At 42.1% G+C, this 57,671-nt stretch carries 48 protein-coding genes (1 of these 48 cut by a window edge); 32 read left to right on the forward strand and 16 right to left on the reverse strand.

The window, feature by feature from the left end; translation table 11 throughout:
- Together HMPREF2904_RS11765 and gorA are read right to left on the reverse strand one after the other, a co-directional pair.
- Positions 1–1,157 (reverse strand): collagen binding domain-containing protein (locus HMPREF2904_RS11765; protein ID WP_256263267.1); only part of this gene is annotated, 1,157 nt, incomplete at its 3' end.
- Positions 1,158–1,472: 315 nt separating this feature from the next.
- Positions 1,473–2,822: a glutathione-disulfide reductase gene (gene gorA / locus HMPREF2904_RS08385; protein WP_070661855.1), complete on the reverse strand. Its 1,350-nt coding sequence runs from the start codon at positions 2,820–2,822 to the stop codon at positions 1,473–1,475.
- 179 nt (positions 2,823–3,001) lie between these two features.
- Here gorA and HMPREF2904_RS08390 point away from each other — a divergent pair, with 179 nt between their 5' ends.
- The 4 genes from HMPREF2904_RS08390 to lysS all read left to right on the forward strand — a co-directional run bounded on the left by HMPREF2904_RS08390 (position 3,002) and on the right by lysS (position 7,937).
- Positions 3,002–4,159 carry an efflux RND transporter periplasmic adaptor subunit gene (locus HMPREF2904_RS08390; protein WP_070506635.1) on the forward strand — a complete coding sequence of 386 codons (1,158 nt, stop codon included), beginning with the start codon at positions 3,002–3,004 and terminating at the stop codon, positions 4,157–4,159.
- Positions 4,143–4,838 (forward strand): ABC transporter ATP-binding protein, encoded by a 696-nt coding sequence (locus HMPREF2904_RS08395; RefSeq protein WP_003002759.1) that lies wholly within the window; start codon positions 4,143–4,145, stop codon positions 4,836–4,838. Before HMPREF2904_RS08390 ends, HMPREF2904_RS08395 begins: the two co-directional genes overlap by 17 nt.
- The gene (locus HMPREF2904_RS08400; protein ID WP_070661857.1) at positions 4,838–6,175 is read left to right on the forward strand and encodes an ABC transporter permease; all 1,338 of its coding nucleotides are present in this window, start codon (positions 4,838–4,840) and stop codon (positions 6,173–6,175) included. Before HMPREF2904_RS08395 ends, HMPREF2904_RS08400 begins: the two co-directional genes overlap by 1 nt.
- A 271-nt stretch (positions 6,176–6,446) precedes the next feature.
- Positions 6,447–7,937, forward strand: a complete 1,491-nt coding sequence (gene lysS / locus HMPREF2904_RS08405; protein ID WP_070661860.1) for a lysine--tRNA ligase — start codon at positions 6,447–6,449, stop codon at positions 7,935–7,937.
- Between the two features lie 36 nt (positions 7,938–7,973).
- On the opposite strand, the gene HMPREF2904_RS08410 is transcribed toward lysS, so the two are convergent.
- The 3 genes from HMPREF2904_RS08410 to HMPREF2904_RS08420 all read right to left on the reverse strand — a co-directional run bounded on the left by HMPREF2904_RS08410 (position 7,974) and on the right by HMPREF2904_RS08420 (position 10,110).
- On the reverse strand, positions 7,974–8,597 hold the full coding sequence (locus HMPREF2904_RS08410; protein WP_070661863.1) for a histidine phosphatase family protein: 624 nt from the start codon (positions 8,595–8,597) through the stop codon (positions 7,974–7,976).
- A gap of 22 nt (positions 8,598–8,619) precedes the next feature.
- Positions 8,620–9,093: an aminoacyl-tRNA deacylase gene (locus HMPREF2904_RS08415; RefSeq protein WP_049488869.1), complete on the reverse strand. Its 474-nt coding sequence runs from the start codon at positions 9,091–9,093 to the stop codon at positions 8,620–8,622.
- 141 nt (positions 9,094–9,234) lie between these two features.
- Positions 9,235–10,110 (reverse strand): GH25 family lysozyme, encoded by an 876-nt coding sequence (locus HMPREF2904_RS08420; RefSeq protein WP_070661866.1) that lies wholly within the window; start codon positions 10,108–10,110, stop codon positions 9,235–9,237.
- 248 nt (positions 10,111–10,358) lie between these two features.
- On the opposite strand from HMPREF2904_RS08420, the gene ftsW reads away from it, so the two are divergent.
- The 4 genes from ftsW to tpiA all read left to right on the forward strand — a co-directional run bounded on the left by ftsW (position 10,359) and on the right by tpiA (position 16,863).
- Entirely contained in the window at positions 10,359–11,600 is a 1,242-nt protein-coding gene (gene ftsW / locus HMPREF2904_RS08425; protein WP_070661869.1) for a cell division peptidoglycan polymerase FtsW, read from the forward strand.
- A gap of 38 nt (positions 11,601–11,638) precedes the next feature.
- Positions 11,639–14,464 carry a phosphoenolpyruvate carboxylase gene (ppc, locus tag HMPREF2904_RS08430; RefSeq protein ID WP_070662191.1) on the forward strand — a complete coding sequence of 942 codons (2,826 nt, stop codon included), beginning with the start codon at positions 11,639–11,641 and terminating at the stop codon, positions 14,462–14,464.
- Between the two features lie 279 nt (positions 14,465–14,743).
- Positions 14,744–15,940 carry an elongation factor Tu gene (gene tuf / locus HMPREF2904_RS08435; protein ID WP_003008055.1) on the forward strand — a complete coding sequence of 399 codons (1,197 nt, stop codon included), beginning with the start codon at positions 14,744–14,746 and terminating at the stop codon, positions 15,938–15,940.
- A 164-nt stretch (positions 15,941–16,104) separates the two neighbouring features.
- A complete protein-coding gene (tpiA, locus tag HMPREF2904_RS08440; protein ID WP_070661871.1) occupies positions 16,105–16,863 on the forward strand; it encodes a triose-phosphate isomerase in 759 nt (252 codons plus the stop codon).
- Between the two features lie 75 nt (positions 16,864–16,938).
- Here the strand turns inward: tpiA and HMPREF2904_RS08445 are convergent, their stop codons facing one another.
- The 4 genes from HMPREF2904_RS08445 to HMPREF2904_RS08460 are packed head-to-tail and all read right to left on the reverse strand — an operon-like array spanning position 16,939 to position 21,501.
- Positions 16,939–18,174 carry an aminoacyltransferase gene (locus HMPREF2904_RS08445; RefSeq protein ID WP_070661874.1) on the reverse strand — a complete coding sequence of 412 codons (1,236 nt, stop codon included), beginning with the start codon at positions 18,172–18,174 and terminating at the stop codon, positions 16,939–16,941.
- A gap of 5 nt (positions 18,175–18,179) precedes the next feature.
- Entirely contained in the window at positions 18,180–19,391 is a 1,212-nt protein-coding gene (locus tag HMPREF2904_RS08450) for an aminoacyltransferase (protein ID WP_070661876.1), read from the reverse strand.
- A 3-nt stretch (positions 19,392–19,394) separates the two neighbouring features.
- Positions 19,395–20,201, reverse strand: coding sequence for a sugar-phosphatase (gene yidA / locus HMPREF2904_RS08455; RefSeq protein ID WP_070661879.1), 807 nt, complete (start codon positions 20,199–20,201; stop codon positions 19,395–19,397).
- Complete coding sequence (locus HMPREF2904_RS08460) at positions 20,191–21,501, reverse strand: HD domain-containing protein (protein ID WP_070661890.1); 1,311 nt, start codon at positions 21,499–21,501, stop codon at positions 20,191–20,193. Before HMPREF2904_RS08460 ends, yidA begins: the two co-directional genes overlap by 11 nt.
- A 115-nt stretch (positions 21,502–21,616) precedes the next feature.
- On the opposite strand from HMPREF2904_RS08460, the gene HMPREF2904_RS08465 reads away from it, so the two are divergent.
- The 3 genes from HMPREF2904_RS08465 to HMPREF2904_RS08475 all read left to right on the forward strand — a co-directional run bounded on the left by HMPREF2904_RS08465 (position 21,617) and on the right by HMPREF2904_RS08475 (position 25,687).
- Complete coding sequence (locus tag HMPREF2904_RS08465; RefSeq protein WP_070661894.1) at positions 21,617–22,000, forward strand: YwiB family protein; 384 nt, start codon at positions 21,617–21,619, stop codon at positions 21,998–22,000.
- A gap of 212 nt (positions 22,001–22,212) precedes the next feature.
- Positions 22,213–24,897, forward strand: a complete 2,685-nt coding sequence (locus HMPREF2904_RS08470; protein WP_070661897.1) for a calcium-translocating P-type ATPase, PMCA-type — start codon at positions 22,213–22,215, stop codon at positions 24,895–24,897.
- A 121-nt stretch (positions 24,898–25,018) separates the two neighbouring features.
- A complete protein-coding gene (locus HMPREF2904_RS08475; protein WP_070661901.1) occupies positions 25,019–25,687 on the forward strand; it encodes an MIP/aquaporin family protein in 669 nt (222 codons plus the stop codon).
- A gap of 28 nt (positions 25,688–25,715) precedes the next feature.
- Here the strand turns inward: HMPREF2904_RS08475 and HMPREF2904_RS08480 are convergent, their stop codons facing one another.
- A complete protein-coding gene (locus HMPREF2904_RS08480; protein ID WP_070661903.1) occupies positions 25,716–26,573 on the reverse strand; it encodes a metallophosphoesterase in 858 nt (285 codons plus the stop codon).
- A 175-nt stretch (positions 26,574–26,748) separates the two neighbouring features.
- On the opposite strand from HMPREF2904_RS08480, the gene prfB reads away from it, so the two are divergent.
- The 3 genes from prfB (at position 26,749) to ftsX (ending at position 29,500) form a co-directional block, all read left to right on the forward strand.
- Positions 26,749–27,844, forward strand: a protein-coding gene (prfB, locus tag HMPREF2904_RS08485; RefSeq protein ID WP_100209015.1) for a peptide chain release factor 2 whose coding sequence is annotated in 2 segments (ribosomal slippage) — positions 26,749–26,820 and positions 26,822–27,844 — 1,095 coding nt in all. Because the reading frame shifts where the segments join, the coding sequence is not laid out codon by codon here.
- Between the two features lie 44 nt (positions 27,845–27,888).
- A complete protein-coding gene (gene ftsE / locus HMPREF2904_RS08490; protein ID WP_003008021.1) occupies positions 27,889–28,581 on the forward strand; it encodes a cell division ATP-binding protein FtsE in 693 nt (230 codons plus the stop codon).
- Complete coding sequence (ftsX, locus tag HMPREF2904_RS08495; RefSeq protein WP_042759907.1) at positions 28,574–29,500, forward strand: permease-like cell division protein FtsX; 927 nt, start codon at positions 28,574–28,576, stop codon at positions 29,498–29,500. Before ftsE ends, ftsX begins: the two co-directional genes overlap by 8 nt.
- Before the next feature lie 69 nt (positions 29,501–29,569).
- Here ftsX and HMPREF2904_RS08500 read toward each other — a convergent pair whose 3' ends face one another.
- Complete coding sequence (locus tag HMPREF2904_RS08500; protein WP_070661906.1) at positions 29,570–30,211, reverse strand: MBL fold metallo-hydrolase; 642 nt, start codon at positions 30,209–30,211, stop codon at positions 29,570–29,572.
- 118 nt (positions 30,212–30,329) lie between these two features.
- On the opposite strand from HMPREF2904_RS08500, the gene HMPREF2904_RS08505 reads away from it, so the two are divergent.
- The 9 genes from HMPREF2904_RS08505 to HMPREF2904_RS08545 all read left to right on the forward strand — a co-directional run bounded on the left by HMPREF2904_RS08505 (position 30,330) and on the right by HMPREF2904_RS08545 (position 41,985).
- Entirely contained in the window at positions 30,330–32,783 is a 2,454-nt protein-coding gene (locus HMPREF2904_RS08505) for a bifunctional DnaQ family exonuclease/ATP-dependent helicase (protein WP_070662194.1), read from the forward strand.
- A 4-nt stretch (positions 32,784–32,787) separates the two neighbouring features.
- Entirely contained in the window at positions 32,788–33,768 is a 981-nt protein-coding gene (locus tag HMPREF2904_RS08510) for a YeiH family protein (protein WP_061590999.1), read from the forward strand.
- A gap of 33 nt (positions 33,769–33,801) precedes the next feature.
- Positions 33,802–35,031, forward strand: a complete 1,230-nt coding sequence (locus HMPREF2904_RS08515; RefSeq protein WP_070661909.1) for an FtsW/RodA/SpoVE family cell cycle protein — start codon at positions 33,802–33,804, stop codon at positions 35,029–35,031.
- A 19-nt stretch (positions 35,032–35,050) separates the two neighbouring features.
- Complete coding sequence (locus HMPREF2904_RS08520) at positions 35,051–35,602, forward strand: DJ-1 family glyoxalase III (protein WP_049486074.1); 552 nt, start codon at positions 35,051–35,053, stop codon at positions 35,600–35,602.
- Between the two features lie 165 nt (positions 35,603–35,767).
- Positions 35,768–36,331 carry an HAD-IA family hydrolase gene (locus HMPREF2904_RS08525; protein WP_070661912.1) on the forward strand — a complete coding sequence of 188 codons (564 nt, stop codon included), beginning with the start codon at positions 35,768–35,770 and terminating at the stop codon, positions 36,329–36,331.
- A 12-nt stretch (positions 36,332–36,343) separates the two neighbouring features.
- Positions 36,344–38,293: a DNA topoisomerase (ATP-hydrolyzing) subunit B gene (gyrB, locus tag HMPREF2904_RS08530; protein ID WP_023918630.1), complete on the forward strand. Its 1,950-nt coding sequence runs from the start codon at positions 36,344–36,346 to the stop codon at positions 38,291–38,293.
- A gap of 86 nt (positions 38,294–38,379) precedes the next feature.
- A complete protein-coding gene (gene ezrA, locus HMPREF2904_RS08535; protein ID WP_070661915.1) occupies positions 38,380–40,104 on the forward strand; it encodes a septation ring formation regulator EzrA in 1,725 nt (574 codons plus the stop codon).
- Between the two features lie 112 nt (positions 40,105–40,216).
- Positions 40,217–40,885 (forward strand): phosphoserine phosphatase SerB, encoded by a 669-nt coding sequence (gene serB, locus HMPREF2904_RS08540; protein WP_070661917.1) that lies wholly within the window; start codon positions 40,217–40,219, stop codon positions 40,883–40,885.
- The gene (locus HMPREF2904_RS08545; protein WP_070661922.1) at positions 40,870–41,985 is read left to right on the forward strand and encodes a glycerate kinase; all 1,116 of its coding nucleotides are present in this window, start codon (positions 40,870–40,872) and stop codon (positions 41,983–41,985) included. The genes serB and HMPREF2904_RS08545 overlap by 16 nt, the downstream gene beginning before the upstream one ends.
- Before the next feature lie 42 nt (positions 41,986–42,027).
- Here the strand turns inward: HMPREF2904_RS08545 and HMPREF2904_RS08550 are convergent, their stop codons facing one another.
- The gene (locus tag HMPREF2904_RS08550) at positions 42,028–42,480 is read right to left on the reverse strand and encodes a DUF1694 domain-containing protein (protein ID WP_070661925.1); all 453 of its coding nucleotides are present in this window, start codon (positions 42,478–42,480) and stop codon (positions 42,028–42,030) included.
- Positions 42,481–42,690: 210 nt separating this feature from the next.
- On the opposite strand from HMPREF2904_RS08550, the gene eno reads away from it, so the two are divergent.
- The gene (eno, locus tag HMPREF2904_RS08555; RefSeq protein WP_070661928.1) at positions 42,691–43,995 is read left to right on the forward strand and encodes a surface-displayed alpha-enolase; all 1,305 of its coding nucleotides are present in this window, start codon (positions 42,691–42,693) and stop codon (positions 43,993–43,995) included.
- A 257-nt stretch (positions 43,996–44,252) separates the two neighbouring features.
- On the opposite strand, the gene HMPREF2904_RS08560 is transcribed toward eno, so the two are convergent.
- Positions 44,253–44,438 (reverse strand): hypothetical protein, encoded by a 186-nt coding sequence (locus HMPREF2904_RS08560; RefSeq protein ID WP_003002861.1) that lies wholly within the window; start codon positions 44,436–44,438, stop codon positions 44,253–44,255.
- Between the two features lie 95 nt (positions 44,439–44,533).
- The gene (locus HMPREF2904_RS08565; protein WP_070661933.1) at positions 44,534–45,544 is read right to left on the reverse strand and encodes a lactonase family protein; all 1,011 of its coding nucleotides are present in this window, start codon (positions 45,542–45,544) and stop codon (positions 44,534–44,536) included.
- A gap of 168 nt (positions 45,545–45,712) precedes the next feature.
- On the opposite strand from HMPREF2904_RS08565, the gene HMPREF2904_RS08570 reads away from it, so the two are divergent.
- The 3 genes from HMPREF2904_RS08570 to budA all read left to right on the forward strand — a co-directional run bounded on the left by HMPREF2904_RS08570 (position 45,713) and on the right by budA (position 48,895).
- Positions 45,713–46,888, forward strand: a complete 1,176-nt coding sequence (locus HMPREF2904_RS08570; protein ID WP_021153552.1) for an AI-2E family transporter — start codon at positions 45,713–45,715, stop codon at positions 46,886–46,888.
- Positions 46,878–48,107, forward strand: coding sequence for a tetratricopeptide repeat protein (locus tag HMPREF2904_RS08575; RefSeq protein ID WP_070661936.1), 1,230 nt, complete (start codon positions 46,878–46,880; stop codon positions 48,105–48,107). The genes HMPREF2904_RS08570 and HMPREF2904_RS08575 overlap by 11 nt, the downstream gene beginning before the upstream one ends.
- Positions 48,108–48,178: 71 nt before the next feature.
- A complete protein-coding gene (gene budA, locus HMPREF2904_RS08580; RefSeq protein ID WP_070661938.1) occupies positions 48,179–48,895 on the forward strand; it encodes an acetolactate decarboxylase in 717 nt (238 codons plus the stop codon).
- 192 nt (positions 48,896–49,087) lie between these two features.
- On the opposite strand, the gene HMPREF2904_RS08585 is transcribed toward budA, so the two are convergent.
- Positions 49,088–50,749: an Rqc2 family fibronectin-binding protein gene (locus HMPREF2904_RS08585; RefSeq protein WP_070661940.1), complete on the reverse strand. Its 1,662-nt coding sequence runs from the start codon at positions 50,747–50,749 to the stop codon at positions 49,088–49,090.
- A 515-nt stretch (positions 50,750–51,264) separates the two neighbouring features.
- Here HMPREF2904_RS08585 and trpX point away from each other — a divergent pair.
- From trpX to pheT, 5 genes are all read left to right on the forward strand, one after another.
- Complete coding sequence (gene trpX, locus HMPREF2904_RS08590; protein ID WP_037615563.1) at positions 51,265–52,266, forward strand: tryptophan ABC transporter substrate-binding protein; 1,002 nt, start codon at positions 51,265–51,267, stop codon at positions 52,264–52,266.
- A 123-nt stretch (positions 52,267–52,389) separates the two neighbouring features.
- Entirely contained in the window at positions 52,390–52,809 is a 420-nt protein-coding gene (locus HMPREF2904_RS08595) for a chromosome partitioning protein ParB (RefSeq protein WP_070661943.1), read from the forward strand.
- A gap of 314 nt (positions 52,810–53,123) precedes the next feature.
- Positions 53,124–54,179, forward strand: coding sequence for a phenylalanine--tRNA ligase subunit alpha (gene pheS / locus HMPREF2904_RS08600; protein WP_003018892.1), 1,056 nt, complete (start codon positions 53,124–53,126; stop codon positions 54,177–54,179).
- Complete coding sequence (locus tag HMPREF2904_RS08605) at positions 54,173–54,703, forward strand: GNAT family N-acetyltransferase (RefSeq protein ID WP_070661946.1); 531 nt, start codon at positions 54,173–54,175, stop codon at positions 54,701–54,703. The genes pheS and HMPREF2904_RS08605 overlap by 7 nt, the downstream gene beginning before the upstream one ends.
- A gap of 67 nt (positions 54,704–54,770) precedes the next feature.
- Positions 54,771–57,176: a phenylalanine--tRNA ligase subunit beta gene (gene pheT, locus HMPREF2904_RS08610; RefSeq protein WP_070661949.1), complete on the forward strand. Its 2,406-nt coding sequence runs from the start codon at positions 54,771–54,773 to the stop codon at positions 57,174–57,176.
- A 491-nt stretch (positions 57,177–57,667) separates the two neighbouring features.
- On the opposite strand, the gene HMPREF2904_RS08615 is transcribed toward pheT, so the two are convergent.
- A protein-coding gene (locus HMPREF2904_RS08615; RefSeq protein WP_070661952.1) for a GNAT family N-acetyltransferase crosses the window boundary here: on the reverse strand, positions 57,668–57,671 show its end. Its footprint extends 470 nt past the window's final position; only the last 4 of its 474 coding nucleotides appear in the window; the start codon falls outside the window, past its right edge — the gene reads right to left on this strand; the stop codon is at positions 57,668–57,670.

The raw sequence follows: 57,671 nt of genomic DNA on the forward strand, positions 1-57,671 counted from the left end.
GTTGTAGGCTCTTGAGTCGTAGTGGTTGTAGTTGTAGGCTCTTGAGTCGTAGTAGTTGTAGTAGTCGGCTCTTGAGTCGTAGTGGTTGTAGTAGTCGGCTCTTGAGTCGTAGTAGTTGTGGTAGTCGGCTCTTGAGTAGTAGTTGTAGTAGTGGTTGTAGTAGTGGTTGATGTCATATCGCCATCCACTCCACCGTTTGCATTAATATTTGCAACAGATGCATTTACTTCCTTGGAAACAACGGCTTGCTCCCCTTTAACGTGATACCATACCTTAGTATTGTTTAAGAAATTCTTTTGATTTTCATTCTCTACTTTAGTCTGGTAAAAGATCAGGACACCAGTCTTATTAATTTCACTTTGAGGAATAGTAACCGTAATTTTTCCTGCTGCATCAATTGTGAAAGTTGCTCCAGGAAAGTCTGCTAAGAAATCATCGATAGCAGTTGAGCCACCGTAATATCCTGGTTTGTTACCTGTAGTAGTAATACTAAAACTATCTTTTACAAGTGAATGACCACCTTGGATGTCATCTTCAACACGAACATCACCATCTACATCTAAGTTCATTGCATTAATGGTTAGTGTCCAAAGAATATGTTCAGGATCATTCGCGTGCATATCACCCGCTTTGAGATAGAATGGAGCGCTGTTAACACCAGTAGCCATTTTCTTAACGTTTAATTCTACTTTTCTAGCTCCACTAATAATAGTGAATTTTCCAACATGCTCCTTATCGGTTGCTGTATCGTTATGACCCTCAATCTCAAACTCACCCCAACCGCGAATGTTTTGAAGGTTTTTGATAGCTTCATTGAAAGTAACTGTCGCAGATCCATCTGTAATGACCATGTCTCCAACGTAAGTTCCGTCAATACTTAATGGAATAGTCTTTTTAAATCCTATCCCAAAGACTGTTCCAGAACTAGTCCAATTAACTTTTAATGTATCCCCCGGTTGAATCTTTTGTGCATGCTCATCAAATGTAAACTTAACAGTTGTTTGTCCACCATCTGTGATTTCTTCTGATGAAACAGTAAGTGAGCTAATATTGTTGCTGACATCGCCAGCTTTTACCATATCAGATTGCGATAATACGATGAATAATAATGGTAAAAATACAATAAAGAAGACTTTGACAAGTCTACTTAGATTCATTTTTTTCATTTTCTTCTCCCATTTTTCTCCAATATTTACATCAATTTGTATGTTGTTGCCAAAAACTTACAAAATTGAGAAATTTTTATAGGTGTCTTTTAAGATGACATTAATAAAAGTGCACCCCCCACTAGTCTATTTTCAAAAAAGACATCTACAAAGTGGATTATATCACAAATTAGTAAAATTTTAACAATAAAAATATTTTATCTATGAAATTTTAAGGATTTTATAAAAATCAGATAAATGAAAAAGGACTATTGTTTGTTAAAATAGTCCTTTTAGCTTAAAGTGGAACAACTTCAAGCTTATGTTTTATCTCATTGTCACAAATTCTTCGGATCCGGTTGGGTGAATGGCGACGGTTGCGTCGAAATCGGCTTTTGTCGCTCCCATCTTGATAGCAACTGCAAATCCTTGGATCATTTCATCGACTCCGTAGCCAAGACCATGAAGGCCAACAACCCTTTCTTCGGGACCAGAAGTGATGAGTTTGAATTTTGCTTGCTGGCGGTGTTGGGTAACAGCAGTGTACATGGAAGCAAATTGAGAAGTATAGACTTTGATATTCTCTTTACCATAAGTTTGCTGGGCTTCTTCCTCCGTTAGGCCAACGGTTCCAATAGCAGGGTGAGAAAAGACAACGGTTGGGATGTTTGTATAATCCATTTTGGCATTGACTTTTCCATTGAATAGTCGTTCAGAAAGAGTGCGTCCAGCTTTAATAGCGACAGGAGTTAATTCTTTTTCTCCTGTAACATCCCCAAGAGCATAGATTCCTGGAATAACTGTATTCTGGTATTCATCCACTGCAATGAATCCTTTTTCATTTAAGGTGACGCCTGCAGCTTCTAGATTGAGATCCTGGACGTTTGGTTTTCGTCCTGTTGCCCAGATAACATGATCTGCCACGTGGCTGGTCATATCCTCAAAATAAATCTTCACACGACCGTCTTCTAATTTTTCAAGCTTCATGGGAACCTTATGTTTGTGAAGCGGAAGGTTTTGTTTTTCCATTTCTTCCATTAAGCCATCGACAATGTAGGAATCAAACTTTCTTAATGGACGATCACCGCGAACGAAGAGATCGGTCTGAACACCAAGGGCATGGAGCACACCGGCTAGTTCCACTGCGATGTAGCCAGCTCCAATAATGGCAACAGATGTAGGAAGTTCTTGCCAAGCAAAGACATCATCAGAAGTTTCGCCAAATTCAGCTCCAGGAACAGAAGGAATAAAGGGATGGGCACCGGTCGCAATTACGATATGCTTGGCCTTAATGGTTTCTCCATTTACCTCAACCGTATGAGCATCCACAAAACGGGCACGTCCTTCAATTCGTTCAACCCCATTGCGTTTGAAACTGCCATCATAGGAATTACGGGAACGGTCAATATAGGCTTCGCGATTTTTTCTTAAGGTTGCAAAATCAAATTTTGTCTGTTCAGAAGTAAATCCATAGTCTGGTCCATAATCGCGAATAGCTTCTGCAATTTGTGCACCATACCACATAATTTTTTTAGGCACACATCCTCTGTTGACACAGGTGCCACCCAGTTGTTTTTCTTCAATGACGGCAGCCCGAGCTCCGTGCTCCCCAGCCCGGTTCATGGTAGCGATTCCTCCACTACCTCCACCAATTGAAATAATATCAAATTCTTTCATATTTTCCTCCTAAATGGGATTTCAGTTTGATTGTAATATCAACTGTTACAAAAGTCAAGGGTTTAGCATGTTACCAAGCATTTTAATTTCATTTTGCCGTGTCAGTTTTAGATAGAAAAGTAAGGAAATATGGTATACTATGGTATAGAATAAAACGCTTTCTTTGATGGAGAAAAACGATGAAGAAATTGAAAAAATGGCAACTATTTACAGCTGCAGGTGCAGCAATTGTGGTGATTGGAACAGGAAGTGTGATGATGTTTTCGCACCCAAGTACTCCTGATCAAGCAATCACGAAAGAAACTCCAATGGTGCAAACGGTCAAGGATGGCTCGATCGCTTCTTCGGTCTTGTTAACTGGGAAGGTCACTGCCAACCAGGAGCAGTATGTCTATTTTGATGGAACCAAAGGGGATTTGCAGTCGATTTTGGTCAATGTAGGAGATCAAGTAACGGCCGGTCAGCCAATTGTTCAGTATAGCAGTACAGAGGCCCAAACCGCTTATGATGCAGCCGTTCGTGCTGTCAATAAGGCAGATCGTCAGTTAAATGACTTACTGACAAATGGTGTGACCATTGATACGACAGGAGATGAAGAAGCAGATGCCAAATCGGCTTCGCAGACCCAACGAACAGTTGATTCTCAAGCTAGCGATTTACGAGATGCCAAGTCGGATGCGGTCGATAATATGAACAAGGCTAAGGCACTTCTGGATGCGACGACGGTCAAGAGTAACACAGATGGCACTGTGGTTGAAGTTAACAAAGATGTTTCAAAATCGACTACGGGGACCAACCAAACTCTGGTTCACATTGTGAGCAACGGAAATTTACAAGTCAAAGGGGAATTATCTGAATACAATTTGGCCAATATCTCTGAAGGTCAGGAAGTGGTCCTCACTTCCAAGGTTTATCCGGATAAAACCTGGACAGGAAAGATTTCTTATGTAGCGAACTATCCGACCGACGCGGGTCAAGCAGGTGCCAATGCAGCAGGTGGAACACAAGGAAGCGGTGGAGCCAAGTACCCATTCACAGTGGATATTACCAGTGAGATTGGGGAACTCAAACAAGGCTTTTCTGTCAATATTGAAGTCAAAAGTTCTACTCAACATCCCCTTGTTCCCGTGACAAGTGTCATGGCTGATGGGGATACGAGCTATGTATGGACGGTCGAAAATGGCAAGGCTAAGAAAGTAAAAGTGACGCTTGGTAACGCCGATGCTGAAAACCAGGAAATCTTGTCAGGCTTGAAGAAAGATGCTCAAGTTATTGTGAATCCTAATGAGAAACTGGAAGATGGAAAAGAGATCGGAAAATATGACAAAATTGATTGAACTAAAAGGAATCAATAAAACCTATAAAAATGGGGATCAGGAACTTCGTGTCTTAAAAGACATCGATTTAGAAGTCGAAGAGGGAGAATTTGTGGCCATTATGGGTCCATCTGGCTCAGGAAAATCGACCTTGATGAACGTCATTGGCTTGTTGGATCGCCCGACCAGTGGAGAGTATTTTCTAGAAGGTCAGGAGGTTGGAAATCTCAGTGAGAAAAAATTAGCACGTGTTCGTAATGAACAGATCGGTTTTGTCTTTCAACAATTCTTTCTTCTCTCCAAGCTCAATGCCTTTCAAAATGTAGAACTGCCTCTCATTTATGCGGGGGTTCATCCTGCTAAACGGAAGGAATTAGCTGAGCAGTACCTTGAAAAGGTGGAGCTCCATTCTCGCATGCACCATTTGCCTTCTGAGCTCTCAGGGGGTCAAAAACAGCGGGTTGCGATTGCTCGAGCCCTTGTCAATCAGCCAGCCATCGTCTTAGCAGATGAGCCGACTGGAGCCCTAGATACTAAGACGGGGGAGCAAATAATGGACTTGTTAACCAAGCTAAACCAAGAAGGAAAAACCATTATCATGGTTACACACGAACCAGAAATTGCTGCCTTTGCGCATCGTCGCATTGTCATTCGTGATGGAGTGATCTCCTCAGATAGCAAGCTGGAAAGGGGGACTTAATGCAAAATTGGAAATTTGCGATCAGCTCGATTATGAGCCATAAATTACGGTCTTTCTTGACCATGGTAGGGATCATTATTGGGGTCGCTTCTGTGGTTGTCATCATGGCTCTGGGAGATGGTATGAAAGCTGGTGTCACCAAGACCTTCACCAAGGACCAAGAGTATGTACAAATCTCCTATTCTCCCAACAAGAGTGGCTATGTAACAGGAATCAATATTGGCCCTTCTGAAGATACAGGAGAAGGCGGAGGTGAAAGTGGCCCTGCAGCTGAAGACCGAGGGATGGCTGCTCCATCGGATATTGATGGGGAAAATGCTGAAGATGTTGATGGTCAAGTCCAAGAAGCACCACCAGTTGTGCAAGAATCTTGGGTTAAGGAATTAACCAAGATTCAAGGCATCGATGGTTACTATGTTAGCAATACCTCCAATGCAACCATTGCTTTTCAAAAGAAAAAAGCAGACGGTGTGAACATCCAAGGGGTAAATGAAACCTATTTTTCTGTCAAAAAGGTTGAGCTCTTATCTGGGCGAAAATTAACCCCTTCAGACTATAGTAATTTTTCACGTGTGGTGCTCCTTGATGAAGGATTAGCCCAACAATTATTTGGAACGGAGAATCCACTGAATCAGGTGGTCTCTGTTGGGGATAACAATTATCGCGTCGTTGGTATTTTCAAGGATCCAAATGCAGGAACAGCTCTTTACGGAGCTTCCTCAGGTGGAAGTGCCTTGATGGCCAATACCCAGCTGGCATCTGAATTCGGAACCGATGAAATTCAAAATATTGTCGTCCATGTACCGGATGTGAAACAGATCAAAACCGTTGGGATCGAAGCTGCTCAAAAGTTAACAGAACTTTCAGGTGTTCGCCAGGGAGAATTTCAAATCTTTAATTTGGATAGCATCCTAGAGGAAACCAATAAAGTAGTAGGAATTATGACGTCAGTGATCGGTGCCATTGCAGGGATTTCCCTTTTGGTTGGCGGGATTGGAGTCATGAATATCATGTTGGTTTCTGTGACAGAGCGGACGAGAGAGATCGGTCTTCGCAAAGCATTGGGAGCAACCCGAGGTAAGATTTTGGTTCAATTTTTGATTGAGTCGATGGTCTTGACCATCATTGGTGGGCTGATTGGACTTGGCCTTGCTTATGGTGTGAATAGCTTGATTACTACACTCGCAGCATCCTCCCTAGAAGGACCGCCGATTATTTCCTTAAATGTCGCTATCGGCAGTATTATTTTCTCTGCTTTTGTAGGCATCATCTTTGGAATTTTACCAGCGAATAAGGCTTCTAAGTTAAATCCGATCGAAGCACTGCGTTATGAATAAAAAAATAGGAGCGGGTCAGGATGAATGGATCAAGATTCTCCACGCTCCTTTTTGATGCTGTTGTGGAATAGCTTGTCGAAATCTTTTCAATCATCTTATCTTATACAGGTCAAACTATTTGGACAGTCATCGACGGTCTTCCGATGTTTTTGAGTATTCATTCAAGAAGCTGTATTTTTTCTTCCATCTTATTTTTGTTTAATTGGTAAATATTAGTGAATTTCTGGTCTAAATATGATAGAATAGGGGAGAATAACTTAGGAGGTTCCAAATGACTACTGAACATATGGAAGAATTGAATGACCAGCAGATTGTCCGTCGTGAGAAAATGGCAGCCCTTCGTGAACAAGGAATCGATCCATTTGGGAAGCGATTCGAACGCACTGCAAATTCAGGTCAATTAAAAGAAAAATATTCAGAATTAGATAAAGAACAACTCCACGAATTGAACGAAACAGCAATTATTGCCGGTCGTCTCGTAACCAAACGTGGAAAAGGAAAGGTTGGCTTTGCCCATCTTCAAGACCGTGAAGGTCAAATTCAGATCTACGTTCGTAAGGACGCTGTTGGAGAAGAAAACTACGAAATCTTCAAAAAAGCAGACCTTGGTGATTTCCTTGGTGTTGAAGGGGAAATCATGCGCACAGACATGGGTGAACTTTCGATTAAAGCAACTCATATCACTCACTTGTCAAAAGCCCTTCGTCCTTTGCCTGAAAAATTCCACGGACTTTCAGACGTTGAAACCATCTATCGCAAACGTTATTTGGATTTGATTTCAAACCGTGAAAGCTTCGAACGCTTTGTAACCCGTTCAAAAATCATCTCTGAAATCCGTCGTTATTTAGATGATCAAGGATTCCTTGAAGTGGAAACACCAGTGCTTCACAATGAAGCTGGTGGTGCGGCTGCCAAACCATTTATCACTCACCACAATGCACAAAACATTGACATGGTGCTTCGTATCGCGACGGAGCTTCACTTGAAACGTTTGATTGTTGGTGGGATGGAACGCGTTTACGAAATCGGACGGATCTTCCGTAACGAAGGAATGGATGCCACTCACAACCCTGAATTCACTTCGATCGAAGTCTATCAATCTTACGCTGACTTCCACGATATCATGGACTTAACAGAAGGCATTATCCAACATGCTGCGAAAGCAGTCCATGGTGATGGTCCAATTGACTATCAAGGAACAGAAATCAAAATCAATGAACCATTCAAACGGGTTCACATGGTGGATGCGATCAAAGAAATCACAGGTGTTGACTTCTGGCAAGACATGACCTTTGAAGAAGCTGTAGCACTGGCAAACGAAAAACATGTACCGGTTGAAAAACACTACACAGAAGTGGGACAAATTATCAATGCCTTCTTCGAAGAATTCGTTGAAGAAACTTTGACACAACCAACTTTTGTTTATGGTCACCCAGTAGCAGTATCTCCATTGGCTAAGAAAAATCCAGAAGATCCACGCTTCACTGACCGTTTCGAACTCTTCATCATGACCAAAGAGTATGCCAATGCTTTCACGGAATTGAATGATCCGATCGATCAATTGCAACGGTTTGAAGCGCAAGCGCGTGCCAAAGAATTGGGAGATGACGAAGCTACAGGCATCGACTATGACTACGTTGAAGCTCTCGAATATGGTATGCCACCAACAGGTGGACTTGGAATTGGTATTGACCGTCTCGTTATGTTGTTGACCAATGTAACAACGATTCGCGACGTCCTTCTCTTCCCAACTATGAAATAAGCTAAAAGAAAACACTGATCGCAAGATCAGTGTTTTTTAGTCTTCCATATAAGAGGTGTCGTTCCAAGTATCTAAGTGATAGTGCTCAAAATCATCTGTTGTCAGAATTGTCACGCTGGCATTGTCTAGTCCGCCATTTTTGCGGAGTTCTCCTGTTTCATAACCAAGCAAGGTTCGAATAGAAGCTGTCAAATTAGCTCCATGTCCAACAATGAGAACAGTATCGAGCTCTTTTCCTTTCAGGCTTTTTACAAAATCACAGGTACGTTTGGTCGTTTCATAGACAGATTCTGCATCAAAGATTTCATTTTGAAAGTGGGCGAGGTTATGGCGAAAGGCATCCATTTGTTGGGGATAGATAGCTGAAATAGTAGAAATTTTAGCTCCTTCCAATTTTCCCAAATTCCATTCACGAAGAGCAGGCGTTGCTTGCAATTCTAGAGGTGTCTCCAATTGATCGAGAATGATCTTTGCGGTATGGACTGTTCGTGGCAGATCACTTGCAAAGGCTGCATCAAAAGGAACAGTAGCTAGGTGCTTTCCTAATTTTTCAAGCTGATGAATAGAGGCTGGTAACAGCGGAGAATCGCCATTTGATCCCTGAAAACGTCCTTCTTCATTCCATTCTGTCCGTCCGTGTCGTATAAAATATAGTTTCACAATCTTGTCTCCTTCTTTGTCATTATTCTAAAATATCTGCAAAAGTCGCCTTAACGAAGTCTGCTAGAAGTTGTGGTTTGATTTGAATACTATGGCCGATTTCCCCGGCAGATACGATCATGGTCTCTAACTGAAGGGCTGATTCATCGATAAAGATTGGGAAAGGATGCTTTTGACGAATGCCCACTGGATTATTGGCCCCATGAATATAACCTGTTGTTTTTTCGAGATCCTTTTGAGGAATCATTGCCACTTTCTTATTGCCCGATAATTTTGCCAATTTTTTCTCTGAAAGATGCTCCGTGATAGGAATGATCCCAATTACAGGACCTGTTTTATCTCCTTTGAGAGCTAGGGTTTTGAAAATAGTAGAGCGATCAATTCCTTCTGGTAAGATCCCTTCTAAAGCGTTGATTTGTAAGCCTATGTGCTCAATTTTTGCTTTTGTCAAGATCTGTTCGACCAAGGTTTTTTTTACTTTATTTTTTTTTGCCATGGCTTTCTCCTTTTTTCATTTTCTCTACAAAATCAGATTTCATTAGACCATTATAACATATAATAGTGGCGATATTACCTTCCCCTTTGAAAATAGAAAACAGCAGAAAAAGTGAAGATCACTTGATCTGCTGTTTTAAGGCTATGAGGAAGAGTTATCTTTTTGTACCTTGAAAAGTTTCCGATAAATCGCTTCTTGGTCTTGCGTCGGAGCAATTTGGTTGAGATCCAAGTAGTGTGAGAATCCATTTAATTGCCCTTGAGAGGTATATTGATGCAAGTCGTATTCCGTATTGGTATCTGGCGCGGCATTGTAGTAGCCATCATCAAATCCATAAGTAGGAATCCAAAGAGCCGTAAATTTATCAGTGGAGATACTATGTTCTTCCATGAAGTAGGTTCCGATATAGAGTCCAATATTTTTTGCACCCAAAGCTTGTAGTTTTGCTCGGAAAGCTTCAACACCTGCGTTCATATCCTTCATGGTTTTTTCCTCAACGTCTAACCAATAGTAGGTCGGTTTGTAAGGAGAAGCAGCCTTGTAAAATTCTTCTGCTTCTTTTTCCATTTCTTTTTTATCCTTAGCCGCGACATAAGCATAGACTGCGACTGGGATATTTCGTTTTTGGAATTCTTGGATATGGGTTTTAAAAGATTTATCCAGACCATTTAAGTAGGTTGCTGCATTTTCCTTTTTAGCTTGAGCCCCACTATGGACACGAACGATCACACCTCCCACATTTTGGGAGAGGACATCGTAATCAATTTCACTAGGCAATTGCCAGCCTGAGATATCAATGATCGGGCGGCCAACCAGTTCTGGATTGATGTCTTCCTCTTTTTTAGAAGAAGAGCTTGCAGTAGTTGTTTTTCGAGGTGTATTGGAGTTCGGAATGGTTTTGGTTGTTTCTTGTCGCTCTCTGGCTTGTAGATCAGCAATTGTTCGTGAAAGAACGAGAAAAGAAATGAAACTGATAAAAAAGACCAAGAGAACAACGGGTTTTATCCTTTTTCTCATACAGAATCATTTTACCGTAAAAAAAACGAAAAGGCAAAACTTAATGCTTAAAAGATCCCAATTTCAGCCATTATTTTCAAAAAAAAGGAATCTTTTCATCGAAAAAGGATAAAAATATATGAAAATAAGAAGAATGATTAGAATATTTCTTGAAAATAGGGAAGAAGCCGAATCTTTTCTGGCCTTTCCTTGGTTTTGCTTCTTAAAAATGATATAATGAAGGTTGAACATTAGGAATATGGTGAATTATGAAAATTGAAAAAAGACATCTTTTAAATTATTCCATCCTCATTCCCTATTTGATTTTATCCATCATTGGCTTGATTGTTGTCTATTCGACAACAAGTGCCTTGGCAATTCAAAGTGGAGTGAGTTCGATTCGGATGGTACGGACACAGGGGCTCTTTTTTATCCTTAGTCTCCTAACCATCGCCCTGATTTATAAATTTAGCTTAGATTTCCTTCGAAATAAAAAAGTACTGGCTTTTGTCATTTTTGCTGAAGTGATTTTGTTGATTCTGTCTAGGTTTATTACAGATACGGTCAATGGAGCTCATGGTTGGTTGACAATTCCTGGAGGATTCAGTATCCAGCCAGCGGAGTACCTTAAGGTGATCTTAGTCTGGTATCTAGCCTTGATCTTTTCTAAACGACAAGACGAGATACGCGATTATGATTATCAAGCCTTGACCCATAATGAATGGATTCCAAGGAATTTAAACGATTGGCGTTGGCTGACCTTGATTTTGATTGGAATCGTTGTGATTATGCCGGACTTGGGAAATGCGACGATCTTGGCCTTAACGGTCTTGATCATGATTACGGCTAGTGGAGTGGGCTACCGTTGGTTTACCTCTTTACTTGGTCTAGTTGTTGGAGCATCTACCATTGTCCTTGGTTCAATATGGATCATCGGTGTGGACCGTGTCGCTAAAATTCCTGTCTTTGGTTATGTGGCCAAACGTTTTAGTGCCTTCTTTAACCCCTTTAATGACTTGTCTGGCGCAGGTCACCAATTAGCTAATTCTTACTATGCCATGAGTAACGGTGGTTGGTTTGGCTTGGGGCTAGGAAATTCCATTGAAAAACAAGGTTACTTACCAGAAGCGCACACAGACTTTGTGTTTGCAATTGTGATTGAAGAATTAGGTTTTGTTGGAGCTAGCTTGATCCTTGCTCTCTTATTCTTCTTAATTCTTCGGATCATTTTAGTCGGTATTCGAGCAAAGAATCCTTTTAATTCGATGATGGCCATTGGGATCGGTGGGATGATCTTAGTGCAAACCTTCATTAACATCGGAGGAATTTCTGGTTTGATTCCGTCTACAGGAGTGACTTTCCCCTTCTTATCCCAAGGGGGAAATAGCTTATGGGTCTTATCCGTAGCGATTGCTTTCGTTTTGAATATCGACGCTAGTGAAAAACGGGCTAAGATGGAACAAGAAGGCATGGTTTTTGAAGAAAAAGGTAAAATCAAACCTTATTATTAAAAGGGAATTGTTGAATGGCTATTCAAAAAGGAGAAAAAATGGTCTTACAAAAATTAGAGAACTTCACAAATAAAGATATTATCAAAGAAGAAGCCGAAATCTTAACCAATTTATTAGATGATATTACGAAAAATTTGGTTCGTCCGGAAACCTTTGATAAAATTACGCAGTTGAAGGATCTATCAAAAACACAGAACTATCGTGAGTTAAATCAAATAGTGGAACAATTGACAAATGAAGAAATGACAGTGATTTCACGTTATTTTGCCATTTTACCACTCTTGATTAACATTTCAGAAGATGTTGATTTGGCCTATGAAATCAATCATTTGAATAACGTAGATGGTGAATACCTCGGAAAACTTTCTTCAACCATTAAAGAAGTTGCGAAAAATGAAGATGCACAAGAAATTCTTGAAAATCTCAACATTGTACCTGTTTTAACAGCCCATCCAACTCAAGTGCAACGAAAAACCATGCTGGATCTAACCAATCATATTCATGCTCTTCTTCGTCAGCATCGGGATGTTAAAGCTGGTTTAATGAATGAGAATAAGTGGTATAACAACCTTCGTTGTAATATCGAAATCATGATGCAAACGGATATGATTCGTGACAAAAAATTGAAGGTTACTAATGAAATCACCAATGTTATGGAATATTACAATAGCTCTTTCTTGCAAGCTGTTCCAAACCTGATGTTGGAATACAAACGCTTGGCAAAAGAGCATGGATTAGAGCTTGAACAACCACGTCCGATCACAATGGGCATGTGGATTGGGGGAGACCGGGACGGGAATCCATTTGTAACAGCTGAGACCTTGAAGCGTTCAGCAACTATTCAAAGTGAAGTCATTTTGAACTATTACATCGAAAAGATTTCTAAATTATACCGTCATTTCTCCCTTTCAACGAGTCTTTCTAAAACAAGTGAAGCAGTAGCTGAAATGGCAGCCCTATCCAGTGATACATCCGTCTTTCGTGAAAAAGAACCATACCGTCGTGCTTTCCACTATATCCAGTCAAAATTGATCCAGACTTTGGTCAATTTAAAAGAATGGACGATGGTGGGAGAAACCAGAGAAGATCGTTATGCTGTTGAGAGATTATTAGGGGCAAATGCTCATCAACAAGGGCCAGTTTCTGATTATATCGGCAATCGTATTTCTGGGGCTCTAAAGAAAATTTCTGAGAAAGAGTCTCCAGCTTATACATCAGCTCAAGAATTTAAAGAAGACCTTGAAAAGATTAAAGATTCCTTGTTGGAAAACAAATCAGAGTATTTAATTTCTGGTGAGTTTGCAGAACTTCTAGAAGCCATCGATGTTTTTGGTTTCTATCTCGCCTCTATTGATATGCGTCAGGATTCGAGTGTACATGAAGCCTGTGTGGCAGAATTGCTGAAATCAGCAGGGATTAATGACCACTATTCTGATTTATCAGAGGATGAAAAGTGTCAAGTTCTCTTGAAAGAACTTTTAGAAGACCCACGTATTTTATCAGCAACTCATGCTGAAAAATCTGAACAGCTTGAAAAAGAATTAGCGATTTTCCAAACGGCCCGTGAATTGAAGGATCGTTTAGGAGAAGAAGTCATTCGTCAAAACATCATTTCTCATGCAACCAGTGTGTCAGATATGTTGGAATTGGCTGTGATGTTGAAAGAAGTGGGCTTAGTCGATACAGAAAAAGCTCGCGTTCAAATCGTACCGTTGTTTGAAACGATCGAAGATTTGGATCATTCAGAAGAAACCATGAGAAGTTACTTGTCTCTTCCGATTGCCAAACGTTGGATTGCTTCTAAGAACAACTACCAAGAGATTATGTTAGGTTACTCTGATTCCAACAAAGATGGTGGATACTTGTCTTCTTGTTGGACCCTCTTTAAAGCCCAACAACAATTGACCGCTATCGGAGATGAGTTTGGAGTGAAGATTACCTTCTTCCATGGTCGTGGTGGTACGGTTGGTCGTGGTGGAGGTCCTACTTATGAAGCCATCACTTCTCAACCGTTGAAATCCATTAATGATCGTATTCGCTTAACCGAGCAAGGGGAAGTGATCGGCAATAAATATGGAAATAAAGATGCTGCCTACTACAACCTTGAGATGCTCGTCTCTGCAACCATTAACCGAATGATTGCCGAACAAAAGAGTCCATTCTCTATGTTTGATCGTTTCGGGGAAGTCATGGATAAAGTCGTGAATCGCAGTTACGATATCTATCGTGATTTGGTCTTTGGAAATGAGCACTTCTATGATTACTTCTTTGAATCAAGTCCAATTAAAGCAATTTCAAGCTTTAATATTGGTTCACGTCCAGCTGCTCGTAAGACCATTACAGAAATCGGTGGTTTGCGTGCTATCCCATGGGTCTTCTCTTGGTCACAAAGTCGGGTGATGTTCCCTGGTTGGTATGGAGTAGGTTCTAGCTTTAAGGAATTTATCGACGAGGATCCTGAGAATATTGAAACCCTTCGATACATGTATAAAAACTGGCCTTTCTTCCAATCTCTCTTGTCAAATGTGGACATGGTCTTATCCAAAGCCAACATGGATATTGCCTTTGAGTACGCGCAATTGTGTGAAGAAGAAGAAGTGCGCAATATCTATCAGATTATCTTACATGAATGGCAATTGACCAAGGACATCATCTTGATGATTGAGGAACAAGACGAGTTGCTCGCTGAAAACCCTTATCTGAAAGAAAGTTTGGATTATCGGATGCCGTACTTTAACGTCTTGAACTATATTCAGTTAGAATTGATTCGACGTCAACGGACCGGCCAATTACCAGCCGATCAAGACAAGCTGATCCATATTACGATCAATGGAGTGGCTACAGGATTACGAAATTCAGGTTAAAAAAATCGGAACGACTGTTCCGATTTTTTTATTCCCTGATATTAAAGGAGCAAAAGGTATGTAATGGCTTGAATAGAAGATTTTAAATGAGAATTTTCAAAGCTAGATCAGGATCTTTCAGCAAGATGATAAAATAAAAGAAAAGAAGAGGAATAATTAAGAAAATATAGGTAAAAGGCTTGCAATTTTATCTAAAATTCGATAGAATAGTAAGGAAAGTTAGACTGTATTGCCTACTGTCTATCTATAAAATATATTTTATTGGAGGCTTTTACTCAAATGGCAAAAGAAAAATACGATCGTAGTAAACCGCACGTTAACATCGGTACAATCGGACACGTTGACCACGGTAAAACTACCCTAACTGCAGCAATCACAACTGTTTTGGCACGTCGCTTGCCTTCATCAGTTAACCAACCTAAAGACTATGCGTCTATCGATGCTGCTCCAGAAGAACGCGAACGCGGTATCACCATCAACACTGCACACGTTGAGTACGAAACTGCTAAACGTCACTACGCTCACATCGACGCTCCAGGACACGCGGACTACGTTAAAAACATGATCACTGGTGCCGCTCAAATGGACGGAGCTATCCTTGTAGTAGCTTCAACTGACGGACCAATGCCACAAACACGTGAACACATCCTTCTTTCACGTCAGGTTGGTGTTAAACACTTGATCGTCTTCATGAACAAAGTTGACTTGGTTGACGATGAAGAATTGCTTGAATTGGTTGAAATGGAAATCCGTGACCTTCTTTCAGAATACGATTTCCCAGGTGATGACCTTCCAGTTATCCAAGGTTCAGCTCTTAAAGCTCTTGAAGGTGACTCTAAATATGAAGACATCATCATGGAATTGATGGATACTGTTGATGAGTACATCCCAGAACCAGAACGCGATACTGACAAACCATTGCTTCTTCCAGTCGAAGACGTATTCTCAATCACTGGACGTGGTACAGTTGCTTCAGGACGTATCGACCGTGGTGTTGTTCGTGTCAACGACGAAATCGAAATCGTTGGTATCAAAGACGAAATCCAAAAAGCAGTTGTTACTGGTGTTGAAATGTTCCGTAAACAACTTGATGAAGGTCTTGCAGGGGATAACGTTGGTGTGCTTCTTCGTGGTATCCAACGTGATGAAATCGAACGTGGACAAGTTATCGCTAAACCAGGTTCAATCAACCCACACACTAAATTCAAAGGTGAAGTTTACATCCTTACTAAAGAAGAAGGTGGACGTCATACTCCATTCTTCAACAACTACCGTCCACAGTTCTACTTCCGTACAACTGACGTAACTGGATCTATCGAACTTCCAGCTGGAACTGAAATGGTAATGCCTGGTGATAACGTGACTATCGACGTTGAGTTGATCCACCCAATCGCCGTTGAACAAGGTACTACATTCTCAATCCGTGAAGGTGGACGTACTGTTGGTTCAGGTATGGTTACTGAAATCGAAGCTTAATTCGATCTAGTTCCCAGATTAACAATTATATAGACAGACAGAAAACCCCGTGAAGACGGGGTTTTTATTTTGGTAAAAAGTAAAATGAGCTTGTGCAACCTTTCATTATGACGAAAATTATGGTAAAATAGATAGTATAAAATTAGAAAAAAGAGGTATGTGAAATGTCACGTAAACCATTTATCGCTGGTAACTGGAAAATGAACAAAAATCCAGAAGAAGCAAAAGCATTCGTTGAAGCTGTAGCATCAAAACTTCCTTCAGCTGACCTTGTTGAAGCTGGTATCGCAGTTCCTGCAGTTGACTTGACAACTGTTCTTGCTGCTGCTAAAGGTTCAAACCTTAAAGTTGCTGCCCAAAACACTTACTTTGAAAATGCCGGTGCCTTCACTGGTGAAACTAGCCCACAAGTTTTGAAAGAAATCGGTACTGACTACGTTGTTATCGGTCACTCAGAACGTCGTGACTACTTCCATGAAACTGATGAAGATATCAACAAAAAAGCAAAAGCAATCTTTGCGAACGGTATGCTTCCAATCATCTGTTGTGGTGAAAGCCTTGAAACTTACGAAGCTGGTAAAGCAGCAGAATTCGTAGGAGCTCAAGTTTCAGCTGCTCTTGCTGGATTGACTGCAGAACAAGTCGCTTCAACAGTTATCGCATACGAACCAATCTGGGCGATCGGTACTGGTAAATCAGCTTCACAAGACGACGCACAAAAAATGTGTAAAGTTGTTCGTGACGTTGTAGCTGCTGACTTTGGTCAAGAAGTGGCTGACAAAGTACGTGTTCAATACGGTGGTTCAGTGAAACCTGAAAACGTTGCTGAATACATGGCTTGTCCAGACGTTGACGGAGCTCTTGTTGGTGGTGCATCACTTGATCCAGAAAGCTTCTTGGCATTGCTTGACTTCGTTAAATAATGACATCTAAAAGGCGAGAGGGTTCTCGTCTTTTTTTATACTAGAAAAGACCAGCTTCAGAGCTGGTCTTTTGAGTTAGGAACGTCCTAATAGTTTCTTAATGAGAGAAATCAGTTTGTATTTCAGAGGACTTGGGTAATAACGGAAGGTCCCCATCTTACGGACGATGTAGCCATTGAAATTCTGTTTGAAACGAAGCACACCATCTGACCCGTCAAAGATTCCTTGAATACCAAGGAAGTTATATCTTGGGATACCACGTTTGATGGTTTCAAGCATCATATATTCTTGGAGAACAGCAGGAGCATAGAACTTATTAAATTCTGTATAAGAGCCACTGAATAAATAGGTGGATTCTTGTGGCATATAGACGAAGAGACTACCTGCAAGAATGACGTCTTGATCTCCATATTTTTCAATATATTCTTTTGCGTCCTTCTTTCTCACCTCAAAGGTATCAAACTGGCTAGAGAATTCACGAAGTTGATTTTGTTTTTTCTCTGAATTGGGGTTGACTTCAAGATCCTTCTGTAATTTCTCAATCTTCTGTGCTAGTTTTCCTTGGTCTTTTTCAAGATTCGTGTAGTATTGGTGGAAGTTCAGCGTTGCGATCATGAAATCTGCTTTGTCGCCAAAACTGTCATAGAAAGTTTGGTAATAATCCAAGGTCTTATCCTGATAGTCGCGACGGTCACTGGTAGAAGAAGTAATATCCTTAAAGAGTTGCAGTTCATCTCGGTTTAATCGTTTCAGTTCAATACCGAAAGATTTGGCTTTTTTGACTAGTGGCTTTCCTTTTTTACTGAAGCTCTTGAGAAGATTTTTTTCGGTGATGCCCTCCATATCTTTCACATAATGCCAATCACCTTCTCCACCTGGATAACCTGTTGTTAAACCATCATGCTGATAGCCCAAGTTTTTAAGGGTATCCATAAAATGAGTTTGCTCTTCACTGGTTGGATTGCCGTCACTGTCAAAGGTTTGATAGGTATCATAGGGCTTGATAACGAGTTCAATAGCCCCATTTTCTTTCGCATAGTCTTTTAAAGCTGCATAGAAGGGTTCTAGCATAGCCTTCTCTTGGTAAAGGGGGCCAGAATTGATTTCCATATGGAGACCACCTGTCATAGGAAGACTGTACAAGATTGCTGCCACTTGGACTTGATTTTCTTGTTTCCAAGTGATAAATTGGACCGTGTTTCCTCGCTTTTCAAGCAGATCTGCCATTTCAGCAGACTGGATAAAAGAGCGATGGGAGACAGTATTTGCAAATGAGGTAAATTCTTCTTTTGAAATTGTCGTAAGAGTCATGTAACTTATTTACTCCTTAATTTTTTCCGGATCTTGTAGACTTTGTTTACAAGTGGATAAAGTGGACTGGTTGGGAGGTTGAATTCCCCAACAAATTCTTCAATGACAGGATTAAATTTAGATTTGAAATGATAGAGACCACCATCAAGTGAATTTTCAATGCCCCCCATATTCTGCCAAGAAGCACCACGGTCGAAAGCGTGTTGGGCAGTTTCATACCAAGTGAGGATAGCAGGTTGGTAACGGCGGAATTCTTCATCCATCCCTGCATAAACATTTTCAGACGTCCCACCGAATTCAAGGGTTAAGGTCCCAGATAAAGGAACGACTTGTCTACCTGCTTGGAGATGCTGCTCAAGAAATTGCAGTTCTTCCTCTATCCGCTCTTTTTCTTTTTGGTTATTCTCAACCTTGCCAGGCTTTGTTTTTTCTGTGAATTTTTCAGCCTCTGCCTTGTTTTTTTCAAGATCTTTTGTAAGGGAGGTTTTCCGTTTCTCGAGATCTAGCGTAGACAAAGTAATGTAGGCTTGTCCTTGGTAGGTTGTGAGTAGTTTTTCGTAGTAGTCTTTTCCACGTAAATGAATGCTTTTACGAGCTTCAGTCTTTTTCATGAGAGAAGCAAAGTCCCCTAGCATTTCAGTCCCACCAAATTGGACTTGGATCCCTTTGTTTCGAGCAGTTCGGATGGCTTGTCGAGTAGATTTTGAAAGATCTTGCTCGGTGAAAAACTCTTTGTGGATATTCGCTTGAAAGCGTGGTTGGATATTTTCTGTCATATCACTGGTTCGGCCAGTCCATTCAACCCCTTCTTTAGTTAAGGTGTCGATCACCGATTGCACAGCAGGAGCTTCCGTCTGTTCTTGTCCAATCAAGTGTTTACTCAAGAAAAGACTTGGATCAAATTTCACAAACAAAGCCTTGTATTGTTTGGCAATTTTTTTAAGGGACTGGATCACAAATGAAACCAGCTCTTTGTTTTGGTAATCCATGATCGGGCCTCGAGGAATGTAGAGCATGGAAAAGCCAAGTGGTAGGGGTTGAATCAAGATGCTTGCAACAGCGACTAATTGGTCTTCTTGATAAAAACCAACCCGTTCATTTCCCCAATTATCTTTGATTTTTGCCCATGAGCTGCTTTGTAAGAGATTGGTTTGATCACTCTGAATAACAAAGTCATCATGCTCACTAGCAGAAATTCCTAGCTGGTAATGGTACATTTCTTATAATACCCACTTTCTAATGGCGTATGCAACGCCAGATTCATCATTTGATTTGGTAATAGTTGTAGCAATTTTTTTAAGAGCTGGATTGCCATTCTCCATAACGACAGCATGTCCCACGACTTCTAGCATGGAACGGTCATTTTCCTCATCTCCGATGGCCATGGTTTCTTCTTGCTGGATTCCAAGTCGTTCAGCTAGATGAAGAACAGCTGCTCCCTTATTGGTTGTTTTCCCTAGAATTTCTAAATAAAAAGGAGCTGATTTGACCATAGTGAAGCGGTCCGTGAATTCTTTAGGGATTTTTGCAATCGCAGCATCTAGAATGTCTGGTTCATCGATATACATGGCCTTGACAAATTCTTTCTCACGAAGTTCTTCAGGCGTCCGGTAATAAAGGGGCATATTGACCAGTTGAGATTCATGAATGGTGTAGCGTCCAATATCTCGATTGCTGGTATAGATGCCATCTTTTGTAATGGCATGAGAGTGGATTTGGAGTTTGTTAGCAAGAGACTCGATATCGAGATAGTCCTCATAATGTAAAAGGTCTTTGATGAGTTCTTTTCCGGTAGCGGTTTCTTGCACCAGACCGCCATTAAAGGTAATGACATAGTCTCCAGGATCCATCAAATGGAGTTCTTTTAAAAGTTTTGAGACCCCTGCGATAGGACGACCGGTTGTGATAACGATTTTAACGCCTGCGGTTTTAGCGTCTTGAATGGCTTCAAATACGGAAGGTGTGATCTCTTTTTTTGAATTGAGAAGTGTACCGTCGATATCGATCGCCACTAATTTAATGGACATCCGTCTCTCCTGTAAAATAATCATTGGTGATATAGGAAGTGAATTCCTCTACCTGCTTACTGAAAAGTCCATTAACCTCCAGCATTTCTTTGGGGAAATAGAAGCGGTTGTCCCCATAGCGAGTTCCTGCTAAAGCAGCGACGAGTGGAGACAACTGAGACAATTCAGCGAGACTCCCATCTTTTCGGATCATCTCGATCTGGGTCCGCGGTTTTTCAAGCTCTGGTCGATAAATATCGTAGGGCAGGTCAAAATTTTGATGAATAGCTGTGTAGTAGGTTGGATTAAACCCAACCTCTTTAATCAGTTTTTCAAGGATTGCTAAGTCTTTTCGCTTATCTTCTGTAAATAGAATCGATTTAAAGACTTTCCGATTAATATAGCGCTGAGCAAGATCGGACAAGATGGTATCCGGACTATCCATCCAGACTTGGAAATAGGTATTCATCACACCGTCATCTAGATTTAAGTAGTCTTGGATAGTGACTTCTTCTTCAAAAAATGGAATCAAGCGAGGTGAAGTCAGTTGAAAATACTCTTTCTGATCTGGATAAATGGTTCTAGCGCGCTTGAGTAGATTTTGAAGGAGGACTTCCATGGCACGAGTAGCCGGGTGGAAGTAGACCTGCATATACATTTGGTAACGGCTGACCACGTAATCCTCGACAGCATGCATGCCATTTTGTTGGAAGGCAATGCCATTTTCAATCGGTCGAATGACGCGCAAAATACGGGTCAAGTCAAATTTTCCATAGGAAGCACCCGTAAAGTAGGCATCCCGCAGTAAATAATCCATCCGGTCCACATCAATTTGACTAGAAATCAATTGCACCACTTGTTTATTGGGGTAGGTGTGATCAATGACGCTGGCTACACGATTTGGGAAATCAGGTGCTACCTGTAAGAGGATCTGATTGACCTCCGTCTCTGGACTGGTGATGATCAGCTGGGTCATTTTTTCATGATCGGAACCAAACAGTCCTTCAAAGGTATGGGAATAGGCACCATGTCCAATGTCATGAAGAAGAGCGGCTGTCATGGTCAGTAAGTTTTCATCAGAATTCCATTGCTCTGCATACTTTTCCTCAAAAATAGACAGAATGCGTCTTGAAATTTCATAGGCGCCAAGACAGTGAGAAAAACGACTATGCTCCCCACCGTGGAAGGTAAAACCAGATGTCCCCAGTTGTTTGATGCGGCGTAGTCGTTGAAATTCTTTACTATTAATTAATTGATAAATGATGGGATGATCCACATGAACGTAATCATGCACGGGATCGCGAAAGACTTTTTCATTCATGGGTCTATTATAGCAAAAAAAAGCCTATTTTGCGATCTAGAGGCTAATAGGGGCAGTCAAAATGCGTAAAATTTGATAGAATAGTAAGGCAAGAAAAGAAGAGAAGGAGACAAAGATGCAGATTCGCATTCAAAATACCATTCGATTTGGAGAAGAAATGGAAATCGTTGATCAGTACTATCAAGGTGAATGGAAGGAAAAAGCAGGTTTTCAATATCTCTTGTATACCAATGAAGAAGATGAAAAGGTTGCTTTGAAATTTTCCAAAGATGAATTGGTCATGACACGATTCTCAAGTCCTAAATCCATCATGCGTTTCTACAAAAATGAAGATGGTGGGGCAATCATCCCAACTCCGATGGGCATTCAGCAGTTCTTGATTACAACAGATCTCTTTCAATTAGAAGCAGGTCATTTGCAAATCTCTTATCGCTTGTTAACTCTCGATGGAGAACAGGAATTCGCCAATTATCAATTACTGGTGGAATGGGAAGAATAATCCTCATTAAATTATTCGAGATCCCGCTTGCTTTATTCTATAAAAATGGTATAATAAAACCACTCAAGGGAGTAGCTGGCGGTTTTCCGCGATAGTGTCGTCATTACGAAATTATTTCCGGCACTATATTAAACGGCGAGACTTGTTTTTTCAAACAGGTCTCTTTTTTGTGCAAAAGAGACCTAGTAGAAAGCTATAAGGAGGAAATTATTTTGTCAAAAGAACAAAATAAAGCTTTGTTTTATACACAGAGTAAAGAAGAAGTTCTAAAGGAATTGGACTCTTCAATTGAAGGCTTGTCAACTGCTCAAGCTCAAGAACGTTTAGCGACTTATGGTCATAATGAACTGGACGAAGGTGAAAAACGTAGCTTCTTGTCTAAGTTTATCGATCAGTTTAAAGATTTGATGATCATCATCTTGTTGATCGCCGCAGCTCTCTCTGTGATCACAGAAGGAATGGACGGCCTTACAGATGCCATGATCATCTTAGCCGTTGTTGTTTTGAACGCAGCCTTTGGTGTCTACCAAGAAGGACAAGCCGAAGCAGCTATCGAAGCACTGAAAAACATGTCTAGTCCATTAGCGCGTGTCCGCCGTGATGGTCACGTGATTGAAATTGATTCCAAAGAATTGGTCCCAGGGGATATCGTTCTTCTGGAAGCTGGAGATGTGGTTCCTGCTGATATGCGCTTGTTGGAAGCAGCTTCTCTTAAGATCGAAGAAGCAGCTCTTACAGGGGAATCGGTTCCAGTTGAAAAAGATGTAACTGGCCTTGTTGAGGCAGATGCTGGTATCGGAGACCGTGTCAATATGGGGTACCAAAACTCGAACGTAACCTATGGTCGTGGTACTGGGGTTGTGACCAACACAGGTATGTATACAGAGGTTGGTAAGATTGCAGATATGTTGGCCAATGCCGATGAAACGGAAACACCGTTGAAGCAAAGTTTGGAACAACTCTCTAAAGCCTTGACTTACCTCATTGTAGCCATTGCTGCAGTGACTTTCCTTGTTGGTGTCTTCGTTCGTGGGGAACATCCATTGGAAGGCTTGATGGTAGCTGTTGCCCTTGCGGTTGCGGCCATTCCAGAAGGACTTCCTGCCATTGTAACCATCGTTCTTTCTTTGGGAACAACAACCCTTGCCAAACGCAATTCGATTGTTCGTAAATTGCCAGCCGTTGAAACACTTGGTTCAACAGAAATCATTGCATCTGATAAAACAGGTACTTTGACCATGAACCAAATGACGGTTGAAAAAGTCTATACCAACGGTCAATTACAAAGCTCAGCAACCGAAATTGGAGCAAACAACAATACGCTTCGCATCATGAACTTTGCCAATGATACCAAGGTAGATCCATCTGGCAAGTTGATTGGGGACCCAACAGAGACTGCTTTGGTACAGTTTGGTTTGGACCACAACTTTGATGTTCGTGAAGTCTTGAAGAATGAGCCACGTGTGGCAGAATTGCCATTTGACTCAGATCGTAAGTTCATGTCTACCATTCACAAAGAAGCAGACGGTTCTTACTTTATCGCTGTTAAGGGGGCTCCTGACCAATTGCTCAAACGTGTGACGCGTATTGAAGTCAATGGGGAAGTTCGCCCTATCACGGATGAAGATAAGAAAGCTATCCTTGCTACCAACAAAGACTTGGCTAAACAAGCCCTTCGTGTCTTGATGATGGCTTATAAGACAAGCAACGAAATTCCAACCTTGGAATCTGAAATCGTTGAGTCTGACCTGATCTTCTCTGGTTTGGTCGGCATGATTGACCCTGAACGTCCAGAAGCTGCAGAAGCTGTTCGTGTCGCTAAGGAAGCGGGTATCCGTCCGATCATGATCACGGGTGACCACCAAGATACAGCAGAAGCGATTGCCAAACGTCTGGGAATCATCGATCCAAATGACACCGAAGACCATGTCTTCACAGGGGCTGAGTTGAATGAACTCTCTGACGAAGAATTCCAAAAAGTCTTCAAGCAATATTCTGTCTATGCGCGTGTATCACCTGAACACAAGGTTCGGATCGTGAAAGCTTGGCAAAATGAAGGAAAAGTTGTTGCCATGACAGGGGATGGGGTCAACGATGCACCATCACTTAAGACAGCTGATATCGGTATCGGTATGGGGATTACAGGTACAGAAGTTTCTAAGGGAGCTTCAGATATGGTCCTTGCAGATGATAACTTTGCAACCATTATCGTAGCGGTAGAAGAAGGACGTAAGGTCTTCTCAAATATCCAAAAATCTATCCAATACCTCTTGTCTGCCAATATGGCTGAGGTCTTCACCATCTTCTTTGCAACCCTCTTTGGATGGGATGTTCTTCAACCAGTACATCTTCTCTGGATTAACCTGGTTACCGATACTCTTCCAGCCATCGCTCTTGGTGTGGAACCAGCTGAGCCAGGTGTCATGAGCCACAAACCTCGTGGACGTAAATCTAACTTCTTTGACGGTGGGGTCTTCGGAGCTATTCTTTATCAAGGTATCTTCCAAACCATGCTGGTTCTTGGTGTTTATGGCTGGGCTTTGCTCTCTCCAGAACATGCGACTCGTGCCGAAATCCATGCAGACGCTTTGACCATGGCATTTGCAACTCTTGGTTTGATCCAATTGCTCCATGCCTTTAACGTTAAATCGGTTTACCAATCGATCTTTAAAGTGGGACTCTTCAAGAACAAGACCTTTAACTGGTCGATTCCAGTTGCCTTTGTTCTCTTGATGGCGACCATCATTGTCCCTGGATTTAACAAACTCTTCCATGTCTCTCATTTGAGTTTGACACAATGGTTAGCAGTTATGATTGGTTCGCTCTTGATTGTTGTTCTCGTTGAGATTGTTAAAGCCGTTCAACGTGCACTTGGAAAAGATAAAAACGCCATTTAAACATAAAAAAAGTCATCTTTGGATGGCTTTTTTTGCGGGCAAAATAGACTGGGCATATTTCTTGAGGTACGTGTGGATTTTTGATAAACTAGTCAACAGTTTGAAGAAAGGAAACTTAGTTATGAAAAAGTTTTTTGCTGAAGTAATCGGCACATTTATGCTTGTCTTTATCGGGACTGGCGCAGTTGTTTTTGGAAATGGGACAGAAGGTCTGGGACATTTAGGAATTGCCTTGGCATTCGGTTTATCCATTGTTGCAGCAGCTTACTCAATTGGGACTGTTTCTGGTGCCCACTTGAACCCGGCTGTTTCGATTGCCATGTTTGTGAACAAACGCTTGTCTTCAAAGGACTTGGTTAATTATATTGCAGCGCAAGTAGTGGGTGCGGTTCTCGCGTCTGCAACAGTTCTCTTCCTCTTGTCAAATTCAGGTATGTCAACAGCTAGTCTTGGTGAAAATGCCTTGGCTAAAGGAGTGACTCCATTTGGCGGTTTCTTGTTTGAAGTGATTGCGTCCTTTATCTTTATCTTAGTCATCATGACAGTGACATCAGCTAGCAAAGGTAATGGGAAGATCGCTGGTCTTGTGATCGGTTTGAGCTTGACTTTGATTATTCTTGTTGGTTTGAACATTACAGGACTTTCTGTTAACCCAGCTCGTAGCTTGGCGCCTGCCCTCTTTGTTGGTGGTGCGGCTCTTCAACAAATTTGGATCTTTATCTTGGCTCCAATCGTTGGCGGTGTCTTGGCAGCTCTTGTTGCAAAAAATCTCTTGGATACAGAAGAGTAAAAAATTGGTTCCGAAGGAACCAATTTTTTTATAGTTTAAGGATCGTCATGGCTTGAGAAAATTCATGAGCGAGCTGTTTTTTCTTGTATGCTTTAAATTCGGGGAGGTCTTTGATTCTGCGATAGCGTTTGTAGGGATCGTATCGTTTTGGAAAATCATATTCAGGAAAAGCTTCGAAAAATTGCTTGCAGAGCTCCCATTCTCGGACATAGCCTAAAGGTCTGGCATGATAGGTGATGGTGTCAATCGTTGTTGCTGGCATTCGGTGGTGGCTATGGCCAAAAATCACCTCTCTGACAGGATATTGTCTAAACAGTTCATGAAAGGCTTGGCTCCCTAGAAAAGCATTAAAGCGTTCAAAATAAGGATGGCGTAGGAGAAACTGACTATGAGGAACAAAGTGCATAGCGATGATCAAGGGTTGATCCACTTGCATGAGTTCTGTTTCGAGCTCTCGCAACAGACGTTGGGTAATGGCTGGATCAGATCCCATTCGTTGGAGGCGTCTGTCAAACCAAAATAGATTTTTGGTTTGGAGATGTTTTTGGGGAGAGATAGTAGGAACAAAGCTGTAGTCGTACCAGCCCGAAAAAGCAAAAAGCGTATGATTGGAGAAGGGAATCTTTTGAAATTCAAAAGGTCTCATGGCTTCTTCTGATAGGCCCAGCATATCATGATTTCCCAAGCTAAAGGTTACAGGAAGGTGACATTGAAGTTGGTCTAAAAATTCCTGCGACGTCTTTTCAAAGCCGTTGGCAATATCTCCTGCAATATGGAGATGTTGAATTTTTTTGTCCTTGAAAAGAGTGATCAGGGTCTCTAATTCTTCTTTGCCGAAGTTGTTCGAATCAATATGTAAATCGGACATAAAAGCTACTGTTGTCATGCTACCAGTCTAGCATAAGAGCATCTTTTTTTCTAACAATTAGGTTACAAATGAATAGAAAAAATGCTGAAAATTAGCTGGATTAGCAATGGTCAACCAGCAGATTCAATATTGGAAGGTGGGCAAATAGTGAAGGTTATGATATAATAGACTAGATACATAGAAAGAGGTACTTATGGACATTTCAGAAATTCGTCAAAAAATTGATGCAAATCGTGAAAAATTAGCTTCTTTCAGGGGGTCTCTTTGACTTAGAGGCATTGGAAGAAGAAATTGCCATTTTAGAAAATAAAATGACAGAACCTGATTTTTGGGATGATAACATTGCTGCGCAAAAAACATCTCAAGAATTAAATGAACTCAAGCAGACCTATGAAAATTTCCATCAAATGGTGGATCTATTTGATGAGTCAGAAATCTTACTGGACTTTTTGGCAGAAGACGATTCGGTCAAAGAAGAATTGATCGAGAAGTTGGAGGAGCTGGATAAACGTATGACCAGCTATGAGATGACCTTGCTATTGTCTGAACCCTATGACAATAATAATGCCATCCTAGAAATCCACCCAGGTTCAGGAGGGACAGAGGCTCAGGACTGGGGCGACATGCTTCTTCGGATGTATACTCGTTTTGGAAATGCTCACGGCTTTAAAGTTGAAGTCTTGGACTATCAGGCTGGAGATGAGGCTGGGATCAAGTCTGTGACTCTATCCTTTGAAGGGCCACATGCATATGGTCTTCTGAAATCTGAAATGGGGGTACACCGTTTGGTTCGGATCTCTCCATTTGACTCCGCTAAACGTCGTCATACCTCCTTTACATCTGTTGAGGTCATGCCCGAATTAGACGATACCATCGAAGTCGAAGTTCGTGATGATGATATCAAGATGGACACCTTCCGCTCTGGTGGAGCTGGTGGACAAAACGTCAACAAGGTTTCTACAGGGGTGCGCTTGACCCACATTCCGACAGGGATTGTAGTGGCGTCCACCGTGGATCGGACCCAATACGGGAACCGTGATCGTGCGATGAAGATGTTGCAAGCTAAACTCTACCAATTAGAGCAAGAGAAAAAAGCAGCAGAAGTGGATTCTCTAAAAGGGGATAAAAAAGAAATCACCTGGGGAAGTCAAATCCGCTCCTATGTTTTTACCCCTTATACCATGGTTAAGGATCACCGGACCAACTACGAAGTAGCGCAGGTGGACAAGGTGATGGATGGAGATATCGATGGCTTTATCGATGCCTACCTTAAATGGCGTCTCCAATAACCTTGAGGGAAACAACCAGAAAAGAATGAAAGGAATTTCATTACATGTCAATGATTGAAATGAAAGATGTTGTCAAAAAGTATGACAACGGGACGACGGCCCTTCGCGGGGTCTCTGTCCAAATTGAACCAGGAGAATTTGCCTACATCGTAGGACCTTCTGGTGCAGGGAAGTCGACCTTTATTCGACTTTTATACCGTGAAGTTAAACACGATAAAGGAAGCTTAAAAGTGGCTGATTTTGATTTGGATAAAATCAAAAAACGCGATATTCCTATGTTGCGACGCAATGTGGGAGTGGTCTTCCAAGATTATAAATTGCTTCCAAAGAAAACCGTTTATGAAAATATTGCCTACGCTATGCAAGTTATCGGTGAGCGCCGTCGCAATATTAAAAAGCGTGTGATGGAAGTTTTGGATCTTGTCGGATTGAAACACAAGGTCCGCTCATTCCCGAATGAATTGTCCGGTGGGGAGCAACAACGGATTGCGATTGCTCGTGCGATCGTCAATAATCCGAAAGTCTTGATTGCGGATGAGCCAACGGGGAACTTGGACCCAGATAATTCATGGGAAATCATGAATCTTTTGGAGCGGATTAATCTGCAAGGGACCACAGTATTGATGGCGACCCACAATAGCCAGATTGTAAATACTTTACGTCACCGTGTCATCGCGATTGAAAATGGTCGTGTAGTGCGTGATGAAGCGGAAGGAGAGTACGGATACGATGATTAGAAGATTTTTCCGACACTTAATCGAATCGCTTAAAAGCTTGAAACGAAATGGTTGGATGACGATTGCAGCGGTCAGCTCGGTTATGATTACCCTTAGCTTGGTTGCTATTTTCGCCTCAGTTATTGCCAATACCATCAAGCTTTCAGATGATATTCAAAACAGTGTGCGGGTTGTAGTATACATGCGCAAGGATATTCAAGATCAGAGCGAGCAGATTGAAAAAGACGGTCAAACCGTGACCAATGAGAACTACCATAAGGTCTACGATGCTCTGACAGCCATGAAGCATGTCGACAAGGTTGATTTTTCTAGCAAGGAAGAACAGTATGATAAACTGATCAAAACGGCTGGGAACAACTGGAAGATTTTTGATGGAGATGCCAATCCTCTCTATGATGCTTATTATGTAGAGACAACAGCTCCTAAATATGTAAAGCAAGTTTCGGCTGATGCCAAAAAAATTGAAGGAGTTTCTGAGGTTAAAGATGGTGGGGTCGATACCCAACGCTTGTTTGCTCTTGGAACCTTCATCCGAAACTGGGGCTTGATTGGTGTAGCTTTATTGATCTTCATCGCAGTCTTCTTGATTTCAAATACCATTCGGATTACCATCATTTCACGTAGTCGTGAGATTAAGATTATGCGACTGGTAGGAGCAAAAAATGGCTATATTCGTGCACCATTCCTTTTAGAAGGTGCTTGGATCGGTCTCTTGGGAGCCTTGGTTCCTTCAGCTTTGGTCTTCTATGTTTATAATGTTGTCTATACATCTATGAACAATAACTTGGCAGACCAAAACTTGTATCTCTATAGTCCTCATCTCTTGGTACCGATCATGGTCGGTGGCCTCTTTGGATTAGGAATTTTGATTGGGGCGATTGGTTCTTCAATCTCCATGAGACGTTTTCTTAAGATATAATAAAAAAGCAAGTTCGCACTTGCTTTTTTTGTCTACTTTTATGAGGACAGGAAGGATGATAAGGACTCTTTAGGATTGTCTAAAGAAGGGATTGAACATCTTCTCGTGACCAATAGAAGTCTCAGGGCCATGACCGGGATAGACAGTGTAGGAAGATGGAAGGGTAAAGAGTTCTTCTCTGATACTGCTAAGCAACTGTGTCGCGTTCCCTGTTGGAAGATCGGTCCGTCCAATGGTTTCGCGAAAAAGGGTGTCACCGGATAGAACCAGGTGATCCTCGGGAAAGACGATAGAGACTCCTCCTGCAGAGTGGCCTGGTGTCTCCAGAACATAAAAGTGGAAATCAGCTATTTGGTAATCGGAGCGAATGTCATAAAGGAAGTCGGCCTCCTTGCATACAACATCTTCTAAATCCGCATGACCATCCAAACCAGATAAATTATCGACTGGAGAAGACAACCAACTGGCTTCTGCTGAATGGACATAAACAGGTGGGAAATGATAGGTCTGACGAACCTTTTCAAGACTCATAATGTGATCATAATGCGTATGGGTTAAAAGAATCGCTACGATTGGTTTACCGATGCGATCAATTTGTTTTTGAATAGTTGCCCAGTCGCTACCTGGATCGACAAGAATGAGGGAGTGGTCATTTTCAAGGTAGTAGGTGTTTTCATAAGCTACAGGATTAACGGTACGATAGATTTTCATAAGGACTCCTTTCTAGAATAGTGTATCAAATTGCGAGGAAAATAACAGGATTGAAGTCAGCATGAAAGGAGAAAAAAATCTGCAGAGCTTGCTCAAACGTGATATAATTTTAAGTATTATGACAAGACAGAAACGGAAATATGCCATTGTGGATCTGGAAGCGACCAGTGCTGGAAGCAATGCTAAGATCATTCAGGTTGGGATTGTCATCATCGAAGATGGGAGGATTACGCAATCCTATGAGACGGATGTGAATCCCCATGAACGATTGGATGAGCATATCAAACAATTGACTGGCCTGACAGATGCTCGCTTGAAAAAAGCACCAGAGTTTGCACAAGTGGCAAAAGAAATTTTTGAATTAATAGAAGATGCCGTCTTTGTGGCCCATAATGTCAAATTTGATGCGAATTTATTAGCAGAAGCCCTCTTTTGGGAAGGATTTGAGCTAACGACTCCTCGGATTGATACGGTTGAATTGTCTCAAATTTTCTATCCGACTTTAGAACGCTACAATTTAGGAGCGCTTGCGGCTGAACTGGAAATTGAGTTGCACCATGCTCACTCCGCTCTAGCGGATGCTATGGCAACAGCCCAGCTGCTGTTGAAATTGAGAGAGAAAATTGCGAGCTTGCCAAGAGGATTGATCGAAAAACTTCTTTCGATGGCAGATTGTTTGATTTATGAATCACGACTCTTAATAGAAGATGCGCTTGAAGACAGTAGCCTTTTTTTACCAGCTCATTTAGTAGAAGTTCATGGTCTCTATCTGCGAAAGCCACAGCAGTTTTTAGAAAGTCGGCATTTATCTGAACAGTTTGAACTCAATATGCAGCTGTTGGGAATGGAAGCTTATCCGGAACAAAGAGAATTTGTTGCCTATATCGAGGATAGTTTGCAACAGCCACTTCCGAGTTTTATTGAAGCGCCAACGGGTATTGGGAAGACCTACGCCTATCTATTAACGCTTTTGGCGAAAACTTCCAAGCGCATTCTTGTCAGTGTTCCCACTAAAATTCTTCAGGATCAAATTATGAAGAAGGAAGGAAAGACCATCCAAGATCTTTTCCAAATTCCCTTTCATAGTCTGAAAAGTCCCAAGGATTACATCCAACTTGATAAATTTTATGAGGCCTTACAGAGTGAGTCAGATAATGGGATGATTCGACGCTTTAAAATGCAACTGTTGGTTTGGCTGACAATGACAGAAACGGGAGAATTCAGTGAAATTGGCCAACTCTATCGTCATCTTCATTTTGTAGCTGACATTTGCCACGATGGCCAATTGTCGAAGCGTTCGCTTTTTTATCAGGAAGATTTTTGGCGTCTTGGCCAGGAAAAAGTGAAAACCAGCCGAGTAATTCTGACCAATCATGCCTATCTGTTAACCCGTCTAGAAGATGATAAGAGTCTACTTCAAGAATCTGTTCTGGTAGTGGATGAAGCGCAAAAACTCTTCTTTGCTTTAGAGCAGTTTTCACAGAGAGAAGAAACCTTGCAATCTCTTCTTCTAGGCTTGCAACACGCCATCGAAGAGGAAAAAGATCTTCTGCAACGGCGTTTGCTGGAAAGTATTCAATTTGAATTAAATGCATGCTCTAAGGAAGTTGTACAAGGAAAAACAGCGATCTTATCAGATCAAACAGTGGCAAAAATTCGACAGGATGTATCAGAATTAAAAAACGAATCTTTAGAGAATCTAAGGGAATTGTTTGATGAGCGATACCAGATTTTTTGGATGGACAAGGAAGTGGTCGAAAGCCACCAGATTCTTCGTCTCCATGGAGGAGTTGAGGACTTGCTATCCTTTAAGGAGTTTGTGCCTGAAGAAGTACCCGTGCTCTTTGTATCAGCGACGATCGCGATCAGTAAAAAGGTGCATTTACCTGCCCTTTTGGGATACCAAGAGCAGCAGATCTACCGGGTGCCAATAGCAGTCAAACAACACCAGGAATTGTTGGTGCCGATAGATTTTCCAGATGTCGTTTCTTTATCTTCCGTGGAGTATGCAGGAGAGATTTGTCAGCTCATCGATGAACTCCTTCCTCTAAGAAAACCAATTTTTCTTTTGTTTACCTCAAAAGAATTGTTACTGGAGACGTCAAACGCCTTGAAGTTTCCTCATTTGGCCCAGTATCGAAATGGCGATGCAGCTAATATTAAGCGACGATTTGACCGAGGAGAAAGCTCTATTTTATTGGGAACAGGAAGCTTCTGGGAGGGAGTCGATTTTTCCCAACAAAAAGAAGTGATTCAAATCATCACGCGCCTTCCTTTTGATAATCCTAAAGATTATATGGTTCAAAAGCTGAATACCCAACTCAGAGAACAGGGGAAAAATCCCTTTTATGACTATAGCCTTCCAGTCGCAATTTTAAGGCTCAAACAGGCTATTGGGAGAACCAGCCGTTTTCAAGACCAGGAATCGTTGGTCCTCTTATTGGATCAGCGAGTTGTGACCAAACGATATGGAAAACAAATTTTAGATGGTTTACAGCAAGTGTTGCCCCTTCATACGACAGTGAGAGAGCGGCTTGTTGAGCAAGCAGCGGCCTTTTTTGAAAGGAATTGAGAGAATGAAAAATAAAGGATTTGGACTTGCAATTGCATTTGTACTGGCTCTTTGCGCCATGTTTTTGGGAACTTTCTTTCCCATCATTGGCTCCAGTGTCTTTGCTTTGATTTTAGGAATTGTCCTCAATGAATTAGTAGATTTGCCGGAGAATTCACGACCAGGACTGAACTGGTCCGGTAAGAAATTATTGCAGTATTCGATTATCTTCATGGGATTTAGCTTGCCGATTGCGACGGTTGCCTCTACAGGCTTGTCTTCTTTGAAGATTAGTCTGCCAACGATAACAGTTGCCTTTCTTGCAGCGATGATCTTTGGGAAAGTCTTCCATCTGAAATCTCACCTACGGACCTTAATTGGATTTGGAACGGCTATTTGTGGTGGATCAGCTATCGCAGCAGCTGCTCCGATCATTGAAGCAGACGAAGAGGAAATTGCCTTATCTATGTCAACTATCTTCTTCTTCAACATTCTGGCTGTCTTTATCTTTCCAGTATTAGGGCATGTATGGCATATGTCTAATTTTCAATTTGGCCTCTGGTCAGGAACAGCTATTAACGATACGTCATCAGTTGTAGCAGCAGCGTTTTCTTATAGTAAGGCGGCGGGGGAAATGGCGACCATTGTTAAGTTGACACGCGCCCTGATGATTGTACCAGTTTGTTTGGGCTTGATCGGTTTAAAATGGTATCGGAGCAAGCAACAAGGAAGAAACAAAGGAATGTTAAAGAAAATTATTCCTTGGTTCATCATCTGGTTTATTGTGGCTTCTATTCTTTCATCTATCGGTTTGGTACCTAAAGTGGTTCTTCCTTACCTAAAGGACCTTTCTCACCTCTTTATGGCCATGGCCTTGGTCGGAATCGGAAGCAAGGTTTCTTGGAAACAGTTCCGTGCAGCAGGAGCAGCCCCCCTTCTAGTAGGTTTGATTGCTTGGTTTTGTGTAGCAGGATCTAGCTTGATTCTACAAATGTTGTTCTATTAATTGATTTGATGATTCTCACAGAAAGGAACGTGAATGAAGAAACATCATTTTTGGACGATTCACCTGGATTATTCGATCATTGGGATTGTCTTCGCCCTTCTCATGATTGGGATTTTATCTGTTTATGTAGCAGTTTCTCATGACTATCCCCAAATGGTGTGGCCTTTTTTAGGGCAGCAATTAGCCTGGATTGGTGTGGGATGTGTCATTTGCCTGATTGTGACGATTTTTAGCACGAAATTTCTTTGGAAAATCACTCCCTTTCTTTACCTGCTTGGCCTGGCCTTGATGGTTCTTCCCCTTGTTTTTTATAATCCCAACTTGGTAGCTTCAACAGGAGCTAAAAACTGGGTGGCTTATGGGAACATCACCTTGTTTCAGCCCTCAGAATTTATGAAGATCCCCTTCATCCTGATGCTGTCACGCTCTATTGTCCGATTTTTGCAAAGAAATAAGGGGCGTGAGCGATTATTACGACAAGATTGGTTTTTGATTCTAGAGTTGACCATCTATACGATTCCGGTCTTTGCCTTATTGGCTCTCCAGCAGGACTTGGGAACGGCCTTAGTATTCTTGGCCATCTTTGCGGGCTTAGTGCTCGTTTCAGGAGTTTCCTGGAAAATTATCTTGCCGGTCATCTTGCTTCTAGCAGGTGGGCTAGCAGGCTTTCTCTTCCTCTTTCTTTCAGAAGGGGGACGGGCTTTTCTGCACCAACAATTAGGGATGCCAACCTATCAGATGAACCGTATTTTAGCCTGGTTAAATCCTTTTGACTATGCACAAACCACCACCTACCAGCAGGCGCAAGGACAGCTAGCCATTGCAAGTGGTGGCCTCTTTGGGCAAGGCTTTAATGTCTCCAATTTATTGGTTCCCGTACGGGAAAGCGATATGATTTTTACGGTCGTAGCAGAAGACTTTGGATTTGTTGGAGCTCTTGTGCTGTTGATTTTATATGTGTCCCTGATTTACCGCATTTTAAAAATTACCCTCCAGTCCAATAACCAATTTTATACCTATATTTCCATTGGATTTATTATGATGCTGGTTTTTCACATTTTTGAAAATATCGGAGCAGTAACGGGTCTTCTCCCTTTGACGGGGATTCCCCTCCCCTTTATCTCACAAGGTGGGTCCTCTATTATTAGTAATCTGATTGGTATTGGTCTGGTCCTCTCAATATATAATCATAGTAGCAAAAAGAAAGAGCCAGAAGAAGTGCCTCCAATCCGTAAAAAAGTAGTTCTTAAAAAGGCGCAATAGATAGAAAGAAGGAATGAAAATGAAAAAAGTAGCAACGATTTTAGCAAACGGTTTTGAAGAAATTGAAGCCTTGACCATTGTCGATGTTTTGAGACGGGCTGGGATCGACTGTGACCTCGTTGGGATGGAAGAAACGGTCACAGGTTCTCACCAGATCACAGTGGAAGTCGACCGCCTCTGGAATGGGGACTTGTCAGATTATGATGGAATCTTCTTACCAGGTGGGATGCCAGGAGCTGCGAATTTGCGGGATAATCCGGAATTGATTGCAGCTCTCCAAGAAGAAAGTAGAAAAGGAAAAATCATTTCTGCGATTTGTGCAGCACCAATTGTCTTGGCACGTGCCGGCCTCTTAAAAGATAAACACTATACGTGTTACGATGGTTTTGAAGAGGAGATTCAAGATGGGCACTATCAGAAAGAAACAGTGGTGAAAGACGGGAATCTCTTGACCAGTCGTGGTCCTTCAACTGCGCTTGCCTTAGCCTATGCCTTGGTAGAACAATTTGGAGGAGATGCCCAAAGTCTTCGTCAAGGAATGCTCTATCAAGATGTCTTTGGAGATGCTTAAAAGAGCTCTTTTGGACACCATTTTTTCTGCTGAAAGATCACATTCTATGACGGGAAATGACTTCTCTATGATTTAAAATGAAATGACCGTAAAAAATGGCTAAAATCCCCCCTAAATGAGGGTTTTAGCTTATTTTTTTTGTCCATTTGTGGTATAATATTGACTATGAATTATCATGATTTTATATGGGATCTTGGTGGGACGCTATTGGATAATTACGAAACGTCCACAAATGCCTTTGTAGCGACATTGAAGGACTTTCACATCCAAGCCGATCATGATTCTGTTTATGCAGCATTAAAAATCTCAACACAGGATGCAATTCAAACCTTTGCACCTCATATTTCCAATTTTCGTACGGAATACAAGAAAAAAGAAGCCTTGGGCTTGCAAGAGCCGGTCTTATTTGAGGGAGCAAAAGAGTTACTAGAAGAGATCCAAGCACATGGAGGACGCCATTTTTTGGTATCTCATCGGGATCGCCAAGTTTTGACCCTTCTTGATCAGACAGGCATTGCACCCTACTTTACGGAGATTGTAACAGCAGACGAGGGCTTTCCTCGAAAACCAGACCCAGCCTCTATGCTTTATTTGAAGGAAAAATATGGCATTCAAGACGGTCTGGTCATCGGAGATCGTCCGATCGATATAGAAGCTGGGAAGGCTGCAGGGCTTTCAACCTATTTATTTGATACTATGCCCCACTTACACCAGTTTATATTTGAATAGAAAAGGGAAATTATGACAGAGGATAAACAGCAAGAAATTCAAGCGCAAGAATATGATGCCAGTCAGATTCAGGTCTTGGAAGGACTAGAAGCCGTTCGGATGCGTCCGGGGATGTATATTGGCTCGACCTCAAAAGAAGGTCTTCATCATCTGGTCTGGGAAATCGTTGATAACTCGATCGACGAAGCTTTAGCGGGTTTTGCTAGCCATATTGAAGTTTTCATTGAAGCAGATAATTCGATCACGGTTGTCGATGATGGTCGTGGGATCCCAGTGGATATCCAAGAAAAGACAGGTCGACCTGCCGTTGAAACTGTCTTTACCGTGCTTCACGCGGGAGGAAAATTTGGCGGTGGCGGCTACAAGGTTTCTGGTGGTCTTCACGGGGTAGGATCATCCGTTGTGAATGCCCTCTCCACATCCCTCGATGTTCGCGTCTATAAAAATGGTAGTATCCATTACCAAGAGTATCGACGTGGACACGTTGTGGATGATTTGAAAGTCATCGGGGAGACAGATCGGACAGGGACAACCGTCCACTTTATTCCAGACCCAGAAATCTTCACGGAAACCACCGAGTATGATTTTGAAAAATTAAATAAACGGATTCAAGAATTAGCCTTTTTGAATCGTGGCTTGCGTATTTCTTTGACGGATAAGCGAGAAGGCCTGGAGCAAGAAAAGCATTACCACTACGAAGGTGGGATCTCTAGTTACGTCGAATACATCAATGAGAACAAAGATGTCATCTTTGAAAAACCAATTTACACAGATGGTGAAATGGATGATATTACAGTTGAAGTAGCTATGCAATATACCACAGGCTACCATGAGACGGTCATGAGTTTTGCGAATAACATTCATACCCATGAAGGTGGGACGCATGAACAGGGCTTCCGTACAGCTCTCACTCGTGTGATCAATGATTATGCTAAGAAAAATAAACTCTTAAAAGAAAACGAAGACAATTTAACTGGGGAAGATGTTCGAGAAGGCTTAACAGCAGTTATCTCGGTTAAACATCCAAATCCACAGTTTGAAGGACAAACCAAGACCAAACTTGGAAATTCAGAAGTTGTTAAGATTACCAATCGACTCTTTAGTGATGCCTTTTCTGATTTCCTTTTGGAAAATCCGCAAATTGCTAAGAAAATCGTCGAAAAAGGGATTTTAGCAGCGAAAGCTCGCGTGGCTGCTAAGCGAGCGCGTGAGGTGACCCGTAAGAAATCAGGGCTTGAGATTTCCAACCTACCTGGTAAATTGGCAGATTGTTCTTCAAATAATCCACAAGAAACAGAACTCTTTATCGTCGAAGGGGATTCAGCCGGTGGATCTGCAAAATCTGGTCGAAATCGGGAATTCCAAGCGATTCTCCCAATTCGTGGTAAGATCTTGAACGTTGAAAAAGCAAGTATGGACAAAATTCTAGCTAATGAAGAGATCCGTAGTTTATTTACTGCTATGGGAACTGGATTTGGTGCCGAATTTGATGTTACAAAAGCGCGTTATCAAAAATTAGTGATCATGACCGATGCCGATGTTGATGGCGCTCATATCCGAACCCTTCTGTTGACCTTGATCTATCGCTATATGAAACCAGTCTTAGAAGCGGGATATGTTTATATTGCGCAACCACCAATCTATGGGGTCAAAGTCGGTAGTGAAATCAAAGAATATATCCAACCTGGTGCCAACCAAGAAGCCGAATTAGCTGCAGCTTTGGAACGTTATTCAGAAGGTCGCTCAAAACCAACCATCCAACGCTATAAAGGTCTTGGAGAAATGGATGATCACCAATTATGGGAAACAACCATGAATCCAGAACACCGCTTGATGGCACGAGTATCAGTAGACGATGCTGCGGAAGCAGATAAGATCTTTGATATGTTGATGGGGGACCGCGTGGAACCACGTCGTGAATTTATCGAAGAAAACGCTGAATATAGTACACTCGATGTATAAAATTCACCGAACGCTTCCCATTAATGGATATTTTATGGTATAATTACTAGGATTACGTTCAAGTAATACGATGAAGGAGTTTTTATATGTCTAGTGGACTAATTGTTCTCATCTTTATTGTCGCCCTTATCTTGATTGTAGGATATGTGGTTGCAGTCATTTTGAGAAAACGAAATGAAGCCTTACTGGCAGCACTGGAAGAACGAAAAGAAAAGTTATACAACCTTCCGGTCAACGATGAAGTAGAGGCCGTAAAAAACATGCATTTGATTGGTCAAAGTCAAATTGCATTTCGTGAATGGAATCAAAAATGGGTAGATTTATCCTTAAATTCATTTGCTGATATAGAAAACAATCTGTTTGAAGCGGAAGGCTATAACAATTCTTTCCGTTTCATGAAGGCTAAACAAGCCATTGACAATATCGAAAGTCAGATCCAATTGATCGACGAAGATATCAAGGCGATTCGCAAAGCCCTTTCTGATCTGGAAGAGCAGGAACAAAAGAATAGCGGACGTGTGGTTCATGCCTTGGATATGTTTGAAGAACTTCAAAAAGAAGTCACTTCAGACCCAGATCGTTATGGCAGTGCGCTTCCTGAAATTGAAAAACAAATTGGAAATATTCAATCTGAGTTTTCACAATTTGTAACCTTGAATTCTTCAGGTGACCCTGTTGAAGCGGCTGAAATCCTTGATACAGCTGAAAATCATATTGTAGCCTTAAAACAAATTGTTGAGCGTGTGCCAGAAATTGTCACTGCTCTTCAAGAAAAACTTCCTGATCAATTAGAGGATTTGGAAAGTGGCTACCGCAAGCTTTTGGAATCTGGATACCACTTCACTGAAACAGATATTGAATCTCGTTTCCAACAGTTGCATGCTTCCTTGAAGAACAATATGGCAAATGTATCCGCACTTGAATTGGACAATGCCATTTACGAAAATGAACAAATTCAAGAAGAAATCGATGCCTTGTATCACATCTTTACCCGTGAAATTGAATCACAAAAAGTTGTGAAGAAGTTAGTGAAACAACTGCCTGGCTATTTGAAACATGCCAAAGATAACAATAGCAAGCTTGCGGCAGAAGTGGAACGTCTCGGTAAAACATTCGTCTTGAATGAAAGCTTCAGTCAACAGTTAAAAGAATTGGAAGCTGAGCTATCTTCACAAGAAAATGTGGTAGAAGATGCTTTGAAAGATTCATCTGAAACACAAAAGGCCTATTCTATCGTAGAAGAAGAGTTAGAAGCTATCGAAGCTCGCTTGAAAGAAATCGAAGATGAGCAAATTGGCTTAAGTGATTCCCTTTCAAAAATTGAAAAAGACGATGCCAATGCTCGCCAAAAAGTCAACATCTATGCCAATCGTTTGCATGCCATTAAACGCTATATGGACAAACGGAACTTGCCAGGAATTCCTCAAGAATTCTTAGAAATTTTCTTCACTGCAAGTAACAATACAGAAGCTTTGATGGATGAGTTGGAAGGGGATAAAATCAACATCGAATCAACCAATCGTTTGTTGGAAATCTTGACCAATGATATGAATGAATTGGAAGAAGCGGCGTATCGAATTGTTCAAAATGCGACATTGACAGAACAATTGTTGCAATACTCGAACCGTTACCGTTCATTTGATGATCATGTACAGGCAGCCTTTGATGAGTCCCTTTATATTTTCGAAAGAGAATATGACTATGCGGCTTCCTTCAAAGTCATCTCAGATGCTTTGGAAATGGTAGAAGCTGGTGTAACTGATCGCTTTGTTACTTCATATGAAAAAACCCGGGAGCAAATTCGCTTCTAATAATAGAAAAATGACCTTTTAGGAGGTCATTTTTTTATCTTCAAATGGTCATTGAAACTTGAAATTTAAACCCTATTTTTGTATATTAAGGGAGAAATAAGAAAGGAAAGCGATGAAAGAAGTAACAGGTCTCCTCGTTATGGATATGGATGGAACCTTGATAAGACAGGAAGGGATTGATCTACTAGCTCAAGAAGCTGGCGTGGGAGAAAAAGTGGCAGAGATTACAGCCCAAGCAATGAATGGGGAGCTGGATTTTGCAACATCTTTAGAGGCGCGTGTTGCTATATTGAAGGGATTAGAGACCTCTATCTTTCCGAAAATTTTGGAGCAGATGGAAGTCACGCCGGGTGCTGAAACATTGATCACGGAACTGCATCAAAGAGGTTACAAGGTTGGTCTTGTTTCCGGGGGATTTCATGAAGTCATCGACCCTATCGCGAGGTCTTTAGGAATTGATCTGGTCCTTGCCAATCGTTTGCGGACTTCTGATGGCCGTCTGACAGGGGAAGTCCTCGGTGGGATAATCACTCCTGAAAGGAAAAAAGAGGCACTTTTAACCTGGGCGAAAGAAAATCATGTCTCACAAAGTCAGACGATTGCGATGGGTGATGGTGCTAATGACCTTCCGATGATTGAAACAGCCGGTATCGGGATTGCCTTTATGGCCAAGCCAATCGTCGCTGAGCGAGCCCCATATCGTATCGAGAAGAGGGATTTAAGCCTTGTTCTTGAAATTCTAGACCAGCATAGAAAGGAAACGGCATGCATATCCTACTAGCACCGGATTCTTTTAAAGAATCCTTATCTGCCAAACAAGTAGCTGAAGCTTTGAAAAAAGGATTTCAAGAGGCTCTACCAGATGCAACTTTTGACCTCCTTCCTATTGGGGATGGTGGCGAAGGCACCATAGAAACTCTAGCTGGAGTTCTGGATGTAACGGAGTACCAAACTCAAGTAACCGGACCATTTGGACAGCCTGTTTCAATGTCTTACTACCAAAAAGATGAGATGGCTTTTTTTGAAATGGCCTCACTTGTCGGTTTAGGCTCCATTCCAGCTGGAAAACGAAATCCTCTTGAACTAGAAACACGAGGAATTGGTGAACTTATTTTGCAATTGGTTGACCAAGGGGTTAAAACGATCTGTGTGGGAATTGGCGGTTCTGCAACGAATGATGGTGGGATTGGGATGGCAGCTGGATTAGGGGTAGCCTTCTATGATGATCAAGGCCATCTGCTTCGTCCTGTAGGGGCTTCGCTCGGTCGTGTGGCTAGAATAGATACCAGTGCGGTTCCAAAGGCTTTAGAAGACATCGAGCTCCAAGTCTTAACGGATGTAACCAATCCTCTCTGTGGCAGTCAAGGAGCGACCTATATCTTTGGTGGGCAAAAGGGATTGAATCCCCTTCTGTTTCCAGCTGTTGATCAGGCTATGCAGGATTTTTACCAGCTTGCTGATGCACGAATATTGTCCATGCCTGGCGCCGGAGCTGGAGGTGGCATGGCTGCTGGCTTGGTTGCTTTTGCGGGAGGTCAGATTTCCTCAGGAATTGAAAAAAGCCTCGATTTGATCGACTTTGATCACAAAGTACATAAAGCTGATCTGGTCGTCGTTGGGGAAGGTAGGATGGATCTCCAATCCCTTTCTGGGAAGGCACCTGTCGGGGTGGCCAAACGAACACCAGAGAAGATCCCAGTGATAGCTATTTGTGGTAGCTTAGCGGAGGATTTGCCAGCTTTTCCTAGTCATCACATTGAAGCTGCCTTCTCTATCGTACCTGGTCCTTGTGAGGTAGCAGATGCACTCGCTCACGCTGAAAGGAATCTGATTTCCTGTGCTCGAAATATTGGGAACCTTTTAAAAATAAAAGCAAACTAAAAAACCAATGGAAAAGGGATGTTCCCTTCCATTGGTTTTTCTTTAGCTAAAGAGACGTTTCCAAAATGATTTCTTTTCTGGATTAGCAGTCTCTTCTTTCTTTTCAAATAAATTTGGATACTGGAGATTCATGTCTGTTGGTGAAATTCCAGATGGGTGGTCAGTATGGATGATGAGACCAAAGGGAGAATGACGGCAGTCATCCGAAACGATGCTTGCCACAAGTCCAAGATCCTTGGTTTTTTTCAAATATTGTAGCTGGCTGCTTTCATCTAAAGCTGGGGAGATCTTGACCAAAACAGGATGAAAGCGAACTGAAATATCAGTGAGGATTATCGAATACTGCTCCAGGTACATCTTGTCCCTTGCCTCCTCCAAGGTGCATGAAGCAATCACCCGCTCCTCATAAGTCTCCAAAAATCGACGCTGCTCATCCGGATTGAATCGAGTAGGACCAGCAGCTTTTTCTAAAATTGTTTTATTAATATCTGTCATAAGCTTAGTATAGCATAAAGCGCAGTAGAAGAATAGAAGAATGCGAAAAAATTAAATAAAGAGGGAAATGGAAGAAAAAAAGGAAGTGGAACCGTTTTCTTGTTAAAAACTTCTCAATTTTCGTAGATTTCCTTGTTTTTTCTTGAAAAAATAGCCTAATTACGATATGATAGAGGAGTAAAAAATATAACTCAATAAGGAGAGTAAGAAATGTCAATTATTACTGATGTTTACGCTCGCGAAGTCCTAGACTCACGCGGTAACCCAACACTTGAAGTAGAAGTTTATACTGAATCAGGTGCTTTCGGACGTGGTATGGTTCCATCAGGAGCTTCTACTGGTGAACACGAAGCTGTAGAACTTCGCGACGGTGACAAATCTCGTTACGGTGGTCTTGGAACTCAAAAAGCTGTTGACAATGTAAACAACATCATTGCTGAAGCAATCATCGGCTACGATGTACGTGACCAACAAGCTATTGACCGTGCAATGATCGCTCTTGACGGTACTCCTAACAAAGGTAAATTGGGAGCAAACGCAATCCTTGGTGTGTCTATCGCTGTAGCTCGTGCTGCTGCTGACTACCTTGAAATCCCACTTTACAGCTACCTTGGTGGATTCAACACTAAAGTTCTTCCAACTCCAATGATGAACATCATCAATGGTGGATCTCACTCAGATGCTCCAATCGCTTTCCAAGAATTCATGATCGTACCTGCTGGTGCACCTACATTCAAAGAAGCTCTTCGTTGGGGTGCTGAAATCTTCCACGCACTTAAGAAAATCCTTAAAGGTCGTGGTCTTGAAACTGCCGTTGGTGACGAAGGTGGATTCGCTCCTCGTTTCGACGGAACTGAAGATGGTGTAGAAACTATCATCGCTGCTATCGAAGCTGCTGGTTATGTTCCAGGTAAAGACGTATTTATCGGATTTGACTGTGCATCATCAGAATTCTACGATAAAGAACGTAAAGTTTACGATTACACTAAATTCGAAGGTGAAGGAGCTGCTGTCCGCACTGCTGCTGAACAAATCGACTACCTTGAAGAATTGGTAAACAAATACCCAATCATCACTATCGAAGATGGTATGGACGAAAACGACTGGGACGGATGGAAAGCTCTTACTGAACGTCTTGGTGGTAAAGTTCAATTGGTTGGTGACGACTTCTTCGTAACAAACACTGATTACCTTTCACGTGGTATCAAAGAAGGATGTGCTAACTCAATCCTTATCAAAGTTAACCAAATCGGTACTCTTACTGAAACATTCGACGCTATTGAAATGGCGAAAGAAGCTGGTTACACTGCCGTTGTATCACACCGTTCAGGTGAAACTGAAGATTCAACCATCGCTGACATCGCAGTTGCAACAAATGCAGGACAAATCAAGACTGGTTCACTTTCACGTACAGACCGTATCGCTAAATACAACCAATTGCTTCGTATCGAAGATCAACTTGGTGAAGTTGCTGAATACCGTGGATTGGAATCTTTCTACAACTTGAAAAAATAATCTAGTTTACTAGACTAGAAAGATCCTTGAGTTTTCTCAAGGATCTTTTTTTGCGATTGGGGTAAACAAAAATGAGGCTGGGACAAAAGTCATGGCCTCTCAATTATTTTTGGATTGTCGAGCAAGACGCAGTGGTTGAGTGGGCTCTACTACGCTGATTTCATCAGTTTTTACAGCCCTACTCAACTGTTCGGAGGTGGGACGACGAAATCGAATTCTAACGAATTACCGATTTCTGTCCCACTCTCATCGTCTTATTAGAACAAGCCTTTGATTTTGTCCAAGGCACCGCTGACCATTTCATTTCCAGATACAAGCCCTTTGGCTTGTTCAAGGTAGTCACCGAGGTTGTCTTTGTTGTCATCAACAAATTTCTTTGCAGCGTCGAAATCTTTCTTTTCGATCATTTCTTTCACTTGGTTAAATAAGTCTAATGGATTCATGTTAGGGTCTCCTAAAATATAAGTTGTGAAGTCAGGCTCACGCCTTTTCCTCATCTATTTAACCATTTTTTTAGAGGTTTGACAACTAAAACGACTTAATGAAAAACCGTACAAACGGCCTCTGGAACATAGAAGTCGTCGGATAGAAGGGTCAATTTTCCGCTAGTAGGATCTCGCTTGAAGACGGTGGCATTAGGTGAATCTTGATGGGCTGCGATCAAATAGTTTTGATCAGGGCTAAGCGTGAAATCACGTGGATTGAGGCCTTGAGTTGGAACAATTTCAATGAGTTCTAGGCTACTATCAGCCACAACTTTGAAGACAGCGATGGAATTGTGAGCACGGTTAGATGCATAGAGGAATTTTCCATCAGCTGAGAGCTTGATCGCAGAAGCCCATTTTTGACCATCGTAGTCTGATGGAAGTGTGGAAAGGGTTTGGAAGTGTTCGAATTCACCCATACCATCATAAAAGAGTACATCGATCGTAGCATTTAATTCATTGATGAGATAAGCAGTCTTATAGTGAGGATGAAAGACCAAGTGACGAGGTCCTGCCCCTGGAGCTGTTTGATACTGATTGATCAGGGTCAGTTTTCCTTCCTCACTGACATCATAGACATGTAAACTGTCTGTTCCTAGGTCACACGTGATCAGGTATTGATCTGGTGTAAGGGCTGCATAGTGGGTATGTGGACTTGCTTGATTGGCATGAGGACCACTTCCTTGGTGGGTGTCTTGATCGACAAAGAACAAACGCCCATCTGCCTCTAGCTGATATACGAGAACTTGGCCTTTGTGATAGTTGGCTCCATAGACCAGTTGACGCTTGTCATCGACAGAGACATAGCAGAGTGGAGCGCCCTCTTCAACAACGTGATTGAGTGGCTGAAAATCAGCTGTAAAACTTGCGATTCCTCCTTTTCCCTCTTCAGCTCCGACACTGTAGAGGTTGCCTTTTTCAGAAAAAGCGATATAGGTTGGATTGGGCTCAGCGGCCACTAGTTCAAGTTGGCTCAATGTCCCTGTTTCAGGGTCAAATTGTGCCTTGTAAATTCCTTTGGATTCTTTTTTGGTATAGGTACCGAAATAAATGGTTTGAGACATAGGTCACCTCGTATGATTTGTTAGGTTTATTATATCAAAGGTCCTATTGGAAGGCAATTGCTAGTTGAAAAGGGGAGGGCCTTTCTTTCTTATTTTGCTAGTTTTTTCGTAACTTCAAGCTCAAAAAATGCTAAAATAGAAACAGATTGAAATGAAAAGGAGTTCTCTGTGGATAATAAAGAAAAACAGTTTAGTTTGTCCTGGTTTTTTAGATGGTTTTTAGACAACAAGGCCATTACCGTATTTTTAGTTACCTTGCTGTTGGGCTTGAACCTTTTGGTTTTGAGTAAAATCACCTTTATTTTTATTCCTATTTTTGAGTTTGCAGGAGCAGTCATGCTGCCTGTTATTATCTCTGGTTTGCTCTATTACCTGCTCAACCCTATTGTTGACTTTCTTGAAAGAAAAGGACTCAAGCGGATTTTTGCGATTTCCTTTGTCTTTTTCTTGATTGCAGTGCTTTTAATTTGGGGTCTAGCTGTAGTGATTCCATCCGTCCAACGACAAGTGGTGAGTTTCTTTCATAACCTGCCAACTTATTTGGAAAAGGCCAATGCAACCATCGATGATTTTCTAGATAATCGCGTCTCTTCTGATATCAAGCCCCAGTTAGATGAGATCACTAAGGAACTGTCTGCAAACATTACTTCTTGGGCGAGTTCGATCTCTGGGCGGGCTGTCAATTGGGTCAGCAACTTGATCGGAGTGGCTTCGCAAGTTATTGTTGCCTTGATCATCATGCCTTTTATTGTCTTTTATCTTCTTCGAGATGGAAAAAATTTAAAGGGCCACATTGTTCGCTTCTTACCGACTAAGATTCGTAAATCGGCGGAACAAGTTCTCTCAGATGTCAATACCCAACTCTCCAACTACGTTCGAGGGCAAATTACGGTAGCCATTGTCGTCGCCATTATGTTCATCATCTTCTTTAAGATCATTGGCTTGCGCTATGCGGTGACACTAGGGATTTCTGCGGGGATCTTGAATTTGATCCCATACTTGGGTAGTTTCTTAGCCATGTTACCTGCCTTAGTATTGGGCTTGGTAGCAGGACCAGAGATGTTTATCAAGGTCTTGATTGTATTTGCAGTGGAGCAAACCATTGAAGGACGTTTTGTATCACCTTTGGTTTTGGGAAGCCAGCTAAATATCCATCCGATTACCATCTTATTTGTGCTCTTGACATCAGGATCTATGTTTGGAATCTGGGGAGTTTTCCTGGGAATTCCAGTCTATGCATCTGCTAAGGTGGTGATCGGAGCTATCTTTGAATGGTATAAGGTCGTCAGTGGCTTGTATGAAGAACATAATGAAGTAGAAGAGGAAACACACAGTGAGTCATAGTCAACAAATGGTAGAAGCTCTCGATCGGCAAGAGCTAGAAGAGGCAGAAGTTCAATTTCAACAGGCCTTGTTAGAAGATAGTGAAGCACAATTATTGGATTTGGGTCAATATCTTGAAAGTATCGGTTTTTACCCTCAGGCAAAAGAGATCTATGAACAGATTGCAGAAACCTATCCAGAAGTGTATCTAAGTTTGGCAACCATCCTTGCAGAGGAAGGTCAAATGGAAAAGGCCTTTGCTTATTTAGAAGAAATTGGCCCTGAGTCTAACTGGTATGTAGCCAGTCTCTTGGTCAAGGCAGATCTTTATCAGCTAGAAGGCCTCGCAGATGTGGCGCGTGAAAAATTAGTTGAAGCTGCTCATTTGTCTGATGATCCCATCATTCAATTAGGGCTAGCTGAAATTGATCTGGAATTGGAACGCTACCAAGAGGCTATCCAAGAGTATGCTCAGTTAGACAATCGGGAGATTTTGGAAGCAACAGGAATTTCCACCTATCAACGGATTGGTTTTGCCTATGCCAATCTTGGTAAGTTTGAAGCAGCTGTTCCTTTCTTAGAGAAAGCTCTGGAGATTGAGTTTGATGACCAGATTGCTTACGAATTAGCGACCCTATTGTCTGACCAAGAAGAATTCCAAAAAGCCCTGATCTACTACAAACAAATTGATACCTTGTCGCCTGATTTTGAGGGCTATGAGTATGGTTATGCCTTGGCTTTACAGGCTGAAAATGACCGTGAAAAAGCGCTTGAGATTGCTAAACAAGGGATCCAGAAGAATCCCTTTGATGCCCAATTGAAGCTTCTTGCTTCTCAGCTTTCTTATGAACTTCACCAGCCTGAACAGGCAGAAGCCTATCTCTTAGAGGCTAAAGAAGTGGCAGATGATCTCGAAGAGATTGCTCTTCGCCTGACCACCCTTTATTTGGAACAGGAACGCTTTGACCAAGTCTTGGCTTGGCAAAATGAAGAAGTCGAAACGGTTGTCACCCGCTGGAACATTGCCCGTGCCTTGGCTGCCTTGGAGAAAACAGAAGAGGCCGTCTCAGCCTACCAAGAGCTCTATGAGGACTTAAAGGACAACCCAGAGTTCCTCGAAGCCTATGTTTATCTGTTGCGTGAGGCTGGAGATGTGACGAAGGCGCGTGAAGTGGCTAATCAGTATTTGGCCATCGTACCAGACGATGTGCAGATGCAAACCCTCTATGATAGCCTCTAATAAAACCATATCGTGAAGATTCGGAATAGTTTGTGGTATACTGGTAGAAGATAGAATGAGGAGAGAAAAACATGGAACCAGTGAAACTTTTTCAATACAATACCTTAGGAGCCCTAATGGCGGGTCTGTACGGGGGGTCATTTACGATTGGAGAACTCTTGGAACACGGAGATCTAGGAGTTGGGACGCTTGATTCTATTGATGGAGAGTTGATCGTATTAGATGGTAAGGCATATCAGGCCAAGGGATCAGGGGACCATCCTGAGATTGTCGAAGTTTCTCCGGAAGCCAAGGTTCCTTATGCAGCAGTCGTCCCTCACCAAGCAGAAGTGATTTTCCGCCAACGCTTTGAAATGACGGACGAGGAATTGGAAGCTCGTATTGAGTCTTATTATGATGGGGAAAATCTTTTCCGCTCCATTAAGATACGTGGTGACTTTGCCAAGATGCATGTCCGTATGATTCCAAAATCAACACCAGAGATGAAGTTTGCAGAGGTTGCAACCCATCAGCCAGAGTATACACGGGAAAATGTCACTGGAACCATCGTCGGTTTTTGGACACCCGAAATTTTCCATGGCGTGAGTGTAGCTGGTTATCATTTGCACTTTATTTCAGATGACCACACCTTTGGTGGCCATGTCATGGATTTTGTCATCTCAGAAGGGATTGTAGAGGTGGGAGCCATCGATCAGCTGGATCAACGTTTCCCAGTTCAAGACCGTCAGTACCTCTTTGCCAAATTCAATGTTGATGAGGTCAAAGAAGACATCCATAAAGCAGAATAAAAAGAGGCTGGGACAAAAGTCCTAGCCTCTCAATTATCTTTGAATTGTCGAGCAAGACGCAGTGGTTGAGTGGGCTCTACTACGCTGATTTCATCAGTTTTTACAGCCCTACTCAACTGTTCGGAGGTGGGACGACGAAATCGAATTCTAACGAATTACCGATTTCTGTCCCACTCTCTTTTATTTTTGAAATCAGTCTGTTAGTTTCATGGCTTTGATTTTTTCTTCTTCTGGGGTGACCCGCAGAGTCTTCTGGCCAGTGTAGGTGACAAAGCCGGGCTTTCCACCAGTTGGTTTATTGAGTTTCTTAGCTTCGATCATATCTACTTGGACCAGGTTTGAGAGACGGGCCTTGGAATAGTAGGCCGCCAACTCTGCAGCGTCGGTCTTCACTTCATCCGATGGATTTAGATTTCCTGTAATGACGACGTGGCTTCCCGGGATATCTTTGGCATGGAACCAGAGTTCATCTTTCTTAGCGATCTTAAAGGTCAGTTCATCGTTTTGCAGATTATTACGACCCACTAAAATAATGGTTTTTCCATCACTAGCCAGGTATTTTTCTGGTTTTTTCCGTTTATGAATTTTTTCACGGTTGCGCCGTTTGATAAAGCCGGTCTGGATTAGCTCTTCTCGAATTTCTGCCACCTCAGCTAAGCTCGCTTGAGAAAGGGCTGTTTCAACCGTTTCAAGATAAGAAATGGTTTCCTTGGTTTCTTGAATGAGGATGGTCAAATGTTTGACGGCTTCTTTTAACTTCTGGTAGCGTTTAAAGTAGCGTTGGGCATTTTGATTGGGGGTCAGGGCCTTGTTAAGTTGAATGGTGATCGGTTCATTGGTATAGTAATTATCCAAAACAACCTGGTCTTGGTCGTTTGGTACCTGATGGAGGAAGGTTGTCAGCAATTCTCCTTTTTGGCGGAATTCTTCCGCATTGTCGGTCGCCGCTAACTCCGCCTCTTGCTTGGCTAATTTTTTTCGGTTCTTTTCAAGATCGTTTTCAACCTTTCGGATCAATTCACTGGCCTGTTGTTGCACCCGATCACGCTCAGCCTTGTCTCGGTAATAGTCATCCAGCAGATCGGAAAGTGTCTCAAAAGTTTGATTGGTCGCATCTGCAAAGGGGATAGCCGAGAAGGATTTGGTTGTTAGACGTGGCTCAGTTGGAGCTTGGAAAAAGGCACGGAAGGTCTTTAATTTTTCATCCGTCTCAAGTCTCTTGGCTAATTCTTGAGCCGTATCTCGCCCCAAACCTTGGAAACATTTTTGAAGGTTCTTTGGGCTTAATTCTTCCTTGTGAAGAAGGGCAAAGAGGGCTTCATCTCCAATTGTAAAAGGATTGACCGCGTCGGTTTTCGGAGGAGCTACATAGGTTGATCCAGGGAGAATGGTCCGGTAGCTATTTTGTGAGAAGCCGACATGTTTGATGGCTTCGATGATTTTATTGCTGGTACGGTCCAGGAGAACAATATTACTGTGCTTGCCCATGATTTCGATCATGAGGCTGACAGAAATAGCATCTCCAATTTCGTTTTTATTGGAGACACGGATTTCAAGAATCCGGTCGTTTTCCATTTGCTCAATCCCTTCAATGACAGCGCCTTGAAGATATTTGCGCATAACCATAATAAAGGTATTGGGAAAGGCAGGATTTTCAAAGTTGGTCTGGGTCCGTTGAATCCGTCCAAAGACAGAATGGGCAGAGAGCAAGAGTTTTTGGTTTTTCCGATTGCCTCGGATTTGGAGTACCAATTCTTGCTCGAAAGGTTGGTTAATTTTTTGAATGCGACCACTCAAGAGTTCGACCTTCAATTCTCGCACCATATGGTGTAAAAAAAATCCATCAAAAGACATGGGATTCCTCATCATTCTAGCGTTTATTCTAGTAAATTATATCAAAATTAGAGCGGAAATCCCAGAAAGAAGCAAGAGGCTGTTCAATAGAAAATGCGAACGTTTTCAAAAAAATGCAGAAAAAGTATTGACATTTTTGAAAGAAAATTTTAAAATGTAAGAAATTAGAAAAGTAGTAAATGAAAGTTTCAAGAGAGCCTACGGTTGCTGAGAGTGGGTAGCGGCAGTTTATGAAATTGGACTAATGATGAGATGAATTTGAAACAATAAAAATTCGGTTGGCACACCTTATCGTGCAACTTGTTGCTAGACAAGACAGAGATATGGGGGAGACTATCCTTTTCCCATAAGTGAGGTGGCACCGCGATGACACGTCCTCACATAGCTGTTGCTATGTGTGGGCGTGTTTTTTGTTTTAGATGAGAATGGAGAAAAGATATGAAGAAACGATGGCGTCGCAGTCTTTAGATGATGGAAAAAAAAGAAGAAAATGAAAAATAGAAGAGGAATTAAAAATGAAAAATAAACGGTTAATGGGAATTATTGGTTTGATTGCAGCTGCAGTCATTGGGACAGCGATCTATTCAGCTACAGCAGGCAAGGACAACAAGGCAGCAAGCAGCAATGAAAAGGCTAAAGTTGGGGTCTTGCAGTTGGTCAGCCACCCTTCGCTCGACTTGATCTACAAAGGGATTCAAGATGGTTTAGCTGAAGAAGGTTATGACAAGGACAAAGTGGACATTGATTTCCTCAATGCAGAAGGCGACCAAAACAAAGTTGCGACCATGAGTAAACAATTGGTAGACAAGGATAACCAAGTCTTGATTGGGATTGCAACTCCATCTGCTCAAGGTTTGGCTAGTGCAACCAAAGACAAACCAATTGTCATGGGTGCTATCACCGATCCGGTCGGTGCTAAATTGGTCAAAGATTTAAAAAAACCAGGTGGCAATATCACTGGGGTATCTGACCACAATCCAACTGAGCAACAGTTGAAATTGATCAAAGAGTTGACTCCAAACGTGAAAACAATCGGAATCCTATACTCAACCAGTGAGGATAATTCTAAAACGCAAGTAGAAGAATTTACAAAATTGGCTGAAAAAGCAGGTTACAAGGTGGTTCCTTATTCAGTACCTTCTACAAATGAAATTGCTTCAACAGTATCTGTGATGACTGGGAAAGTGGATGCCATCTGGGTTCCAATTGACAACACCATCGCTTCAGCCTTCTCAACTGTAGTCGAAGCAAACAAAACAGCTAAAAAACCAATCTTCCCAAGTGCGACAGCTATGGTAGAAGCGGGTGGTCTTGGTTCAGTCGTTGTCGACCAACATGATCTTGGAGTAGCAACTGGTAAAATGGCTGCGAAGATCTTGAAAGGTCAAAAACCTGCGGATACACCTGTTGAAATCTTTAGCCAAGGAAAATCTGTCATCAATAAAAAAGTCGCTGATGAATTGGGCATTACTATTCCAGAATCTGTCTTGAAAGATGCTGGACAAGTCATTAAATAAAAAGGAAACGAATCACAAGAATGGCAGGGGAATTTAGCATTGGTAGGTCTTTAAATTGTGATATTTAAAAATGTTTACCAGTGCTCACGACCAGCTTTGTTACTCATGATAGAGGAGAAAGATATGGAAGTTAATATAACAGATCTTCATCCGACCCAACTATATTTATCAGAAAAGAAGTTACAAGCTATTCAGATGCTGGATCAGTCGGCAGACATCATCAATGTAGATCCAATTAGTGTTCTTGCATTTGGAAATCGCTTCTTGATTACAGACGGGCATCACAGGGCTTATCAGGCTTTATTGGCAGGTCGGGATATGATTTCTGCTGAGCTTGATAGAGATGGTGGCGATGAGTTGTATGCTCTCTATGCGCAAGCTTGCGAGGAAAGAAAGATAACCTCTGTTTTGGATTTAAAACATCGTATCTTACCTCAAGATGAGTATGAAGCAAAATGGTATAACTGGTGTGATGGTTTTAACCAAGCAGCCACTCTTCTATTGAAGAAGAAAGCAGATGCAACAGACAAGGTAAATAGATAATGCACTGCCTCTTGTTCCTTTGTCTATTGAAATTAGTCTCATCTAACTTGTTTTTTAACAAAAAATCTGCTAAACTAGATAGTAATCGAATAGAAATCTGCAAGACTAGTATCTCAATGGAAGTGCGACAGGGAGAAGGGCCGTGACTGAAAGCTCTTTGCATGAAAGCTGAGTGAATTCACTTGCGTAAAGGATTTAGAAATTAAGGTCTGGTTTACAGATAAAAACGGATGGTACCGCGTGTCAACGCTCCGAATGTGGGTGTTGGCGCGTGGTTTTTTCTATGTCTGTAGAGGGACCATGGTGGAGGAAATATGTCAACGATTGAAGAACAATTAAAAGCGCTTCGCGAAGAAACGCTGGCAGCTTTGAAGCAGATCTCTGCTGAAAATGAAAAAGAATTGCAAGAACTACGGGTCTCTGTCCTTGGGAAAAAAGGATCTTTGACTGAGATCCTCAAAGGGATGAAAGATGTCTCTGCTGAGATGCGTCCGGTTATCGGGAAACACGTCAATGAAGCTCGCGATGTCTTGACGGCTGCTTTTGAAGAAACAACCAAACTCTTGGAAGAAAAGAAAGTCCAAGCTAAACTAGCTAGCGAAAGTATCGATGTGACGCTTCCAGGGCGTCCGGTTGCTAGTGGTTACCGTCATATCTTGACCCAAACCAGTGAAGAAATCGAAGATATCTTTATCGGAATGGGTTACCAAGTCGTGGATGGCTTTGAAGTGGAGCAAGACTACTACAACTTTGAACGCATGAATCTGCCTAAAGATCACCCTGCGCGGGATATGCAGGATACCTTCTATATCACAGAAGAAATCTTGCTTCGGACCCATACCTCACCAGTACAGGCGCGGGCGATGGATGCGCATGACTTTAGCAAGGGACCATTGAAGATGATCTCTCCAGGGCGTGTTTTCCGTCGGGATACAGATGATGCGACCCACAGCCACCAGTTCCATCAGATCGAAGGTTTGGTTGTTGGGAAGAACATTTCTATGGCAGACCTTCAAGGAACGCTTCAATTGATTGTGCAAAAAATGTTTGGGGCAGAACGTCAAATCCGTTTGCGTCCTTCTTACTTCCCATTTACCGAGCCATCGGTTGAAGTAGACGTTTCTTGCTTCAAATGTGGTGGAGCTGGATGTAACGTATGTAAGAAAACTGGTTGGATTGAAATCATGGGAGCCGGTATGGTTCACCCACGCGTCCTTGAGATGAGTGGGATTGACCCAACAGTTTATTCAGGATTTGCCTTTGGACTCGGTCAAGAGCGTGTGGCTATGCTTCGTTACGGAATCAATGATATCCGTGGCTTCTACCAAGGAGATATCCGTTTTTCAGAACAATTTAAATCATCATGTTAGTAAAAGTTAAGCCGAATGAATTTCAAATTTTAAGGGAATTAGAGGTGGAAACCTACGGGGATACCTTTGGTCCTTACATCTCGGATGCCGATATGGAAGATTACTACCAGACGGTTTTATCGCTAGAGCAAATCCAAAAGGATTTGGCAGACCCGGAATCAGAGACCTATTTTGTCCTTGATCACAATCAGGAAATTTGTGGTTTTCTCAAGTTTAACTGGGGCAAGGCACAAACAGAGCCAGTAGAGATGGACAATGCTTTTGAAATCCAGCGCATCTATGTCAAAAAAGAACATCATGGCAAGGGCTATGGCAAGGAAATGTTTACCTTTGCCTTGAAAGAGGCTCAAAACCGTGGATTTGACTGGGCCTGGCTGGGTGTCTGGGAACGAAATTTTAAGGCCCAAAACTTTTACAAACAATTCGGATTTGAACGGTTTAGCGAGCACCACTTTATCACAGGGGAAACCGTGGATACAGACTGGTTGCTGCGCAAACATTTGAAGGAGAATCCGCAAGCTTAATTGTGGGTCCAAATTGAGAGAAAGGAATTGAATAGGTCTCACCTAGTGGGATCTTACGATCAGAATTATGTTAGTATCATATAAATGGTTAAAACAATTGGTGGACGTGGATGTGCCATCACAAGAGTTGGCTGAAAAAATGTCAACCACAGGGATCGAAGTAGAAGGTGTGGAATCGCCAGCTGCTGGTCTCTCAAAAATTGTCGTTGGAGAAGTCTTGTCTTGCGAAGATGTGCCAGAAACTCATCTTCATGTCTGCCAAGTCAATGTGGGTGAAGAAGAAGCTCGTCAAATCGTCTGTGGAGCACCAAATGTGCGTGCAGGCATCAAGGTTATGGTGGCTCTTCCAGGTGCTCGTATCGCGGACAACTACAAGATCAAAAAAGGGAAAATCCGTGGCTTGGAATCCCTTGGGATGATCTGTTCACTTGGTGAATTAGGAATTTCTGACTCGGTTGTACCAAAAGAATTCGCAGATGGCATCCAAATCTTGCCAGAAGATGCTGTTCCAGGAGAAGAAGTCTTCTCTTACCTAGACTTGGATGATGAAATCATCGAACTTTCCATCACTCCAAACCGTGCAGACGCTCTTTCTATGCGTGGGGTAGCGCACGAAGTAGCAGCCATCTATGACAAGGCAGTCAATTTCAAAGACTTTACTTTGTCTGAAACAGACCAAGCTGCAGCCGATGCTCTTTCTGTCAGCATTGACACAGACAAGGCTCCTTATTATGCAGCTCGTATCTTGGACAATGTAACCATCGCACCAAGTCCACAATGGTTGCAAAACCTCCTCATGAATGAAGGCATCCGTCCCATCAATAACGTGGTCGATGTGACCAACTATATCCTGCTTTACTTTGGTCAACCTATGCATGCCTTTGACTTGGATACCTTTGAAGGAACTGATATCCGTGTGCGTGAAGCGCGTGCTGGCGAAAAACTGGTAACCTTGGATGGGGAAGAACGTGAGTTGGAAACAAGTGACCTCGTGATTACAGTAGCTGACAAACCAGTAGCCCTTGCAGGTGTCCTGGGGGGAGAGGCTACAGAAATCTCTGAAAAATCTACTCGTGTTGTCCTTGAAGCAGCTGTCTTCAATGGCAAATCGATCCGTAAGACTAGCGGTCGCCTTAACCTTCGTTCTGAATCATCTTCTCGTTTTGAAAAAGGCATCAATGTGGCAACTGTCAATGAAGCCCTTGATGCAGCAGCGAGCATGATTGCAGAGCTTGCAGGAGCAACTGTTCGTAAGGGAATCGTTTCAGCAGGCCAGCTTGATACTTCAGATGTGGAAGTTTCTTCAACTCTTGCTGACGTCAACCGTGTTCTTGGAACTGAGCTTTCCTACGCAGATGTCGAAGATGTCTTCCGTCGCCTTGGATTTGGTCTTTCTGGAAATGCAGAAGCCTTTACTGTCAGCGTTCCACGTCGCCGTTGGGACATCACCATCGAAGCGGACCTCTTTGAAGAAATTGCTCGGATTTATGGTTATGATAAATTACCAGCAACCCTTCCAAAAGATGACGGGACAGCAGGTGAATTGACAGCGACTCAAAAACTCCGTCGTCAAGTTCGGACCATTGCTGAAGGAGCTGGTTTAACAGAAATCATCACTTACGCCCTGACAACTCCTGAAAAAGCAGTGGAGTTCGCTACATCGCCAAGCAACTTAACAGAGCTTATGTGGCCAATGACTGTGGATCGTTCAGTCCTCCGTCAAAATATGATCTCAGGGATCTTAGATACCGTAGCTTACAACGTCGCTCGCAAGAACAAAGATTTGGCCCTCTACGAGATCGGAAAAGTATTTGAACAGACAGGTAATCCAAAAGAAGAATTGCCAAACGAAATCAACAGCTTTGCCTTTGCTTTAACTGGCCTAGTCGCTGAAAAAGACTTCCAAACTGCAGCTGTTCCAGTTGACTTCTTCTATGCTAAGGGAATTTTGGAAGCCCTCTTTGCTCGCTTGGGTCTTGATGTGACTTATACAGCAACATCTGAAATCAAGAGTCTCCACCCAGGTCGGACAGCCCTAATCTCACTTGGTGACCAAGTAATTGGGGTCTTGGGGCAAGTCCACCCTGTAACAGCTAAGGCTTATGCTATCCCAGAAACCTATGTGGCAGAATTGAACTTATCTGCTATTGAAGCAGCTCTTCAACCAGCCGCAGCCTTTGTGGAAATCACTAAATTCCCAGCCGTGAGCCGTGATATCGCCCTTCTCCTCAAAGCAGAAGTGACCCACCAAGAAGTGGTTGATGCGATTCAAGCTGCTGGCGTGAAACGCTTGACAGACATCAAACTCTTTGACGTCTTCTCAGGTGAAAAACTAGGTCTTGGCATGAAGTCTATGGCCTACAGCTTGACCTTCCAAAATCCAGAAGATAGCTTGACCGATGAAGAAGTCGCTCGCTACATGGAAAAAATCCAAGCATCACTTGAAGAAAAAGTTAATGCAGAAGTGCGTTAAGATGTAGTTCAAAATATCTTAGAAACTTTCCTTAGGTGAGTACGGACGTCAGCGACCTTCTAAGAAGTTCCATGACTTAGTTTTGGACCTAAGGTTTCAAAACTCCCGAGTGCTAGAAACAATCGTGTTTCTAGCACTTTTCTCACGGCGGAAAGTTTCAATTTATTCTTACATGAGTCTGATAGTATAAAATCATGCAAATTTTTTCAGCCTTACTTTGGCTATTTTATGTGAAAAAGTTTGTTTACATTCTAAACAGTTGAGAAGTTCTCAGCTGTTTTTTTTCATGCTTATCAAAAAAGAGAGTGGGACAGAAATCCTAGCCTCTCAATTGTTTTAGGATTGTCGAGCAAGACGCAGTGGTTGAGTGGGCTCTACTACGCTGATTTCATCAGTTTTTACAGCCCTACTCAACTGTTCGGAGGTGGGACGACGAAATCGAATTCTAACGAATTACCGATTTCTGTCCCACTCTCTTTTGAATTTAAGGATTAG

The organism is Streptococcus sp. HMSC072G04, from assembly GCF_001813295.1.
GTDB lineage: Bacteria > Bacillota > Bacilli > Lactobacillales > Streptococcaceae > Streptococcus.

Excerpts from the sequence above, each read along its gene's own strand:
- HMPREF2904_RS08585 (WP_070661940.1), bottom strand. The coding sequence starts at position 50,749 with ATGTCTTTTGATGGATTTTTTTTACACCATATGGTGCGAGAATTGAAG.
- lysS (WP_070661860.1), top strand. The coding sequence starts at position 6,447 with ATGACTACTGAACATATGGAAGAATTGAATGACCAGCAGATTGTCCGT.
- HMPREF2904_RS08420 (WP_070661866.1), bottom strand. The coding sequence starts at position 10,110 with ATGAGAAAAAGGATAAAACCCGTTGTTCTCTTGGTCTTTTTTATCAGT.
- HMPREF2904_RS08500 (WP_070661906.1), bottom strand. The coding sequence starts at position 30,211 with ATGAAAATCTATCGTACCGTTAATCCTGTAGCTTATGAAAACACCTAC.
- trpX (WP_037615563.1), top strand. The coding sequence starts at position 51,265 with ATGAAAAATAAACGGTTAATGGGAATTATTGGTTTGATTGCAGCTGCA.
- HMPREF2904_RS08525 (WP_070661912.1), top strand. The coding sequence starts at position 35,768 with ATGAATTATCATGATTTTATATGGGATCTTGGTGGGACGCTATTGGAT.
- HMPREF2904_RS08390 (WP_070506635.1), top strand. The coding sequence starts at position 3,002 with ATGAAGAAATTGAAAAAATGGCAACTATTTACAGCTGCAGGTGCAGCA.
- HMPREF2904_RS08520 (WP_049486074.1), top strand. The coding sequence starts at position 35,051 with ATGAAAAAAGTAGCAACGATTTTAGCAAACGGTTTTGAAGAAATTGAA.
- yidA (WP_070661879.1), bottom strand. The coding sequence starts at position 20,201 with ATGTCCATTAAATTAGTGGCGATCGATATCGACGGTACACTTCTCAAT.
- ezrA (WP_070661915.1), top strand. The coding sequence starts at position 38,380 with ATGTCTAGTGGACTAATTGTTCTCATCTTTATTGTCGCCCTTATCTTG.
- HMPREF2904_RS08450 (WP_070661876.1), bottom strand. The coding sequence starts at position 19,391 with ATGTACCATTACCAGCTAGGAATTTCTGCTAGTGAGCATGATGACTTT.
- ftsW (WP_070661869.1), top strand. The coding sequence starts at position 10,359 with ATGAAAATTGAAAAAAGACATCTTTTAAATTATTCCATCCTCATTCCC.
- HMPREF2904_RS08395 (WP_003002759.1), top strand. The coding sequence starts at position 4,143 with ATGACAAAATTGATTGAACTAAAAGGAATCAATAAAACCTATAAAAAT.
- HMPREF2904_RS08560 (WP_003002861.1), bottom strand. The coding sequence starts at position 44,438 with ATGAATCCATTAGACTTATTTAACCAAGTGAAAGAAATGATCGAAAAG.
- gyrB (WP_023918630.1), top strand. The coding sequence starts at position 36,344 with ATGACAGAGGATAAACAGCAAGAAATTCAAGCGCAAGAATATGATGCC.
- ppc (WP_070662191.1), top strand. The coding sequence starts at position 11,639 with ATGGTCTTACAAAAATTAGAGAACTTCACAAATAAAGATATTATCAAA.
- HMPREF2904_RS08480 (WP_070661903.1), bottom strand. The coding sequence starts at position 26,573 with ATGACAACAGTAGCTTTTATGTCCGATTTACATATTGATTCGAACAAC.
- HMPREF2904_RS08505 (WP_070662194.1), top strand. The coding sequence starts at position 30,330 with ATGACAAGACAGAAACGGAAATATGCCATTGTGGATCTGGAAGCGACC.
- HMPREF2904_RS08460 (WP_070661890.1), bottom strand. The coding sequence starts at position 21,501 with ATGAATGAAAAAGTCTTTCGCGATCCCGTGCATGATTACGTTCATGTG.
- HMPREF2904_RS08510 (WP_061590999.1), top strand. The coding sequence starts at position 32,788 with ATGAAAAATAAAGGATTTGGACTTGCAATTGCATTTGTACTGGCTCTT.
- HMPREF2904_RS08465 (WP_070661894.1), top strand. The coding sequence starts at position 21,617 with ATGCAGATTCGCATTCAAAATACCATTCGATTTGGAGAAGAAATGGAA.
- HMPREF2904_RS08475 (WP_070661901.1), top strand. The coding sequence starts at position 25,019 with ATGAAAAAGTTTTTTGCTGAAGTAATCGGCACATTTATGCTTGTCTTT.
- gorA (WP_070661855.1), bottom strand. The coding sequence starts at position 2,822 with ATGAAAGAATTTGATATTATTTCAATTGGTGGAGGTAGTGGAGGAATC.
- pheT (WP_070661949.1), top strand. The coding sequence starts at position 54,771 with ATGTTAGTATCATATAAATGGTTAAAACAATTGGTGGACGTGGATGTG.
- eno (WP_070661928.1), top strand. The coding sequence starts at position 42,691 with ATGTCAATTATTACTGATGTTTACGCTCGCGAAGTCCTAGACTCACGC.
- tpiA (WP_070661871.1), top strand. The coding sequence starts at position 16,105 with ATGTCACGTAAACCATTTATCGCTGGTAACTGGAAAATGAACAAAAAT.
- budA (WP_070661938.1), top strand. The coding sequence starts at position 48,179 with ATGGAACCAGTGAAACTTTTTCAATACAATACCTTAGGAGCCCTAATG.
- HMPREF2904_RS08550 (WP_070661925.1), bottom strand. The coding sequence starts at position 42,480 with ATGACAGATATTAATAAAACAATTTTAGAAAAAGCTGCTGGTCCTACT.
- HMPREF2904_RS08595 (WP_070661943.1), top strand. The coding sequence starts at position 52,390 with ATGGAAGTTAATATAACAGATCTTCATCCGACCCAACTATATTTATCA.
- HMPREF2904_RS08515 (WP_070661909.1), top strand. The coding sequence starts at position 33,802 with ATGAAGAAACATCATTTTTGGACGATTCACCTGGATTATTCGATCATT.
- HMPREF2904_RS08605 (WP_070661946.1), top strand. The coding sequence starts at position 54,173 with ATGTTAGTAAAAGTTAAGCCGAATGAATTTCAAATTTTAAGGGAATTA.
- HMPREF2904_RS08445 (WP_070661874.1), bottom strand. The coding sequence starts at position 18,174 with ATGACTCTTACGACAATTTCAAAAGAAGAATTTACCTCATTTGCAAAT.
- HMPREF2904_RS08400 (WP_070661857.1), top strand. The coding sequence starts at position 4,838 with ATGCAAAATTGGAAATTTGCGATCAGCTCGATTATGAGCCATAAATTA.
- ftsE (WP_003008021.1), top strand. The coding sequence starts at position 27,889 with ATGTCAATGATTGAAATGAAAGATGTTGTCAAAAAGTATGACAACGGG.
- HMPREF2904_RS08415 (WP_049488869.1), bottom strand. The coding sequence starts at position 9,093 with ATGGCAAAAAAAAATAAAGTAAAAAAAACCTTGGTCGAACAGATCTTG.
- ftsX (WP_042759907.1), top strand. The coding sequence starts at position 28,574 with ATGATTAGAAGATTTTTCCGACACTTAATCGAATCGCTTAAAAGCTTG.
- pheS (WP_003018892.1), top strand. The coding sequence starts at position 53,124 with ATGTCAACGATTGAAGAACAATTAAAAGCGCTTCGCGAAGAAACGCTG.
- HMPREF2904_RS08565 (WP_070661933.1), bottom strand. The coding sequence starts at position 45,544 with ATGTCTCAAACCATTTATTTCGGTACCTATACCAAAAAAGAATCCAAA.
- serB (WP_070661917.1), top strand. The coding sequence starts at position 40,217 with ATGAAAGAAGTAACAGGTCTCCTCGTTATGGATATGGATGGAACCTTG.
- tuf (WP_003008055.1), top strand. The coding sequence starts at position 14,744 with ATGGCAAAAGAAAAATACGATCGTAGTAAACCGCACGTTAACATCGGT.
- HMPREF2904_RS08545 (WP_070661922.1), top strand. The coding sequence starts at position 40,870 with ATGCATATCCTACTAGCACCGGATTCTTTTAAAGAATCCTTATCTGCC.